35 protein-coding genes (1 of these 35 only partly in view) are annotated in these 45,553 nt (G+C 37.9%); 9 read left to right on the top strand and 26 right to left on the bottom strand.

Going from position 1 to position 45,553, the window contains the following annotated elements; genetic code table 11:
- Window positions 1–1,309: 1,309 nt before the first annotated feature.
- Together ACHABU_RS15365 and ACHABU_RS15360 are read left to right on the top strand one after the other, a co-directional pair.
- Complete coding sequence (locus tag ACHABU_RS15365) at window positions 1,310–2,449, top strand: 5-methyltetrahydropteroyltriglutamate--homocysteine S-methyltransferase (protein ID WP_435765815.1); 1,140 nt, start codon at window positions 1,310–1,312, stop codon at window positions 2,447–2,449.
- Between the two features lie 398 nt (window positions 2,450–2,847).
- Window positions 2,848–3,417: a MerR family transcriptional regulator gene (locus tag ACHABU_RS15360; protein ID WP_435765814.1), complete on the top strand. Its 570-nt coding sequence runs from the start codon at window positions 2,848–2,850 to the stop codon at window positions 3,415–3,417.
- Between the two features lie 23 nt (window positions 3,418–3,440).
- Here the strand turns inward: ACHABU_RS15360 and ACHABU_RS15355 are convergent, their stop codons facing one another.
- Window positions 3,441–3,575 (bottom strand): hypothetical protein, encoded by a 135-nt coding sequence (locus ACHABU_RS15355; protein ID WP_435765813.1) that lies wholly within the window; start codon window positions 3,573–3,575, stop codon window positions 3,441–3,443.
- Between the two features lie 445 nt (window positions 3,576–4,020).
- On the opposite strand from ACHABU_RS15355, the gene ACHABU_RS15350 reads away from it, so the two are divergent.
- Complete coding sequence (locus tag ACHABU_RS15350) at window positions 4,021–5,262, top strand: dicarboxylate/amino acid:cation symporter (protein ID WP_435765812.1); 1,242 nt, start codon at window positions 4,021–4,023, stop codon at window positions 5,260–5,262.
- An 891-nt stretch (window positions 5,263–6,153) separates the two neighbouring features.
- Here ACHABU_RS15350 and ACHABU_RS15345 read toward each other — a convergent pair.
- The 15 genes from ACHABU_RS15345 to ACHABU_RS15275 form a co-directional block, all read right to left on the bottom strand.
- Window positions 6,154–7,206: a C45 family autoproteolytic acyltransferase/hydolase gene (locus tag ACHABU_RS15345; RefSeq protein WP_435765811.1), complete on the bottom strand. Its 1,053-nt coding sequence runs from the start codon at window positions 7,204–7,206 to the stop codon at window positions 6,154–6,156.
- A gap of 243 nt (window positions 7,207–7,449) precedes the next feature.
- Window positions 7,450–8,943 (bottom strand): aldehyde dehydrogenase family protein, encoded by a 1,494-nt coding sequence (locus tag ACHABU_RS15340; protein ID WP_435765810.1) that lies wholly within the window; start codon window positions 8,941–8,943, stop codon window positions 7,450–7,452.
- A gap of 116 nt (window positions 8,944–9,059) precedes the next feature.
- The gene (locus ACHABU_RS15335; RefSeq protein ID WP_435765809.1) at window positions 9,060–10,238 is read right to left on the bottom strand and encodes an aminotransferase class I/II-fold pyridoxal phosphate-dependent enzyme; all 1,179 of its coding nucleotides are present in this window, start codon (window positions 10,236–10,238) and stop codon (window positions 9,060–9,062) included.
- A gap of 264 nt (window positions 10,239–10,502) precedes the next feature.
- Window positions 10,503–11,597, bottom strand: coding sequence for a tartrate dehydrogenase (locus tag ACHABU_RS15330; protein ID WP_435765808.1), 1,095 nt, complete (start codon window positions 11,595–11,597; stop codon window positions 10,503–10,505).
- A 99-nt stretch (window positions 11,598–11,696) separates the two neighbouring features.
- Window positions 11,697–12,683 (bottom strand): NAD(P)-dependent oxidoreductase, encoded by a 987-nt coding sequence (locus ACHABU_RS15325; protein ID WP_435765807.1) that lies wholly within the window; start codon window positions 12,681–12,683, stop codon window positions 11,697–11,699.
- Window positions 12,684–13,023: 340 nt separating this feature from the next.
- Window positions 13,024–14,211 (bottom strand): thiolase family protein, encoded by a 1,188-nt coding sequence (locus tag ACHABU_RS15320; RefSeq protein ID WP_435765806.1) that lies wholly within the window; start codon window positions 14,209–14,211, stop codon window positions 13,024–13,026.
- Between the two features lie 5 nt (window positions 14,212–14,216).
- Entirely contained in the window at window positions 14,217–15,374 is a 1,158-nt protein-coding gene (locus tag ACHABU_RS15315; RefSeq protein ID WP_435765805.1) for an acyl-CoA dehydrogenase family protein, read from the bottom strand.
- 14 nt (window positions 15,375–15,388) lie between these two features.
- Window positions 15,389–16,168, bottom strand: a complete 780-nt coding sequence (locus tag ACHABU_RS15310) for an enoyl-CoA hydratase/isomerase family protein (RefSeq protein ID WP_435765804.1) — start codon at window positions 16,166–16,168, stop codon at window positions 15,389–15,391.
- A gap of 12 nt (window positions 16,169–16,180) precedes the next feature.
- Window positions 16,181–17,026, bottom strand: a complete 846-nt coding sequence (locus tag ACHABU_RS15305; protein WP_435765803.1) for a 3-hydroxyacyl-CoA dehydrogenase — start codon at window positions 17,024–17,026, stop codon at window positions 16,181–16,183.
- Window positions 17,027–17,087: 61 nt separating this feature from the next.
- Window positions 17,088–17,750 carry a 3-oxoacid CoA-transferase subunit B gene (locus ACHABU_RS15300; RefSeq protein WP_435765802.1) on the bottom strand — a complete coding sequence of 221 codons (663 nt, stop codon included), beginning with the start codon at window positions 17,748–17,750 and terminating at the stop codon, window positions 17,088–17,090.
- Entirely contained in the window at window positions 17,737–18,423 is a 687-nt protein-coding gene (locus ACHABU_RS15295) for a CoA transferase subunit A (protein WP_435765801.1), read from the bottom strand. The genes ACHABU_RS15300 and ACHABU_RS15295 overlap by 14 nt, the downstream gene beginning before the upstream one ends.
- 238 nt (window positions 18,424–18,661) lie before the next feature.
- Window positions 18,662–19,831: a saccharopine dehydrogenase family protein gene (locus ACHABU_RS15290; RefSeq protein WP_435765800.1), complete on the bottom strand. Its 1,170-nt coding sequence runs from the start codon at window positions 19,829–19,831 to the stop codon at window positions 18,662–18,664.
- Between the two features lie 21 nt (window positions 19,832–19,852).
- Window positions 19,853–20,599: an amino acid ABC transporter ATP-binding protein gene (locus tag ACHABU_RS15285; protein ID WP_435765799.1), complete on the bottom strand. Its 747-nt coding sequence runs from the start codon at window positions 20,597–20,599 to the stop codon at window positions 19,853–19,855.
- A gap of 21 nt (window positions 20,600–20,620) precedes the next feature.
- A complete protein-coding gene (locus ACHABU_RS15280; RefSeq protein ID WP_435765798.1) occupies window positions 20,621–21,271 on the bottom strand; it encodes an amino acid ABC transporter permease in 651 nt (216 codons plus the stop codon).
- 13 nt (window positions 21,272–21,284) lie between these two features.
- Window positions 21,285–22,130, bottom strand: coding sequence for a transporter substrate-binding domain-containing protein (locus ACHABU_RS15275; RefSeq protein WP_435765797.1), 846 nt, complete (start codon window positions 22,128–22,130; stop codon window positions 21,285–21,287).
- 568 nt (window positions 22,131–22,698) lie between these two features.
- Here ACHABU_RS15275 and ACHABU_RS15270 point away from each other — a divergent pair.
- From ACHABU_RS15270 to ACHABU_RS15255, 4 genes are all read left to right on the top strand, one after another.
- Window positions 22,699–24,990, top strand: coding sequence for a helix-turn-helix domain-containing protein (locus tag ACHABU_RS15270; RefSeq protein ID WP_435765796.1), 2,292 nt, complete (start codon window positions 22,699–22,701; stop codon window positions 24,988–24,990).
- A gap of 191 nt (window positions 24,991–25,181) precedes the next feature.
- Window positions 25,182–26,219 carry a TRAP transporter substrate-binding protein gene (locus ACHABU_RS15265; RefSeq protein ID WP_435765795.1) on the top strand — a complete coding sequence of 346 codons (1,038 nt, stop codon included), beginning with the start codon at window positions 25,182–25,184 and terminating at the stop codon, window positions 26,217–26,219.
- A gap of 115 nt (window positions 26,220–26,334) precedes the next feature.
- Complete coding sequence (locus tag ACHABU_RS15260; RefSeq protein ID WP_435765794.1) at window positions 26,335–26,790, top strand: TRAP transporter small permease; 456 nt, start codon at window positions 26,335–26,337, stop codon at window positions 26,788–26,790.
- Complete coding sequence (locus tag ACHABU_RS15255; protein WP_435765793.1) at window positions 26,787–28,079, top strand: TRAP transporter large permease; 1,293 nt, start codon at window positions 26,787–26,789, stop codon at window positions 28,077–28,079. Before ACHABU_RS15260 ends, ACHABU_RS15255 begins: the two co-directional genes overlap by 4 nt.
- A 97-nt stretch (window positions 28,080–28,176) precedes the next feature.
- Here ACHABU_RS15255 and ACHABU_RS15250 read toward each other — a convergent pair whose 3' ends face one another.
- The 3 genes from ACHABU_RS15250 to ACHABU_RS15240 all read right to left on the bottom strand — a co-directional run bounded on the left by ACHABU_RS15250 (window position 28,177) and on the right by ACHABU_RS15240 (window position 30,691).
- The gene (locus ACHABU_RS15250) at window positions 28,177–28,710 is read right to left on the bottom strand and encodes a TlpA family protein disulfide reductase (RefSeq protein ID WP_435765792.1); all 534 of its coding nucleotides are present in this window, start codon (window positions 28,708–28,710) and stop codon (window positions 28,177–28,179) included.
- Window positions 28,707–29,354, bottom strand: coding sequence for a hypothetical protein (locus ACHABU_RS15245; protein WP_435765791.1), 648 nt, complete (start codon window positions 29,352–29,354; stop codon window positions 28,707–28,709). Before ACHABU_RS15245 ends, ACHABU_RS15250 begins: the two co-directional genes overlap by 4 nt.
- 599 nt (window positions 29,355–29,953) lie before the next feature.
- A complete protein-coding gene (locus ACHABU_RS15240; protein WP_435765790.1) occupies window positions 29,954–30,691 on the bottom strand; it encodes an SDR family NAD(P)-dependent oxidoreductase in 738 nt (245 codons plus the stop codon).
- 189 nt (window positions 30,692–30,880) lie between these two features.
- On the opposite strand from ACHABU_RS15240, the gene ACHABU_RS15235 reads away from it, so the two are divergent.
- The gene (locus ACHABU_RS15235; protein WP_435765789.1) at window positions 30,881–31,480 is read left to right on the top strand and encodes a TetR/AcrR family transcriptional regulator; all 600 of its coding nucleotides are present in this window, start codon (window positions 30,881–30,883) and stop codon (window positions 31,478–31,480) included.
- Between the two features lie 237 nt (window positions 31,481–31,717).
- Here ACHABU_RS15235 and ACHABU_RS15230 read toward each other — a convergent pair whose 3' ends face one another.
- The 5 genes from ACHABU_RS15230 to ACHABU_RS15210 all read right to left on the bottom strand — a co-directional run bounded on the left by ACHABU_RS15230 (window position 31,718) and on the right by ACHABU_RS15210 (window position 41,890).
- Window positions 31,718–33,646 (bottom strand): fructose-1,6-bisphosphatase, encoded by a 1,929-nt coding sequence (locus tag ACHABU_RS15230; protein ID WP_435765788.1) that lies wholly within the window; start codon window positions 33,644–33,646, stop codon window positions 31,718–31,720.
- Window positions 33,647–33,840: 194 nt separating this feature from the next.
- A complete protein-coding gene (locus tag ACHABU_RS15225; RefSeq protein ID WP_435765787.1) occupies window positions 33,841–34,692 on the bottom strand; it encodes a CheR family methyltransferase in 852 nt (283 codons plus the stop codon).
- Window positions 34,685–37,957: a response regulator gene (locus ACHABU_RS15220; protein ID WP_435765786.1), complete on the bottom strand. Its 3,273-nt coding sequence runs from the start codon at window positions 37,955–37,957 to the stop codon at window positions 34,685–34,687. The genes ACHABU_RS15225 and ACHABU_RS15220 overlap by 8 nt, the downstream gene beginning before the upstream one ends.
- A gap of 35 nt (window positions 37,958–37,992) precedes the next feature.
- Entirely contained in the window at window positions 37,993–40,494 is a 2,502-nt protein-coding gene (locus tag ACHABU_RS15215) for an EAL domain-containing protein (protein ID WP_435765785.1), read from the bottom strand.
- Between the two features lie 82 nt (window positions 40,495–40,576).
- Window positions 40,577–41,890, bottom strand: a complete 1,314-nt coding sequence (locus ACHABU_RS15210; RefSeq protein ID WP_435765784.1) for an EAL domain-containing protein — start codon at window positions 41,888–41,890, stop codon at window positions 40,577–40,579.
- A 313-nt stretch (window positions 41,891–42,203) separates the two neighbouring features.
- Here ACHABU_RS15210 and ACHABU_RS15205 point away from each other — a divergent pair, with 313 nt between their 5' ends.
- On the top strand, window positions 42,204–42,398 hold the full coding sequence (locus ACHABU_RS15205) for a hypothetical protein (RefSeq protein WP_435765783.1): 195 nt from the start codon (window positions 42,204–42,206) through the stop codon (window positions 42,396–42,398).
- A 366-nt stretch (window positions 42,399–42,764) separates the two neighbouring features.
- Here the strand turns inward: ACHABU_RS15205 and ACHABU_RS15200 are convergent, their stop codons facing one another.
- Both ACHABU_RS15200 and ACHABU_RS15195 read right to left on the bottom strand, forming a co-directional pair.
- Window positions 42,765–43,004: a hypothetical protein gene (locus tag ACHABU_RS15200; RefSeq protein WP_435765782.1), complete on the bottom strand. Its 240-nt coding sequence runs from the start codon at window positions 43,002–43,004 to the stop codon at window positions 42,765–42,767.
- A gap of 32 nt (window positions 43,005–43,036) precedes the next feature.
- A protein-coding gene (locus ACHABU_RS15195; RefSeq protein WP_435765781.1) for a lamin tail domain-containing protein crosses the window boundary here: on the bottom strand, window positions 43,037–45,553 show its 3' portion. Its footprint extends 2,295 nt past the window's final position; the window shows 2,517 of its 4,812 coding nt (coding positions 2,296–4,812); its start codon lies off the right edge, out of view; it ends in the stop codon at window positions 43,037–43,039.

The raw sequence follows: 45,553 nt of genomic DNA, 5'->3' as shown, positions 1-45,553 counted from the left end.
AAAGTAAAACCTAATGAGTTGTTTCAGAAAAGAAAAACAAGTTTTCTTTCCTTTGACATACTGGTTGTTTTGTTCAGTTTTCAAAGAGCAAATTTACTGACGCGTTTTTCAGCGACAAGAATTTAATTATACAACACATAATTGATTAAGTCAACAACTATTTTCGTTTACTCTTTTCAATTACGTTCGCGTCGACTAAAAGCGACAAGAATTATCTTACCACACTATCAAACTAAAAGTCAACCATCTTTTTGATTTTTTCTTCTGTTCCTGTGGCAGACATTTAATATAACACGGATAGATAACTAGATGCAATACTTTTATATATCCAATTATATCCAATTCTGCATTCCTTTATCTCCTATATAATGAAGGGAAAATATTTGTTCTTCTATTCTACCCTAATCAAAACTTAAAATAATTGCTGTTGCATAGCCTATTTAGTTGGAATATATCGTATTGATAAATTGATAATCATCAAAATGATAAAAGAGTTCCGCTCTTAGGAAAAATTCGTTCGTAACTTTTCAGTATCCAAAATAGTTTAATAGATCTCTTAGGTCGGCGTTCGCGACATAAAATGTAGCCTGTTAGTTCTAAATCTCACCTATTGAATTCACCCTTTATGCAAAACCCCTACTTTGAACACCATTTTCCCCTCCAAAGATTATAGTTACCTTCACATCTAGTTGTTGTAAATCTATAAGGGGAAAATGGATATTAATCATAGGAGGTTTTCACGATCAACAGAGCGTTATTCACTTTCGAAACATATTTTCACTTGTTAAATGATGTTCGTTACACTTCCACTCACGCTTCATGTTTTGCATACATGGCATTGACGTCGTTTAAAACTTGGATAACTATAGTAGAAAAATTGTTGCGCTTGCTCCGTAGAATCAATTGTGAACCAGCCGCCATCCCGTAATTCACGTTCCAATCCTTTATAACTACTTTCTTTCTTTAATATATATTTGCAATTTGCTTGATGTATTTTTATCGTCTTTGTTGGTTTGTCTATGTTGATCCAGAACAAAAAATCACTCACTTTTTATAGTATGTATAACCATTATAATATAACATACTCGGAAACTATTTAGGAATAAGACATATATAGATAGACCTGAATGGTAATTCTTCAACAGATAGAGCTATTTCTTTTATAGTAGGTATAGTTTATATCTATAGCAAGCGATAGTTTTAAGGTGTACACTATATTGATTTTTCAATGATATACTATACCTACAACAAGTAGCAGATAACGGGTACGTGCATACTTAAATGTTTAATTGGAAGGAGTAGGTTATATATGACTAACAAATTACCTCTAAAAGCGGACCATGTAGGAAGCTTTCTAAGAACGGAACCGATTAAACTTGCAAAGGAAGCTTATAAAAATGGTGAAATTGATAAAGCAGCCCTTAAAGAAGTGGAAGATAAGGAAATTGAAAAACTAGTACAAAAACAAATTGATGCAGGTTTGAAAGCAATCACAGATGGGGAATTTAGGCGTATTGTTTGGCATCATGATTTCTTTTCAGGATTTGAAGGGATTGAATTGGTCAAAAACGAAAGAACTGCAACTTTTGGTGGTGGTAATAAACCAAAGCCATTTACGATTGAAATTAAGGACAAGATAACAAATAATAATCATTATATGGTAGAACACTTTAAGTTTCTAAAGAATGCGGTAGATCGGTGTGGCGACGGAACACAAGTTGCAAAATTTGCGATCCCAGCACCTAGTGTGATTACGTATCGTTCCATTAATGAAAAGGAAAAAGAAATTTATCCGAATCCAGTAGATATGTTTCACGATTTAGGTGTTGCATATAAGAAAGTTGTGCATGCTTTATATGAAGCTGGCTGCCGTTATATACAGTTTGATGATACGACTTTAACTGCATTTAATGATTCTACCTTTACCAATCGTATGATGAAATCTACAGGTTTAAGTAAGGATGAAATTTTAGATTTAATTATAGAAACGACGAACTACGCATTACAAGATAAACCCGAGGATTTAATTGCCACTGTCCATATGTGTCGCGGTAACTTCCGCTCAAAACATCTACATACGGATGGTGGTTACGATTATGTAGCATCCATCTTTGATCAATTAAACTATGACGCATTCTTCTTAGAGTATGATGATGAGCGCAGTGGCGGATTCAAGCCATTAAAAGATATTAAACGACGTGATATAGAAATTGTACTTGGATTAATGACATCTAAGTTCCCAGAGTTAGAAGATCAAAGTGCCATTGCAAATAGAGTTAAAGAAGCAACGCAATATATTCCTTTGGAGAACCTAGCATTAAGTCCTCAATGTGGATTTGCTAGTACAGAAGAAGGAAATTTGCTATCAGAAGAGGAGCAATGGAATAAGATAAACCATTTGATTAAAATAGCTGATCGTGTATGGGATAAGGTTTCTATTAATAAATAAGGATTATTAGATGTATAAAGGTATAAATGAGTCTTTCCTACTGATTCTAAAAGGGTTACTTACCAGAACATCCATCTGGTATAAGCGAAATTAAACTGTCTACATTTAAAAGGTAAGAGCCACCCCTGCTTGCGAAGGCCGGGGTGGCTTTTCTGTTTTCCTAAAATACTCATCCGTAAGAAATAGGCATTACTTTCACGTACAACCCCTACTAACCTCCGATGAAGGAGATTGCACTGTTCGGTTAGGAAGCAAGAGAACCGTCCCCGTGCTTCTTACTTACTTTTCCCACTTTTATTACATATTGTTTCCGTTGTCGGGGTGTATGCTAGCAATATCACTTGGAATCTAGATAAAAATGATTGCGGTGAAAGATTAATAGAAAGTCGGTGAAAGCATTGGAATTGTTAACGACCAATGGGCTATGCTATATTGTTGATGTTTCAAGAGACACGATGTTAGTGTGGATGGAAGATTTTAATGTTTATATCCCGAAAACTGATGAAAAGAACATCACCTATTATCATCCAGAAGCGATTGACGTATTAAAATTTATAAAAAAATGTAAATCCGAGGATTATCAAAATGGTCAGATTTCAGAAATGTTAGCAAATCGAAATGTATTTGCCACAACGGAGAGCCCGCTAGAGGAAATTCAGAATTCGATAGATGAAGGAAGTCACAAGGAAAATATTTTGACGGTAATGCAAACGATTGGAAAAACTGTCTCAAATGTTGCAATCCAGGAAAAAGAAATTCATGCATTAAAGCAAGTACAGCGTGAACAAAGCAAAAATCTCCAGCTGTTGCAAGAACAAGCGAAGGTAATAAATGAATTAAAGCAAGAAATCAAAGCATTAAAACAGCAACAGGCAACTACGTCCGTATATGAAACACGAAAAAAGGTATTCACCAATTTATTCAGGGACAGAGGGAAAGACACATTGACCCAAATCTATCTACGGTAGTTGTCAATTATCTATTTTTATGATTAACCACCCTTTCGCTTGTCACGGCGCAGGGTGGTTTTCTTGTGTTCTAGTAGGTTATTTCGAAAGAGAAGCGCACTTAACTCACGTACAATTCCCTCTAAAATCCCTTTTAGAAATTCAAGAAATGTTTCCATAGTAATTACCTCCTTCCCCAAACAGAAAAGAAGAATGATACCACCCTAACAGTATATTCTTAAAACCATACTACCTTCTAATTTTCGACATATTATGACAAAATTTGAGAAGTGACAGGCACCAAACTAATCGTGCACAAACCAGTTCGTGAGTGATCTTATATATCTTTCGTAAAAACGTAATCGGTTAAAGGAAACCACCCTACGCCGCAAGCTAAAGGTTGATTGCAGCAAAGAAACCAATTACTAAAATTTAATTGTTCTGGATTTCGGTTCCATTAATTCAAGGCCGATGGGTCTGCCCCTGTTACAAACGTTTATACATTACTGAGCATCAGCATTGACGTTTGTTCCTATTTATTATAGTTTAGTATGTAATAATTCCGATTTGGTAAATAAGGATTAATATATCGATTGATAACCACATGGTAAAAGGAGGGTGTTTATGAAGAGAATTTGGAGAAGTTATCTACAGGCATCATTGATTTTAAAAGTAACCATTGCACTTATTCTTGGTATTATTGTTGGATTTATTTTTGGTGAAGATGCTGCCGTTTTAGAACCGCTTGGAGATCTATTACTTCGATTGCTCAAATTTCTTATTATTCCATTAATCTTTTTCACATTAATCGTTGGTGTGAACCAGACGAAGATTAGTAATTTAGGGCGCATGGGCGGCAAAGTATTTATTTTTTATTTGCTATCATCGGCTGTTGCGATTATTGTCGGACTCTCTGTGGCTAGTATTTTTAACCCAGGTACCGGCATGACGCTTGATACGAATGAAGCGTTTGAGGTTCCTGACAATCCTGGTGTAATCAGTGTGCTTTTGACGATCGTCCCAGATAATATTGTGACTGCGTTCAGTGAGCTCAATTTATTAGGCATTATCTTTACAGCTGTTGCCTTTGGTATCGCAATCTCTTACTTACGTTCATCGAAAGCGCATAGCGAACTTGGGGAACATGTTTATAAAGTCATCGACGGACTAAACGAGGCCACACTTGCCATCATGAAGGTCATTTTGCAATATGTGCCAATCGGGATCTTTGCGATTATAGCGAAGACAGTTGGGAACCAAGGGTCAGAAACGTTGTTTTCGCTAGGAAATATGATCGTTGTGCTCTATATTGCTTTACTTGTACAGGTTGGTTTTTACATTTTATTAATGCTAGTTACAAAAGTTCGTCCAGGACAATTTTTTGCACATGCACGGACACCAATGGTCACTGCTTTTGTTACCCAAAGCAGTTCTGGGACCTTACCACTTACGTTGAACGCAGCAAAGAACATGAGGTTATCCAAAAGCCTGTATGGGTTCAGCCTCCCATTAGGTGCGACCATTAATATGGATGGAGCAGCGATTCGCATTGCGGTTTCTGCTGTGTTTGCTGCCAATGTTATTGGAGAACCGTTGGGCTTTGCGGAAATGTTTCAAGTTGTACTAATCGGAACACTCGCCTCTGTTGGGACAGCTGGTGTTCCTGGCGCTGGTATCGTCATGATTGCCACAGTTTTTGCGCAGTTAGGCCTGCCAATGGAAGCAGTCGCCCTACTCGCTGCCATCGATGCACTAATCGGCATGGGCGCTACAGCACTGAATGTCACCGGTGACTTAGTTGGTACATCCATCATTGATAAAACAGAAAAAAAACAGCAAGATCCTAAACAGGAATCTACTGCATAAAAGTTGAAGTGCCAAACCCTGGTATTATGGGGGTGGCACTTTTTTAATAGGTTTTCATAGTAGGCAGTTCTGTTCGGGATTAATACCTAAAAAGCCAGGCTTCATGATGATACTACTTCTGGTTTCTCAGGAATAAGTATCAAATGGTTTACCATATTATCTACGCACTACCACAAAGCCTCTTCTGTATCTATTACTGGAACAATTTCAAATTCCTCTTTTCCCTCATCTTCTTCCATTCCAACTACCTAATTCAGGAGTAACAAACACGAGTTATGCTCCTTTGATATTAATGCTGCTGGAAGAATTGCAGGTCCTATCCTTGTAAAGGCAAAAGCAACAAAGGCGGAACAAAAGTTAGCAGTGGCTACCATGATTCAATCACCACAGTCTTTCGCCACATTTGTACTTGGTCTAATCGCCTTGTCAATCTTTCATATAATGCATTTCCACTCATACTATTATCTATATTTGCACCGTTAATCATTGTTCCTTTCTTCTTATCTAAGACAATTTATCGTGATACCAAAAAAGTGACCCTTATTACGGATGTAGAGGATGTTAAGGTAGTTTATTTTCGGGGGGATAGGGTTGTTGACTGGTTGAATGGATAAAGAGTAAAGCTTGGGGGGACAGAGAGATGCCAAAATGGCCCAAATACATCTTCAAAAATTGGCATGGTGGGTCTTCCCTTTGCAATCAAAGCGGCAGGGGTTTGGCATATGATTTACATGTTCAAAAATATCAAAACAATAATATAAACGATTAAATAGATAGCAAACTTTAAATTTGTCAGCCATAAAATTTTTAACCAATAGCTGCCAGACACCACTCAAAAACGACAACACCAAAATTCATAAAAAGGAAGCATGAGAACCGTCCCCATGCTTCCTAACGTGCGTTTTCGTCCATGTGTGCAAAGCCTGCTTCGGTATTTACTTTGCCCCAAATTTTACGCTCTGCCAAGTCTTTCCCGTTCAACCAGGATTCGAAATCAAATTGAACTGGCTCCTGGTCGCCACCGAGCGCAATCCAAGCTTTTTTCTCTTTTGGAAAATACGCGGATGTATGCAATGTTCCTGACCAGCTTTTATAATTATCTACAAAAACTCCTTTATCCGTATCATTTAACAGCCGGAATGCCTTGTGTGCATCTGTCGCCTGATCCTCCTGCTTCTGAATCGCATCCAATCGCTCTTGTGATTCATCAATATACCGGCGATTTTCATGTTGCAGCACTTCGAAATGATTCGTGCATACATTGGCCTGATGTACGTTCACAGACCGTGGAGTTGCTTCCAACACATAGGTCTCTTCCTTTTCATCGAGCACAATATAACTAAATGAGGTTCGATGTGGAATTTCCTTTACAAGCACAATTGCTTCCTCCACATTGGCACATGTTTCTAATATAATTCTTCCAATCATATGGCAAATGAACCCATCTCCTGGATCCTTGCGATTGATAAAATTATAGCCCATCACAAGTCCCTTCTCATTCATCCCATCCATCCGACCGGTAACCCGCTGCGACGGGCCAACAGTTGCATAGCCACCATCTGTTGGTTGGAAAAAGTTATACCGTCCTTCATAGGTTTTCGGGTGATAATCATAATTACGGATCATATAGTCCTGTCCCGTTAAAATCGAACAGCCACTGTACACTGGCTGAACCCGGTAATTGCCAAAATCACGTAAAATGATATCCATCGGTTGCTGTAGTGCATCCCGCAAGCCTTCAAGCTCTTCCCAAATTCCAGGCGCAAACCGCATAAATGCACTTCTAGCCTCCCTTTCATCAATCGTAAACCGAGGCCTTCTTAATTTCCAATGACGATGCCTATTTTTAATGATGAAAGAATCCTTTAAACTTTCCCCTTGCATAAATCCGTAATCATAGTGATTCCCTCGAAATTGAATAATGTTACTGTACACCTGACGCATATGCTCGCCCCTTTAAATTTATCTACAAGTCAATTATTACAAAAATTACTACGTAAACCAAGTATACTTGAAATCAGGCTTGGATTGGTTTTCAAAGGACTCACTCAATGATCTTACTTGGAAATGGGATAGCCTAAACGGAAGCAAGAGAACCGTCCCCGTGCTTCTTGCAATATAGATGCAAAGGGGGGCGGTAGGTACGCTTCAAGTGAAGCGTACCTACCGTCCTTGTATCACTACCATTTATTCTACATCTATTTGTGCTCTTTGTAGCTTTCCACTGTAATCCACATACACCGCTTTCCACTCGGTAAATACATCCAACGCTTGAACTCCTGAATCACGGTGACCATTTCCTGTTCCTTTCGTTCCACCAAATGGTAAATGGATTTCAGCCCCTGTCGTACCCGCATTCACATAAACAATTCCTGTATCAAGATCCCGCTGCGCTTGAAAAACACGATTTACATTTTGTGTAAAAATCGAACTAGAGAGCCCGAACTCCACCCCGTTATTGACTTCAACCGCTTCTTCAAAGCTTTGGACTGGAATCAATGAAACGACAGGACCGAAAATTTCTTCTTGCGCTATCCGCATGTCTGCCGTCGCATCTGTAAATAATGTCGGTGAAAAATAGTTTCCGCCCTGATGTGCCCCATCCCTGAATTCATGGCCACCTACCAGTAATTTAGCCCCTTCCTCTTTACCAATTTCAATATAGTCTTTAATTTTTCTTATTCCTGCTTGGTTAATAATTGGTCCAACTTTCATGGACTCATCCAAACCGTCCCCTATTGTCAATCTTTCCATTGCAGTCAACAGCTTTTGTTCTAATTTTCCTTTTACCGCTTCATGTACAATTACTCGGCTGCATGCCGTGCAACGTTGACCACTCGTTCCAAAAGCACTCCATAAAATCCCTTCTACTGCCAAATCAATATCTGCATCATCCATAACAATAATTGCGTTTTTGCCACCCATTTCAAGAGAAACCTTTTTCAACTGACGGCCACATTCTGCCGCGATGTTTCTCCCGACTTCATTTGAACCAGTAAAGGAAATCACTCGAATATCAGGATGGTGCACCATGCTGTCCCCAACAGTCGACCCGGAACCAAATACGACATTAATGACACCTTTTGGAAGTCCTCCTTCTTCAAAGATTTTAGCTAATTCGTAAGCCATAATTGGTGTTTCTGTTGCAGGTTTCCAGACAACTGCGTTTCCTGCCACAATAGCCGGAAATGATTTCCATGTTGCAATCGCTATCGGGAAATTCCATGGTGTAATGATTCCAACTACTCCGACCGGAACACGCTGGCTCATTGCAAATTTATCTTTCAGCTCAGATGGTGTTGTTTGTCCAAATAGACGACGCCCTTCACCCGCCATGTAAAAGGCCATATCGATTCCTTCCTGCACCTCACCGCGAGCTTCCTCCAGAACCTTTCCATTTTCCATCGTTAACAATTGGGAAAGCTTTTCTTTCCGCTCCTTTAACAAATTCCCTACTCGATATAATACTTCTGCACGTTGTGGGGCAGGAACCAATGCCCATTGCTTTTGTGCTGCTTGGGCAGATGCGACTGCTTGATCCACTGCATTTGCATCAGAAAGTGGTACTTGAACAACCTCTTTGCCAGTAGCCGGGTTAATTACTGCTGTAGTGTTTTCGACTTCCACCCACTCGCCATTAATAAAGTTTGCTAGTTTTTCCGTTTCCAATAATGTATCCATCTATAAAACCTCCTCATTTTTTCGTAAATTGCACAATCGTAGAACCGGCAAAAATTTGCTCTTTCTCTGTTAAAACTTCAATCACGGTGACCTTATCCTCCTGTAATGCTTCTGCCTCAATCAGGAATTCCCTCTGATAGATTCAATTTTTCCAAACGGCTAATGGTTTCATCTAATACTTTCTCTGTTACAGATAGGGAAATACGGATATAGCCTTCTCCTTGTTTCCCAAAAGCTGTACCAGGCGTCACAATAATCGCTGCTTCCGTTAATAACTTTTGGACAAAGGTATCCGTTGTAAATCCTTTAGGAACTTTTGCCCAAAGAAAGATAGTTCCTTTTGGCTCCTCTGCTGAAATTCCCATGCTATCTAATGCTTGATGAAGTTTCTTCATCCGCTTGTAAAATACGTCATTATTTTCCCTTACTGTTTGGAAATCACTTCGAAGTGCTGCAGCAGCAGCTTTTTGAATTGGGAGAAATTGGCTCGTATCCACATTGCTTTTTAATACCTTTAATGCACCAATCACCTCTTGATTTCCAACGACATACCCAATCCGCCAGCCTGTCATATTAAAACTTTTGGATAAAGAGCCAAACTCCACCGCATACGCTTTCGCATGTGGGACCTGCAAGACACTTGGGGACGTGTACCCATTAAATGTCACTAGATCGTAAGCTGCATCATGTGCAAGGATTATATTGTTTTCCTGAACAAATGTGACCGCTTTTTGAAATGTATCTATTTTGGCAGTTGCTGTAGTAGGGTTACTTGGATAATTTAAAAACATTAACTTCGCTTCGTTTATATCCTGAGGTGATAGTTTCTTGTAGTCGGGCTGGTAGCCATCACTCCTATCTAATGACAGTGGTACACTAACAGCACCTGCGATATGGACTCCCATACGATAAACAGGATATCCAGGATCTGGAATGATAACCTTGTCACCAGGATCGATGACGGCTTGGATGAGATGAGCAATTCCTTCCTTCGATCCAATTAGGGCTAGAACTTCCGTTTCCGGGTCAAGAGAAACGCCATAATGCTTCTGATAAAAATGAGCGACAGCTTCCCTGAATTCCAGATCCCCACTATAGTTGGAATAGCGATGATTCTCAGACTTCCTTACTTCTTTCGTTAGTACATCACAAATAAAGGAAGGAGTTGGCAAGTCCGGCGCACCGATTCCTAAATCGATGACATCTATCCCTTTTTCTTGTAATTCTTTCTTCTTCCTCTGAAACTCTGAAAACACATATTTAGGCATGTTTTGTAGGCGTTTGGAAACAAACATACACTTTCTCCTTTCATTCTTTTATAGCTTTCTTACACAATAATGACATCTGCTTAATGGTCCATATCACTCACCCCATCCTATAAATTTTATGTTTATTATTCTTATATATATCTGAAACACATACGCAATTTTATAGTCGAAACAAATAGGATATATAATATGTATTAATCCACTGAAGTTTGATAGTAAAACAGTTGGTGTGTTTGGCAAAAAAGTGTATTGAGATGATGTTGATAAACCGAACCATAACAACTCAAACTTTCATCGATTCTTTTTATAAGTAATCGCATCCTGTTCGAATAGTAGTTTAATAAATTGATTACCAAGTTCTGCTGTTGTAGCATTTCCACCAAGATCAGGAGTTAAGTACTCCTTTTCTTTAAGTAGTTCTTTGATTGTAGTAACAATTAATTCGCTCCACTTCGCTTCCCCAAAAAAATCCATCATTTGTGCGACTGACCAAATTGCGGCAATCGGATTTGCTAATCCTTTACCTGAAATATCTGGTGCAGATCCGTGTACCGGTTCAAACATCGATGGAAACTCTCGCTCCGGATTAATATTTGCCCCAGTAGCCAGACCCATGCCACCTGTAATTGCTGCACCAATATCTGTAAGAATATCACCAAATAAATTGGTAGTAACAACAATTTCAAATCTTTCTGGCTGCTGGACAAAAAACATACATGCCGCATCAACGAGATAAGAATAAGTCACTACATCTGGATATTCCTTACCTACCTCATCAAACACTTCATCCCAAAAGACCATCGAATAATTTAATGCATTAGCCTTACTAATACTTGTTAATGTTTTTTTCTGTTTGCGTGCTTCCTCAAAAGCATAACGAATAATACGCTCTGTCCCTTTACGGGAAAACACTCCAGTTTGTAAGACTACTTCCTCTGGCTTCCCTTTGAATAACCAGTCACCTGCACCAGCATATTCTCCTTCACTATTTTCTCGGATAACCAAAAAGTCAATTTCCTTTTCTGTTTTATTTTTAAGCGGAGTTAATGAAGGATTCAGCAACGTGACAGGGCGTAAGTTCACATATTGATCAAACCCCTTTCTGATTTTCAATAGCAAATCCCAAAGTGAAATATGATCAGGAACACCAGGGTACCCAACAGCACCTAGATAAATAGCATCTGCATCCTTTAATTGATCAAGACCATTTTCTTCCATCATTTTTCCGTGTTCCAAATAGTATTCGCACCCCCATGGATACGCGGTGAATTCAAAAGAAAGATTACTATCCACCTGTTCAATTGCTTTTAGGACTTTAACTCCTTCTGAGATTACTTCTGGACCAATTCCATCCCCAGGAATCAGTGCAATTTTCTTTTCCTTCATATTTATACCTCCTATTGTTTTGGTCCTCCAGCTACATACAGCACCTGTAATAACTGCAACTTTATTTCATTCTCCATACACGTGCAGTCATTTCCTTTCTCAACTAGTAAGTTGTTCCTTGTTTGCGATTGTTGGCAGCTCTTCACCATGAAGCACTTTCACTAGGTTTTCTGCAATGATTACAGATGTAGCTTTTGCCGCTTCCAGGCTAATCCCTCCAACATGTGGTGTTAAAATCATTTCTTCTAGGTCAAAAAAAGGATGATCCGATGGTGGTTCCATACGAAAGACATCCACTCCAGCACGAAGGAACTTCTTATTCTTCAAAGCTTCAACGAGATCGTTTTCATTAATGATTCCCCCGCGTGCAGTATTAATTAAGACTGCTGATGGTTTCATGACGTCAAAGTAAGTTTGATCAATTATCCCGTTCGTCTCTTCATTTAATGGAATGTGTAAACTAACCACATCACTTTCTTGAAATACTTGCTTCATCGAGGTTGTTAATTCTACACCTAGAGACTCTGCAAGCTTTTTTCTTTCTTCATGAATGCTTCTGACATATACCATTACATCCATTTCAAATCCGAATTTCATCATTTTAGCTACCTTTTGTGCAATGGACCCAAAACCGATTAGACCGAGCTTCTTATGATAAAGTTCCCTTGTATATTTTCCATCTCGGTAAGTAAAGTTACCTTTTTGTGTTTCATTATGGAACATGACAATATTCTTCATTGATGCAAGAATTAAGCTGACCGCATGTTCTGCTGTCGCCTGACTATTGGTCTTAGGCGCATGAAGAACACGAATGCCTTTTTTGGTAGCATAAGCCACATCGATGTTATCCAGACCGACTCCTGCTCCCGAAATAGCTGTAACTTGCTGACATGCGTCAATCATCGCCGGTGTGATCTTTGCCGGAGCACGCAAAATGATCCCATCCACTTTAGTTTCTTTTAAAAATGTAATCATTTCCTGTTCATCAAACTGATCAAACTTTGTGACACGCACAAGTCCATTTAACACTTCCTCCCCATCTGGATGGTACATAGGAAGAATCTGTAAAACATGTAGTTCATTCAAATTAACTTCCTCCCATTTTTAGTTATAGTTCTTTTCTAAAAGATGGTGCTCTTCAATCTTAAGTAGTACTTAATAGAAAAACGACGTTAAGAAAAAGAGCCTGGGATATAACTAAAGTGTTTAACCAAAAGCCGAACATTTCGCCATAATAGCGATGGAAATACACGGAGACTCCTGCGGGATGAGAAGCCAAGGTGAGACTACGTAGAGCGATAGCTTGGAGCAGGCTCAGCAGCGCCCGCGGAAAGCGTAGTCTATTTCCGTAGCGGTATATATGCACCAACTATGTTCGGATTTTACTTTGGTTAAAACACTTTTGTTCTAGTCTCGATTGCTTCTATCATTGGATGTATTCAATGATTGTAGAGATACCTTGCCCTCCGCCGATGCAAAGGGTAACAAGACCGTATTTCTCTCCTCTTCTTTCCATTTCATGCAAAAGTTTAGTCATTAAAACGGCACCTGTAGCACCTATTGGATGACCTAATGCGATCGCTCCCCCGTTTACATTCACTCGGTTTATATCCATTTTCGCTTCTCTAATAACAGATAATGCTTGCGCAGCAAAAGCTTCGTTCAATTCGATCAAACCAATATCAGCAATGGTTAATCCACATTGTTTCAATGCTTTAGCCGTCGAATCTACTGGACCAATCCCCATAATTTCTGGTGACACGCCACTCACAGCTTGAGCAATAATTTTTGCTTTCGGCTTCAATCCATATTGCTTCACCTTTGCTTCATTCATCATCAAAACCGCTGAAGCGCCGTCGTTCCTTCCACTTGCATTTCCTGCAGTAACCGTCCCGTTTTCTCTAAAAACAGCACGTAACTTACCTAATTGGTCCAATGTAGAAAGTCGTGGGTGCTCATCAACGCGAAACGGGGTGACTTTTTTACGTTCCTTAACATCGACGGTGACAATCTCCTTTGTAAAGCGACCATCTTTGATTGCCTCATCTGCAAGTTCCTGACTTCTGCGAGCAAAAACATCCTGTTCCTCTCGAGATATAGCAAATTTTTCTGCCAAATTCTCTGCTGTTGATCCCATCGTTAAATTACCGTACGTTTCTTTAGGCTGAGAACAAGGTTGACTTTCTGTATTTGGATCAAGTAAAAGTCCATTTCCAGCTTGTAAACCATAGCGGGCATTTCGCATATAGTATGGTGCCGTACTCATACTTTCCGCTCCTCCCGCAATCACGACATCTGAGAGTCCTAATTTAATTTGCATATCTGCATTATTGATTGCCTGTAAACCAGAGCCACATTGGCGATGAACGGTATATCCAGGAACGTCCACCGGCAATCCTGCACGTAAGGCAGCGAGCCTCGCCAAGTTCGACGTATCTGCACTTTGTTTTGCTTGCCCCAAAATCACTTCATCTACTTTTATATCTGCATTTGACCGTTGCATAACTTCTCGAATTACGGCTTCCGCTAAATAATCTACGGTTACATTTTTTAACGACCCACCCATCTTCCCGATAGCTGTTCTTACAGATCCAACAATATAGGAATCTATCAAATTACTCACCCCTTCTTTACTAATTCTCGAGTCAATTCTCCTGCAATAATGTTTCTTTGTATTTCAGAAGTACCTTCATAAATTTTGGTAATCCGAGCGTCACGGAAATACCGTTCGATCGGATAATCCTTCATATAACCAACTCCACCATGGATTTGAACTGCCATATCTGCAACCTTATTGTATACTTCAGAACCAAAAAGTTTTGCTATAGCAGCTTCTTTAACTACACGCATCTTCTGGTCCGACATCCATGCTACCCGATACGTTAATGACCTTAGAGCCTCAATTTGCATACTTATATCTGCTAACATATGTTGAACTGCCTGGACTTCAATAATCGGTTTACCAAATTGTTCACGGTCTTTAGCATAAGACAAGCAATGTTCCAGTAATTTCTCACTGGATCCAAGGTTTCGAGCTGCAAGTCCTGCACGTCCATTGGCCAATACCTTTAGGGCATTCACATAGCCTCTTCCTACTTCACCTAATACGTTCTCAACCGGAACTTCCATATCTTCAAAAAATAATTCCGCTGAATGGGATCCTCTTAATCCCATTTTCTGTTCAACACTACCTAAAACAAAACCCGGAAAATCTTTTTCAACAATAAACGATGTGATCCCTTTTGCACCTTTTGAACTGTCTGTAACAGCCATTACGGTAAAAACATGACCATCCACAGCATTTGTAATGTAATGTTTTGATCCATTTAATATATACTTATCGCCTTTTCTTACCGCAGTAGTCTTTAAGTTCGCAGCGTTTGATCCAGCACTAGGTTCTGTTAATGCAAAAGCACCAATCCATTCACCAGTTGCCATCTTCGGTAAGTACTTTTGTTTCTGTTCCTCCGTTCCCAATTCGACTATACCAACGGTGCCTATGCCCGTATGAGCACCAAGCAGTGTAGTATACCCATTGTGCGTTTTTCCAAGCTCTTCATAAATCGCACATTTACCAACCATATCAAGACCCAGACCACCATATTCTTCTGGGATACTTAGACTGAAAAGCCCCATATCCTTCGATTTTTGAACGATATCTTCGGGAATATGATCATTTTCTTCTATCTCCATCGCACGTGGTTCCACTTCTTCCTTCACGAACTTTCTTACATTTGCACGTAAAAATTCAATATCCTCTGAGAAGTTAAAATCCATAATGACATCTCCTTTTATCTGTTTTTGAAAGTAGCTTTTCTTTTTTCAATAAATGCTTCTGTTCCTTCCTTTTTATCTTCTGTACCAAAGGCTACAGCCTGTGATAGTTTTTCAATCCACATCGCCGTACCTTCGTCGACATCATACCCTTTATGTACAGCGAATTTGGCTAATTGAATGGCAACAGGTCCTTTTTTCAAAATTTCTGCCGCGACTGATTCTGCTTTCGTTGTAAGTTCTTCTTCGGAGGTATAATACGTAGCGAGTCCAATGCGTTCAGCTTCCTCGCCATCAATAATCTTGCCAGTTAAAATCATATCAAGGGCTCTTCCTTTTCCGATGATACGGGATAGTCGTTGTGTTCCACCTGCTCCAGGGATAATACCGAGATTCAGCTCGGGTAAACCGAACTTTGCGTTTTTCGCTGCAATGCGGATATCGCAAGCGAGTGCTAGCTCACAGCCACCCCCAAGAGCGTAACCACTCACAGCAGCAATCGTTACTTTCTTGCAGCTCTCCATTTTATTGTAAAGCCCTTGCATACCAGGATGTAAAGCTTCGAGTGGCTTCCGTGCATTTAACTGCTTAATATCCGCACCTGCTGCGAAAGATTTATTGCCAGCACCTTGAACAACAATAACTTTTACATTTTCCTCTTGTTCCGCTTCATCAATCGCTTGATCTATCTCATTTAACATACTTGCATCAAGTGCATTTCTTACCTCTGGACGGTTTAAAGTAAGCCAATAAACACCGTCTTTAATGTCTATATCAAGGTTTTCGTAGTTTCTCATGACGTACCCTCCTTACGTATATTTATAAAAGCCGCTGCCACTTTTCTTCCCTAGCCGACCAGCTTTTACATATTTAACTAAGAGTGGGCAGGGACGGTACTTTTCCCCTAACGTTTCATACAGATACTCCATATTTCGCAGCCTTGTATCTAGTCCTACCAGATCTGCCAGCTCAAGAGGTCCCATCGGATGGTTGAGCCCGAGTTTCATTGCCTTATCAATGTCTTCAGGGCTCGCGACTCCTTCCATAAGCATATTCATTGCTTCGTTACCAATTAAGCAATTCATTCGGGATGTAACAAATCCTGGAAATTCATTAACTTCTACTGCTTCCTTATTCAGTTGGGTCGCAACCTCTTTCACGAACTGAACTGTTTCATCCGATGTTTCCAAACCACGGATTACTTCAATAAGCTTCATTTTATGAACCGGGTTGAAGAAATGCATCGCAACTACTTTATTCGGACGTGATGTCTGTGCACCAATTTCTGTTGGACTCATTGTAGATGTATTCGTTGCTAGAACTGTTACTGCTCCGCATATTTTATCTAGCTTTTTAAAAATATCTATTTTTAAATCCATTTTTTCTAAGACAGCTTCAATGACGAGGTGTGAATCTTTTGCTGCTGTTTCGAGATCAACTTCGTAATGTAGGTTCTCTTTTGCACTAACGTAGTTCGTTTCTTTTAGAAATCCTTTTTTAAAGCTTCCATCAAGCAATCGATCAATAGCATCTTTTGCTTGTTCAAGAATTTCCTCATTTAAATCATTCAGATAAACTTTATAACCAGAAATAGCACAGGCATATGCAATGCCTTTTCCCATTACACCAGAGCCTATAATTGTTACTTGATTCATTCATACAACTCCTTCATATTGAACTTGCAACCATTGCCGTTTTGCTTGACCTCCATGATTTTTACCCATGCCTGTTTATACTGATTTTTTCATTACTATAAGTAAATACAGCTCTGGTAATATTTTTTAATTCATGAACACTTATATCAGACAGTATTTCAATAAGTTCTGTGCCCTTATCTGTGAATTTAAATACTGCGTGTTCTGTGACAAGCATATCGGCTTTTCTAACTCCACTACTTGGAAATGTCAGTTTCTCTACAAGTTTCGGATTACCGTCTTTTGCTAGATGTCTAGAGGCTATAACGATACGCTTTGCACCTGCAACTAAATCCATTGCTCCACCAACACCTAAAATGGTTTTACCTGGTACGGCCCAGTTAGCAATCTCTCCAAATTGATCGACTTGGAGTGCACCTAAGACAGCCATATCTACATGACCACCACGAATCATAACGAAAGAATCCGAACTATCAAATAAGGAAGCACCTACATCCATCGTAATTGGTTTCTTACTGGCACTAATCAAGTCCATATTGGTGTGTTCTTTATCCGGTGTTGGTCCTATTCCAAGCAACCCATTTTCTGATTGTAAAAACACTTTTTTATCTCCAAGGTAATCCGGAATCAACGTAGGTATTCCCACCCCTAAGTTAACAACCTCTCCATCCGACATTTCTTTAGCCACGCGTTTGGCAATTTTAATGCGTTCAGACTGGCTCAACGTAAGCACCATCCTTTTTCACATATTTATTTAGAACAATGTAATCGACATAAATATGTGGAGTAACAATTTCTAGTGGAGTCAATTCGCCTGCTTCAACGATTTCATCAACTTCAGCAATCACGATCTTTCCCGCTGTTGCCATCGCTGCATTAAAGTTTCTTCCTGTATGATCGTAAAAAAGGTTGCCTAATGTATCCGATTTCAAAGCTTTAATAAGAGAAACATCACCTTTGATTGCCTTTTCAAGGATATACTTTTCTCCATCAAAAACCTTCTCATCCTTACCCTCGGCAAGCTTTGTTCCAACTGCAGTTTTGGTGTAAAAACCACCGATCCCTGCACCTCCACAACGAATTGCTTCGGCCAATGTACCCTGTGGCACAAGCTCAATTTCAAGGTCACCGTCACTCCATGCTTGAACCGCATCTCGATTTGTTGTGAAATAAGAACCCTTTGCTTTCTTTAAACAACCCGATAACAACAGCTTTCCAAGTCCTTTTCCTGCTTCACCTAAATTATTACTTACAATGGTTAACTCTTTTTTATCAGATGCTGCTAGTTCATCAATTAACGTAAGTGGTGTACCCGATAAACCAAATCCCCCAACTAGCAGTGTGTCACCGTTCTTAATGTGTTTTAAAGATTCCGTTGGCTTAATTAATTTTTTCATTTATCTCCCTCCCAAAATAATACGACATAGAGCGTCTAATGAATGATTGGAAAAGGTGTAGAAAATTTTTATATTCTCTACACCGTTTCTTTAAAATATCCATTGAATCGAATATTTCTCCTTTTCACCTTCGTTTAGGACCATTACATAGGTAGTAAGCGCCAATGGCATTTTGGTATCTATTCGACAAAAAACGGGAAGTGACAGGCACCTAAATAGAATGATATAGAGGACTCACTTATAGGGAGTTTAAAGATTTTATTATTTCTTCTTTGAAGGATATCGTAATTCCCTTACTTTCTAATTCAGTAATAAATGGATCAAATAAGGCACCTATAACGAGTTCTTCTGGTGCAATTACCCCTTTATTTGTTATTCTCCCTTCTGCTATCCATTCAGCCATTATAACTGCCGGGTAAGCTGTTGTTTTGGCCATAGAAGTGATGTTATTTTCTTTGTCATATACATCTACCATTTCCCACTCTAACTTTACCTCTTTATCTTTCTTTCTACCTTTCACACTTACTCTCAAAACGGTTATATCCTCATTCGATTCACCTTTAAGCTGAGGTTCAAGCAATGCCATGGTAAATTGCTTTGAATTCACTTGTTTTCCTTCTACCTCTATCTGTGTATCCTCTAAAAAGCCTAGCTCATTTAAAACTCGCATCTTTTCAAAATGCCCCTTATGACGTACTGTTTTTTCATAAATACGTTTAACTTTATCCTTCAGTGTAAATGCAACACTATGAGCGTCGGATGTTATTGCTTCACATTCACCAACAGGATCAGGAAACTTCAACGTTTCTAGTCCCGAAAATGACGGGATTTCTACTACTTTTCCGTTTTCTGAAGCTAGAGATTTTCGGGTGTATAATCCCATAACGCTTTCTAACCTGAAGACCACTTGATACCATAATGGGGGTAACGGATGCTTTGGGACTCCTCCACAAATCATGACTGCCTCTTCTGCTTCATCCAGCAATTCTACCCCTCTTGCAGCTAAAAAACTGACAATACCTGGAGCTACGCCACATCCTGGAACAATAATTACACCAGCTTCCTTAGCTTCCTCCTCTAATTCCTTGATTTCTAAATATTTCGATCCAACAAGATTGACCAAATTACATTTTGCTTCTATTGCAGCTTTTACTGCGGACAAACTTAGCGAGTGGGGTAAACAAGCGATTGCAATATCTGCCCCTTTAAGTACGCCAACAAGGGTATTATGATCTCCTAAAGACGCAAGTTTAGCCGTTACGCTTGAATTTTTAATACCTTGCATACATTTATCTAAACTTTTTTGAAAGCCATCTACTGCTATGATTTCATCAAACTGATTGCTTTTGGATAACTCATGAACAATTGTACTGCCAATCAGACCTGTTCCCAGAATGACGATCTTCATATAGTAAATCCTCCTTCGATTCTAATCATTATCCACACTGTTAAGAAAACGACGCGTTCTTTGTTCACGTGGATTGCCAAATATTTGTTCCGCAGTACCTTCTTCAATAATATGACCCTCATCCATAAATATAACTCTATCTGCAACATCCCGTGCGAACCCTATTTCATGGGAGACCACGATCATCGTCATTCCTTCTTTAGCCAAGTTTTTCATGACTTGCAGTACCTCTCGTACGAGTTCAGGGTCTAATGCTGACGTTGGTTCATCATAGAGCATGACCAAGGGTTCCATAGCGAGAGCCCGTGCTATAGCTACACGTTGCTGTTGTCCACCTGACAAACTTGACGGATACATTTCAACCTTATCTCCAAGACCAACTTTATGAAGTAAATTCATAGCTATTTTCGTAGCCTCTTCTTTTGTTTGTTTCTTTACTACTAAAGGACCCTCCATGACATTCCTTAATGCCGTTTTATGCGGAAAAAGATTAAAGTGTTGAAATACGAATCCTGTCCGCTGTCGTAATGCCCTTATTTCATTCCCTCTTTTACGTGAATGCGTTTCAGCTTTAATTTCAATATCTCCTATTTTTAACGTACCTTCATTTATTTCCTCTAAGAGCGTAATACACCGCAACAGTGTCGACTTGCCAGAACCACTGGGTCCCATAATCACCACAACTTCGGACTTATCAACATCTAAGCTGATCCCTTTTAAAACTTCATTCGTACCAAAACTTTTCTTTATATTTTTTAAGGATATCACTTGTAATTCAACTCCTGTCTCTTATACATTCAGGTGGCGTGAAGATCTTCTCTCAAGCCAGGTCAGTAGCACGTTAAAGCCAGTACAAATCAACCAATAAATTACAGCAGCTGCTGCGTATAAGGTTAGAGGCTGGAACGTTTTAGCAATGATTAGTGTGGTTTGATACAGTAATTCGGTTACTGTTATCACTGAAACCAAGGATGTTTCTTTTAAAAGTCCAATATACGTATTGCCGACTGTAGGAATAGCTGTTCGAACACTCTGAGGTATGATAATTCGACGCATACTTTGCCAATTAGTCATTCCTATAGAGTGAGCTGCCTCTGTCTGACCTTTATCCACGGATAGGATGGCTGCACGAAATGATTCTGAAAGATAGGCACCAGTATTTATACTCAATGCTATAATCCCTGAGGTCATGGCACCAAGTGTAATTCCTATTTGTGGTAACCCAAAGTAAACGAGGTAAATCTGAACTAACACGGGTGTACCGCGTATTAAAGACACATAAAAAGTAGCCATATTATAAAATAGTTTGTTTTTGGAGACACGAGCTAAGGCTGTAATTAGCCCAATAACCAGTCCTATTGCCATGGATACGACAGCGAGAAAAATAGTTATTAGTGCTGCTTTTAATAGAAAAGGCAATGCAATAAGGACGATATCCATAATTATCTCCTTTCTATTCCAATGGTTTCATTCCAAACCATTTCATATATATTTCTTCATATGTTCCATCTTCCTTCATCTCAGCAAGTAGTTCATTCATCTTGTTAACAAAGTCCTCATTATCTTTTTTAACTGCCATTGCATTGGCATCCCTACTTAGTAGTTCACTAGTAACTTTTATTGGAAGACCTGATTCTTCAATGTTATAGCCCATAACCAAGCTATCGTTAACTAATGCATCTAAACGTTTATTTACGACGTCATTAACATAAGTGCTAAATCCACCCTCATAAAGCTTTACATCTGCACCTTCTGCCTGCTCAGCTAAATCTGCAAAACTAGTACCTGCTGCTGCCCCTACTTTTAACCCATTTAAATCCGCTAAAGATTCAATACCATCCGTATCATTATGAGTTACAATAACAGCACCTGTTATGACATACGGATCTGTAAAGTCCACACTTTCTTTTCTCTCTTCCGTAACCGTCATTTGAGCAATAATGACATCAAATTTATCTGCATTTAATCCACCTATTAAACCTGCCCATTTGGAAGTTAAAAACTCAACCTCTACGCCTAAACGCTTCGCAACCTCCTTGGAGATATCTACATCAAATCCAACGAAATCCTCCGTATCCCCCTGATAATTAAATGGTGGATACGTTCCTTCAAAGCCTACCCGTAAGACCCCTGTCTCTTCCACTCGTTCCAGTATGTCTCCCTGCTTTGCATCTTCTCCAGAATTGGTATTACTCTCCTGATCTTCTCCTTCACCTGAGACTTCCGTTTCTTCCCCACAGCCTACGAATAGAAAAGCTAAAAAAATGACTAAAACCATAAAATAATAAGTCTTACGCATGAACTCCATCTCCTTTATTATTATCTAAACTTAAAAATGAAGATTGTATTTGTTTCCACTCCACCAATATTGAAAGCGCTTTCAATATTGTTCTGAAACTACAAATATGTAGTACAATTTCATATTACTTTATCATCTTTGTTTAGTCAATATAAAGTTCATAATTTTCAAACATATTAGATTGCTGAGGTTTTTAATAACTTACTAGATAAGTATATTCGTAGGAAGATAGAGGAATATAGAAAACGTATTCATACTTACCGAGAAGTTAGTGATTTGTTTTAACTAAATGGGTAAAAAGTAATTATAAACGTAAGGCTATTACATAAATAGTTAACAGCTTTTTTTGATCCATAAAGCACCAATCAGCTATTAATGATTTTTACATTCTCAGTTTCCATGTTTAATCTATTTTAGAGCCTCCCGTGTCCCTAGTCCTAAAAATCTGCTATTATAAAGAGGAAAGTAAAAATTTTATTTAGTTCTAATTAATAGGATTTTTTGTTATATAAAGTAGTATCTAGTAATGGTAGGAGCAACCTATCCTATGTCCAGGGGGTGAGATTGATTGTTTAAGAGTGTTTTTTTTCGCTATTTTATTATCCTTATTATTTTGTTTAGTGCGGTTATTTTGACGACAAATATTGTTATTTACAATCAAGCGTCTTCGATCATAAAAAATAATGTTCATGATGCACGGATTGATTTATTGAATCAATATAAACATATGATGAATGTCATGATGAATGAGACACGAGAGGTTATGGAGCAAACGGCATATAACTCGGATATCAATGACTTTATTATGACAACGCTTACGGAAGATGATCAGGAAATGGAAAATGTTTCAAATGTACAGCGTCGACTAAGGAATGTGGCAGATTCAAATCAAATGATCATTTCTGCCTATGCTTATTCTACTGAAAAAGATCAAATTATAAGTTCGAATAAGCAAATCTATACTCTTGCAGATTTCTATGATACCGAATGGCTGGAGTTTTATAATGATGATCTAGTTGGTACACATATAATGGAAACAAGGGTAATTACCGATGGGTATGGAAATGATTTTAATGCGATAACGCTTATTCATCATCTTCCATATAACTCCTTGGAAAAGAATGGAGCAATCGTTGTAAATATAAATGCCGATCAGCTTTATAAACGAATCGTTGGAGCGAATAATGACTCGGACGGCCTTTTCTATATGATGAATCGCGAAGGAGAAGTCATTTTACATCCAAACAGACAGATGCTCTACACCAATATTGAAGAGGAAGACATTTCGATGTCCATTTTTAATAATAATACGGATTTCTTTGTTGAGAAAACAAATAAAGGAGAGCAGTTATACACGTACATTACGTCGATGATGAATAATTGGAAATACGTTTATGAAATATCCATAGATGATTTAAATGGTGTGGTGAGTAAAATTACGACAATCGTCTTCTCTATTATTTTGGTTGCTCTTTTATTAAGCATTAGTTTGGCGTATTTATTGACAAGGTATGTAAGTAACCCGATTAAAAAACTTGTCGAAGTCATTCCCGGATCAAGGAAGAAGTATGATAAGAAACAATACAGAGATGAGTACGATTATTTGGATAATGTGTATCAAGATATCATTACGGATAATAAAAATATGGAAACCGTGATTGCCGAAACAAAGCCGGTCATTAAGGAAAAATTACTGGATAACTTGCTGACAAATAAGAAAATCAGCAACGAGGAAGTGGAGAAAAAGCTTCATCTACTAAATATCCACTTTAACGAGCGATATTATATTGTCTTAACGGCACAAATTGATGATTATAATCGTTTCTATCAAAATAGGGATGAATTAGAAAGCAGCTTGCATAAGGGCAGGCTTACAAGTTTAATAGAAGAAACGATTAATCAACGCTTTCATTCCATGTCTGGAGAGACTGAAACAGACAAGATAGCTGTTATCATCAATTATCCAGAGGAAATTAAAACGATTGATATGAATGAGCGACTTGTGAAGCTCATGCAAGATTTGCAAAAGAAAATTGCCGATCATTTCCCATTTACCGTTACGATTGGTTTAGGACGAGCATATCCAACTATTTTCCAGGTTAAAAAATCATATGAGGAATCACTACGTGCATTGGAATATAAATTTTATCAAGGAAAAGATCAGATTATTAATGTGGATGATGTTGAAATCACGTCGAATGAGTTGTACTACTATAATAATGATCAAGTGAAAAAACTGATCAATAATATGAAAACAGCAAATAAATCCGGGATTGAGAAAGAATTAGACGCCTTATTCCAGGATATTACAGACAATGGAACGATTCCATATGAGCAAATCAATCAATTGTTTTTGCAGTTAATTAGTTCAATTATTGAATTGCTGATCGATCAGAACATCGATATAAAGGAATTATTTTGTTCAGATTATACGATCTATGACGATTATAACCAAAAAGAGACCATCCATGATATTAAGAAATTTTTCATCATGATTACAGATTCGGTTGAAAAAGAGATAAGTAAACGAAACAATGATAAATTAGCCGATACATCAAAAAAAGTACTGGAGTATATCGATGCTAATTTCCATCATGATATGGCCTTGCAAGATATTGCCGATTGGATTGGGATGAGTACGAATTACACGAGCAAAATTATTAAAGATGCGTCTGGAAAAAACTTCTTGGAATACTTAAATATGAAGCGAATCGAAAAAGCGAAACAATTATTAAGTAGCACGAAGTTGACTATTAAAGAAATCGGGTTTCGAATTGGGTTCAATAGTATCCAAAGTTTCATGCGTGTGTTTAAAAAATATGAAGGTATTACACCGGGACAATATCGAGATCGCGACTAATTGTCCCGGTCTTTTTTTCAATGAAACCGTTGCAATACCTGTGTTGAAGGCGTTATGAACAAATTCCACACGAGATGAACAATATCCGAACTGTTCATTAAAATTGTAAATTGTTAATTTACATGAAAGCACTTCCATTATACATTTGAAAGCGTAAACAATATTCGAAAAAAGAAAAGGGGAGAAGCAACATGTTTAACAACAAAAAAATAGGATTAATAATCATGCTATTATCTGTTATTACCTTATTAGCAGCATGCTCTGGTGATTCGGAGACAAGTGATGCAGATAATGGAGATGGGGAAACATCCGGGGAAAGCATTGAATTAAAGTATGCAGAGGTAAATCCTGAAGGGCATCCAATGACAGATGCTGCTGAAAAGTTCGCTGAAATCGTAAATGAAAAAAGTGATGGAAGAATTTCAATCAATGTTTATCCAGCAGGACAGCTTGGAAATGAAACAGAAAATATGGAAGGCTTGCAAATGGGTTCCATTGATTTTATGCGAGCAAACCCAAGTGTCATCGCAAACTTTGGTATAGAGAAAATGAATGTACTATCTCTACCATTTATCTTTGAAGGCCGCGAACATTTATGGAACGTACTTGATAGCGATATTGGGGATGAACTGAAGGAAGATATAAATTCTAGTGATACTGGATTCCAGACCGTCATGTTTGTGGAAGAAGGGGCAAGGAATTTCTTCTTTACAGATAAAGTGGTGAAAACACCAGCAGATATGGAAGGGATTAAAGTAAGAGTACAGGAAAATGAGCTCATGGTGGATCTTGTAGAGGCACTTGGAGCATCTCCAACACCCGTTTCTTATAGCGAATTATATAGTGCTTTACAAACAGGAATTGTAAATGGTGCTGAGAATCCACCAGCAGCATATTTAGCGAATGCTTTTTATGAAGTAGCAGATAAATTAACACTGAATCAGCATGTGTTCGCACCAAACTTTATCTTAACTTCCAGCAATACATGGGATGAGCTAAGTGAAGCAGATCAGGAGCTATTGTTTGAAGCTGGTAAAGAAACCGAATCATTTGTAAAAGAAATTGCACAAGAAGCAGATGATGCAGCACTCGCTGAGCTAGAGGAGAAAGGTGTAGAAATTACAGAAGTAGATGATCCCAAAGCATGGCAGGATGCTGTTCAGCCCTTATATGAAAAACATGGGGCGGGATATGAAGAACTTATCGAACGAATTATAGAAACAGAGTAGCTTCAGCTTTGGAAACAAGGGATAGGTGAAAGGATTCCTTGTTTCCTTCTTTTCATTAGGTTCTACAGAAGAAACATACATTTTTTACATACATGACTTCGTGGAGGTGGTTGGGGTGAAAATAACATTTACTAATTTTAATAATATAATCGAAAAGATTTGTAATAGTTTATTGGTACTGATGACATTGATTGTAACGTATGTTGTGTTTATGCGTTATGTCATGAATGATACCCCGGTTTGGGGAGAGGAATTGGTAAGGTTATTTCTAGTCTGGATGACATTCCTCGGTGCAAGCTTAGGTTTAAGGGATGATACACATATTCGCCTGAACGCGATTGATTCTTTTCTTTCTCCAGCATTTCGAAAAATATTCGATTGGTTTTCGATCATCGTTCTTTTTTTATTTTCTCTTTTTATGGTGATTGAAGGGACAAAAATGACCATGTTGAGTATGGGAAGCAGTATGCCTGGACTCGGTATACAAACTGCATGGCTTGTAGCGATATTCCCAATATCTGGGTTATTGAATATGGTCCAGCTCATCTATAAAGGGAGGCAATTAAAATGAGTGTGGAAGCAATCGGTGCAATTATTTTAATAGGTAGCTTTTTATTATTAATTCTACTGAGGATACCAATCGCCTATGCACTAGGAATCTCCTCTGTTGTGACAGCAATGTACTTGGAATTGCCGCTTACACAAATTGTACAATCCATGGTCAACGGCGCAAATGTCTTTTCCTTGCTTGCAGTTCCCTTCTTTATTTTAGCTGGTGAATTGATGAGTCGCGGTGGGATTTCTGATCGATTGATCGAGTTTGCGAAATTATTTGTCGGCAGAATTAGAGGTGGACTTGGTCAGGTAAACATTTTAACGAGTACATTTTTCGGTGGAATCTCTGGGTCATCAGCGGCTGATACAGCATCACTTGGTCCTGTATTAATTCCAATGATGAAAAAGGAAGGCTTTGACACGAAAACAGCTACATCGATTACGATGGCGAGCTCAGTACAAGCCATTTTAATTCCACCAAGTCATAATATGATTATTTATTCATTGGCTGCAGGTGGTGTATCCATTGGTGGTTTATTCTTGGCAGGATTAGTACCTGGGATTTTATTAGCACTTATACTGATGATTTATACCTTTATTATTTCCGTTAAGCGAAACTATCCAAAAGCAGAAAGTGTTGGTAAAAAACATTATTGGAAAACAATCGGTAGCGCATTCTGGGGATTAATCACTATTTTGATTATTGTCTTTGGTGTGGTCAGTGGTGTCTTCACGGCAACAGAATCCGCAGCAATAGCTGCTGTGTATGCATTTATCGTTACATTTTTTATTTACAAAGATATATCGATTAAACAATTTGGCTCGATTTTAAATAAAGCACTACGAACGATTTCCATGGTTATGATTTTAATCGCCACTTCAAATGCATTTGGCTGGTTGTTAACGTATGTACGCATACCAAAGCTCGTTTCCGAGGGGATTATGGGTATAACGGAAAATAAGGTTTTTATCATGTTATTGGTTCTTCTTATTCTTTTACTGCTTGGTATGGTTATGGATATGGCAGCGATTATTCTAATTGCAACGCCGATATTTTTACCAATCGCCACGTCGATTGGTTTTGACCCTATCCATTTTGGAATTATTATGATGTTGACACTTGGACTTGGGATTGTAACTCCACCAGTAGGTCTGACATTATTTATCGGTAGTGCGATTTCAGGAGAAAAAATAGGAACCCTATCAAAAAGCATGATCCCATTTTACATCCTGTTTCTCATCGCGATAGTTATCATCACCTTTATTCCGCAGATAACGATGCTATTGCCGGAGATGCTGATGTAGCTGCTGGGTTACTCCCTCGTAGTTTGATAGATTGTCATATAAAAAACACCAAGTTGATTAGCACAGACTGAAACGACGGTTTGTGCTAATTTTTTCGCTATTCCATCTTTTCCAATTCTTGTACCATCAGGTCGTAATTCATAGCGCCCAATCTCATGAATTGAATACGACCAGTTGAATCAATCATATAGGATGTTGGGTATGCTTGAACGTGATAGGTCCCCACGACTTCAGATTTTGCATCCATCAACACTGGGAAAGTCATTTCAAATTCTTCCACAAATGGATGAACCGTATCTGGTGATTCCGCCATATTAACTGCCAATATGACGACATCCTTCGTATCATACAGTTTTTGCATATCAGGGATTTCTGCCCTACATGGTGGACACCAGGTAGCCCAGAAGTTAACAAAAACACGCTTCCCCCTGTAATCAGACAATCGTACTGTTTCACCTGCTAAAGTCTCCAATTCAAAATCAGGGGCAATATCCCCTATCGCAATTCCTGTTTCATCACCAGAGTCCGAGCTGTCTTTCGATATCGTATCGTCTTCAGATGAACCGATAAAATCATAAACGGCCCAACCGAGCATTCCAAGAATGATTAGGATGGAAATTATCTTTTTCATTTAACATCACCTTTTCTTCGCTTATAAATAAGTATGACAAAACTTAACATGAAAAATAATCCAACGAACCAGGCTTCCACGATATAACCAAATACCGTTACGAATGGCTGAATAATTGACAGCAACCACATGCCCAGAGACCACCCGATTACCATCACCAGGAGTAACAAACTAACCGTGACCCTTCTAGAAAGGAGAAAATACAAAAGCAGTAGAATAGCTAGTACAATCAGGTATCCAAAAGCATATGGATTGTTATACCAGACAAATTGAATAAATTCATACAAAAAAGAAGCTACTAAAAATACATGCAGAAAAGATTCCATCAATGCAAGAACATTTATCTGTTTTCTGAAAGACTTATAAAAAAGCACAATGACGATACCTACTACAGCGAAGTAAAATGAATCCGAGTTACTTGGATAGGCCAATATTGCCAACGGATCTTTTATGAAAACAGAAAAATGCAAGAGTATTTTTCCAAGCCAGATAAAGAGAACGAAATTAACAAGCTGTGAAATCAATTCATCCATCTGTTTCTTCTTTTCTTCCTTTGGTAAATCGCTCATTATATAGAAGGAAATAATTCCTGCAGCAAAGCTCAAAACAAGGATGCTGATTGGTATTAATTTGCTCGCAATCACTATTAGGTATTACCTCCTTTTCAATGGACCAGTTTTTGTCATATGTAGTAGATAGGACTTGTTCAACGCAGTGAGGGTAACCCTGGTCATTGACGGTGCGACAGTTTAAACACAATAAGACAGGCACCGAGGCCTGTCTTATTCTACGTTCTATACTATTATATAGCTCCACTTAATTCAACTAAAATTTTTGCCTGGGATAGATCACCTGATAACGAATGAAAACCTTCTTCAACGATATCATCCAGTTTTATTTTCTTCGTCATGATTGGATCTACATGAATCGATTCATCCATCAAGATATCGATCGATTTTTTGAATGTTTCATGCTCATAACCAAGCGTCGAAGATAATTTAACTAGTAATTGCTAGCAAACTGAAATTGGAGGGAATTTTTACAACAGAATCAAATGGTGAGTTAACACAGACTATACCAGTATTTCAGAAGCCAAGTAAAAACCAACGTACCTTAAATAACTAATTGAATTAAATAATTACCCATCCGACCGGACAAGGAATCTCCTTGTGTACCACAAACAAAAAAGGAATCTATTCTGAACAAAATTCAAAATGGATTCCTTTTTTAATTTAAAAATCAATTATTGAGCTGTGTATCCGCCATCCACGACTAAACTGTTACCAGTCATAAATGCAGAGTCATCGCTAGCCATAAATAATACAGCTTTTGCCATTTCTTCTGCTTTACCTAGGCGCTTCATTGGTGTAGCATTTGATAGGAATTCTCTATCCGTTTCTCCAAGGATCGGTGTTTCAATAAATCCTGGACAAAGTGCGTTAACACGGATATTACGTTCTGCAAATTCCAAACCAAGAGAACGAGTTAAGTTAATAACACCAGCCTTTGCTGCGTTATATGCTGCACTTCCAGGTGATCCGACCCAACCATACATAGAAGCCGTATTAACAATAACACCACTACCAGTTTTCAAGAATTCTTTGATTGCGGCTTGTGCAACTAAGAATACACCATCTAAGTCAACTTCTACCGTTTTTCTCCATTCTGCATAAGTTAGTTCTTCTGTTGGTTTTACAGCACCAATTCCAGCGTTATTAAATAGGACATCCACTTTACCAAAAGTAGTTAATGCTGTTGTATAAATATTTTTAACATCTTCTTCACTAGTAACATCAGCTTTAACGAAAACAGTCTCAGTACCTTGAGATTTTAATTCTGCTTCCAACGCAGAACCTTTTTCTTCATTCATATCAACTAAAACTAATTTTGCCCCTTCAGCAGCAAATAAACGCGCTGTTTCGGCACCAATACCGGATACCCCACCAGTAATAACGGCTACTTTATCTTGTAATTTTCCCATTGTTGATTCCCCCTGTTATAATATATTTAGCAAACCCAATAACTGAAAGGGTTTACATATTAGTTTACTACTTTGCTTGGCATAATCAATCATCAATCTTTTGTTTATTGTCTAAGAAATAGACACTTTAGGTACAAACGTCTATTAATTAAACATCTAATGTCAAATTGTTAATTGGGAGGTAAACAAATGCATACTTATCTAACAACACCACGTAAAAACCGGACAAAAGAACATTTACAACAAGCACTCATCGTCTTAATCAAAGAAAAAGGATTCCATTCTGTTACCGTCAAGGGTATAGTCCACTATGCAAAATACAACCGAAGTACCTTCTATGCGCATTATCAGGATAAATTCGAATTAGCGGAAGATCTTCTGTATACTATGCTCCAGGGGTTAGAGCAATCTGTTGGAAAACCGTATCAATCGAAGCGAAAAGTAAATACAGATAAATTGAATAAAAGGTCTTTTAACATCATTTCTTTTATTTATGATAATCGTAACTTTTTTGAGTTGATTAACTATAGCGACACTATTCCAGAATTACATACCAGATTTCCACAAACAATTCTAAAAGTCTATAAGGAAAAGTTCGAATTTAAAACGCTCAATAATTTACCAGTTAATATGGATTACTTTACACATTATACAGCGTATGGTTTCTATGGTCTTTTATCCAATTGGATTAATACGGGTTACAGAACTTCTCAAGAAGAATTTATTGATGAGGTTATTAAGTTGGCACAGACGCATATAGCTTCTTTGAAATATCTTGGTGAGGAATAGAGGGATTATTTCCTAATCAGTTGGATAGGGGTAGGGGCTTGGATTACTGAAAAATTGCATAGTAAAAGTAATCATCTTAAGCAATAAATATAATGTAAACAATAGTTTTAATAGCTTCTATAAATCACGTATTCTATCGACTTGAAAATAGAAGGGGGACTGGCGCATATCCCCCTTTTGATAGTTTACTTCACAATACAGTTGATATGAATGAACATTCACTGCCTTCAATTACGTTTATTTCATATAACGATATCTCATCAAGCCATTCAACATATTAATCTCTTGTAATAACTTTTCTCCCATATTCGTTTCTAGTACTTTTTTCCTCTCTAACTCTTCATCTACTAATCGTTTTACCGATAATACATCATTTCCATTTCGCAAAACATCTTCCTTTGAACTAAAATGCTGATGGGCAACCAATTGCATTCCGAACGAGTTATATAATAATGTATACCCTGCAATTCCAGTTGTGGATTGGTAAGCCTTCGAAAACCCACCGTCAATGACAATCATTTTCCCATTTGCTTTGACCGGATTCTCACCATCAATCTCTTTCACTGGTGTATGACCATTGATGATACGGCCCTGATCCGGATCAAGATCAAATTCTTCTAAAATAGTACGACATATTTCCTCTTTTTCCCGTAAATAATAATATGGATTTTTTCCCTCTTTATGTGTTTCCTTATCTTTAATAAAATATCTTTCGAATGTCGTCATTTCCCTTTTCCCAAAGAGCGAGGAGTATTCTCCCGTCCATAAATACCAGACCATATCTGTCGCAAGATCATCGGTTTCTTCCGGGTTTCTGAACGCTTGACGTAAATAACTTTCGAAAATATCAAATAATTCGCGTCCTGCATAGGTTTTATTATCAATTTCCATCTTTTCCATATTTCCTTTTTCATCCACTGGGATACAACCGTGGATTAATAGATTTCCATTATATTTTAAATAGAGCGTACCCTTTTTCATCAAAAAGTCCATATGTCTTGCTAGCTTTTCGGAATGCTGGACAGAAAATAATAGTTTGTCCATCACTTGTTTCTCTTCCTCTAGCAATTGATCGGGTTGTTCTGGATTCACCGTCGCAAAGCAGGTGTTATCCAATGCATATGTTTTTCCTTGAATCGTTATTTCACTTTTGTCATAATCCACCTTTTCAAGTAAACGTCTGTTGGACATATTAAAGGAAGGACGCCGTTTTATGATTGGCATTTCCAGTTTAAATTGAATCATCGCAATCGCTTGATGTATTTTGGTGATTTGCAGGACTTCCTGTTCGGATAGGTTGTCAGATGGTCGCTTTGGTCTGAACGCTGGATTGTCCCCATAATATTTCTCCGCAAGATTCAGTAGTGGTCTAAGATTGATGCCATACACATCTTCAATAATATCCAAATTGTCATAACGCGCACAAATACGAATAATATTAGCGAGACAAACCTTTGATCCCGAGAAGGCACCAATCCACAACACATCATGATTTCCCCACTGAATATCAACGGAATGATAATTAATAAGCGCTTCCATAATTTTATCTGGTTCTGGTCCCCGGTCGTAAATATCCCCGACTACATGAAGATGGTCAACAACCAATTGTTGCGTCGTATAAGAAAGTCCGATGATGAGTTTATCTGCCTGACCAAGGGAAATTACCTTTTGGACAATCGTAGAATAGTAATGCTTTTTGTTTGTGAATTCATTATTTTTATATAATAGCTCTTCGATAATATATACGAATTGCTTCGGTAATGCTTTACGTAACTTGGTCCGTGTATATTTGGATGATGCATAGGAAATGAGCTGAATCATCCGATCAATCATCGTTTCATACCATTCGTTTAATTCCTCATTATTGTTAAATCCGTCCCGAATTAATTGTAGCTTTTCTTCCGGATAATACACTAATGCTGCGAATTCGTTAATTTGTTCTTCCGATAATTCCTGCTTAAAAATGTCGCGGATTTTCTCCTTTACTTTGCCCGAACCATTTCTTAACACATGTTGAAAGGCCTGATACTCCCCGTGTAAGTCACTAACAAAATGCTCTGTTCCTTTGGGCAAATCAAGGATGGCTTCCAGATTAATAATTTCCGTCACTACTTTTTCTTCACTATCATATTTTTGTGCCAATAATTCTAAGTATTTCTCTTTCAAAATCACCATCCCCTTTATCATTTAATTCGATGTGTATACAAGCCTATTGTAACTACTATACCAAAAAGACTAGCAGAAATGTATGCCTAGTCTTTAAATTGCTACTATTTAATTTTGTCTATTAATTATAATGAATCCCTATTACTGCAGAATCCCGTGAATTCAGGTTACCGCTTCTAAAAATGAAGTGATATTTATCTCATCTTCTGATACAGCTTCTGCTTCCCGCTAATTTCCTTATAACAGTCCGATTTCTCCATAAAGGATATTGTTTCTTTGTCACCAAGACCTAGAATACCAAAGGTTCCCAAGCTGTCATAAAAGAGGTTATGCACTTTCTTCTGCAGGATTTTATTGAAATAGATTAAAACATTTCTGCATAAAATGACGTGAAATTCATTAAACGAACCATCTGTAACCAAATTATGCTGAGCGAATACGATGTTCCTTGTTAAATAGGAATGAAATTTCACACCATTATTCGTTACGGAATAATACTCGGAAAATGCTTCTTTCCCACCGGCGTTCAAGTAATTATTTGTATATTTCTTCATATTCTCCAGTGGGAACTGTCCATTTTTTGCTATTTTTAGTACCTGGCTATTAATATCTGTTGCATAGATCTTTGTTTTCTCATACAGTCCCTCTTCATGAAGCAGGATGGCCATCGAATAAACCTCTTCACCAGTAGCACAGCCGGCATGCCAGATTCGAATAGATGGGTAAGTGCGTAATACGGGAACTACCTTTTCGCGAAATTCCCGGAAAAACGATGGGTCCCGGTACATATCTGTCACATTGATGGAAAAATCGGCAATAAGCTTTTGCATACAGTCAGGATCACGAATTACTTTGTCTAGTAATGCGAGTATACTTGGTAATTTTTCTTTATTAACTCGATGCCATATTCTTCTTTTTATCGAGTTATAGGCGTAGTTTCTATAATCGTATCCGTACCACTCATAAATTCCTTGTAAGAAAAGTTTGATTTCGAGCTTTTCCATGTCTGCATCAGAGTCAGCTTGTAAGCCAATCCATTTATTCATTGATGCTATTTCCTTCGTCCCCGGATAACCACACTTTAATTAAAGATATCAGCTGATCTGGATTTATTGGCTTTACAATATAATCGGAAGCACCTGCTTGAAAACTCTTTTCACGGTCCTCTTTCATTGCCTTTGCTGTAATAGCAATGATTGGCAAATTCTCAAACTTCGGCATTTCGCGCACTTTTCGGATGGCTTCATTCCCATCCATTTCTGGCATCATAATATCCATTAAAATCAGATCAACATCCGGATTCATCTCTAATAATTCAAGACATTCCAGTCCATTTTCCGCAAAAATAATATCCATCCCATAGAGCTCCAAGACACTGGATAGTGCATATACATTTCGGACATCATCATCGGCTAAAAGGATTTTTCTTCCTGCGAGACCTGCAAAATCGGGATTAGGTTCCGTACTGGTTTGATCATCAACAATCTGGGCAAGATTGCTTTCTTCTAAATATAGTTCCAGTTCACTCTTTAATCTCTGTGGTGCATGCTCATCTTTTATGATTATGGTATTGGCATACTTATTAAGGTAAAGTTCCTCTCTCAGGGATAGATCCCGTCCTGTATAAATAAAGACTTTCAAACGTCCATTGCTAGCATTGTTCATAATTTTTTCCAACAGATCAAAGCCAGATGTATCCGTCAATCCTAAATCGAGAATCATACAATCAAATGTGTCTCGTTTCAGCTCCTCAACCGCCTCTGAACCCGTCGATACTGATTTCATGATCACATCCATATCCCCGATTAATTCCATGATACTATTTCGCTGTTTCATATCATCTTCAACTAGTAGGAGTGTTTTGATATGACTATTTTCACCGGATTTCATGACGGCAGTCGGTTCAAGTGCTGATTGTTTTTCTGATTCCTTTTCATCCTCCAAAATTACCGTTTCAGAAGAAGCAGCTATTTCTGCAGTGTATAAAGATTCATTTAAAACATTGATTTCTTCTTCATAATCTCCGACATAAAATGAGAATCGGCTTCCTTTCCCTTCTTCACTTTCTACTTCTAATTTTCCATGAAGAAGATTAGCAATTTCTTTACTGATCGATAAGCCCAAACCTGTTCCACCAAATTTGCGACTTGTTGTACCATCTGCTTGCTGGAATGCCTCAAAGATAATTTCCTGATTTTCTTGGGATATGCCGATTCCTGTATCCACAACCGAGAAAACGAGCATTGGATTCTTTTGCTGTCGGTCGGACTTAATTTCCAGGCTTACGTTACCTTTATCTGTAAACTTAAATGCATTTGCAAGTAGGTTTTTAAGTACTTGCTGAATTTTCACTTCATCACTGAAGATATTTTCCGGGACATCCTTGCTCATCACAATATCAAATTTTAATTTCCTATCATTTGCAACAGGCCTGAAACTACTTTCTACAAATTCAGCTATATCTGTTAATACAACTTTGCTCGGATTTACATCCGTTTTGCCTGATTCAATTTTTGATAGATCTAGGATATCGTTTATAAGAACCAATAGATCTTTTCCGGAAGAGTGAATCGTTTTGGCATATTCTACCTGTTTGGACGATAGGATTCCATCCGGATTGTCAGCAAGCAGTTTCGAAAGAATTAACATACTGTTTAAAGGTGTTCGCAATTCATGTGACATATTCGCCAGGAATTCTGATTTATATTTTGAACTTTTAGCAAGCTGTCTTGCTTTCTCTTCCAGCTCATGCTTCGCCATTTCCAATTCTTTATTCTTCTCGGCAAAGTTTTTATTATTTTCTTTTAATCGAATGGATCCTTCTTCTAAATCTACATTCGTTTGTTCGAGTTCTTCCTGTTGTGCTTGAAGTTTTTCTTCGGACTCCTGAAGTGTTATCGTCTGTTGCTCTAATTCTTCATTTGTCGCTTTCAGCTCATCCTGCTGTGTTTGTAATTCTTCTGATTGCGCCTGAATTTCTTCCATTAATACTTGTGTTTCCTCTAGTAATTTCGCAAGCCTAATTCTTCCCATCACATTATCAAGAATAATTCCTAGATCACTAATAATTTCCTCTAGGAATGACTGCTGGCTCTCATTAAAAGCGTGGAAAGAAGCAATCTCGACTACACCAATAACTTCCTTCTCATACAGGATTGGCAGCACATATAGGTTTAATGGTGCAGCTTCACCTAAACCCGATTGAATTGTTATATAGTCAGACGGGACATTCGATAGAATAATTGGCGATTTTTCGAGTATCGCCTGTCCAATCAAACCTTCACCAGCCTGAATTTCATTCGTAATATGCTTCCTTTCTTTAAAAGCATAGGAGGCACAAAGTTTGAAACCCTTCTCCTTATCTTCCTGATGATCTTCTTGTATATAAAAAACCGCATGACTGCCCTCAACCAACGGGACAATCTTGGAAAGGAATATTTCTGATAAAGACTCAATTGTTTGTGCACCGCTTAAGCTTGTCGTAATATCTGCTATATTTGTTTTCTTCCATATTAATTCCTGATTTTTATTCCGTTGTTCTTCCAATGACACAGCCATTTGATTAAAAGATTTTACTACATCGGTAATTTCATCATTAGAGGCATCTTCTTCAACCTCTGTATCTAGATTTGTCTGTCCCATCGCAATACGGTTCATTGCATTGGATACATGAGTCAATCTGGAAGTTAGTGTCCTTATATTCCTGAATAATAGAAGGAAGATAAAAATAATGGCAACAATTATTATAATCGACTCTAAAATAATATCCTTTTTAAAACTTTGACTCGTAGATTCGATGGATGCATGCATTCCTGTTTCAAAAGCAGTCGTTATTTCAGAAATGACATTGAAAATATTTTCTTGTATTGATCTGGAGTTACCATTCATTAATGCGAGTGCATCTTCAGTATTACCATCCGTAATAAATCCGATCACCTGATCCGCATATTGGTTGAATTCCTGATTAGAAGTTTTCAATTCATTCATCATATTTTTATCTTCCTCGATAACTGCAGCTTCCTCCAGTATGGCGATATTATCGCTTATTCTACCCTGTATGCTCTGTATATTATTTCGTTCACTTTGAATTCTCTCTTCACTATCATAGATTAGTAAATTACGTATACTGATAGCTTCATCCTTAATATCTCTTTGAATGGACGCAGCTAATATGGAGAAGTCGTAATTCTCCTGCGTAATAGCATTCGTTTTATTAAAATTAGCAATTTGAACTATCCCACTACCAATAAGAATAATAAGTATGATAGGTAATGTACTCAGTCCAAGAAGCAGTTTCGTTCTTATTTTCAACTTCCTTCATCCTCCCTAAGACCGTTTTATCCAATTCATTTACTCTGGATAAAACTTTCCCCACCATTAACACAACATTGATAAACCATTGCCATAGCCTGTGCCCGATCCGTTACATTTAATTTTTGAAAAATATGAGATATATGATTTTTAACGGTATGTTCGCTAATGAATAACTCCTGCGAAATTTCTTTATTGCTATAACCTGACAATATTAAATCAAATACTTCCAATTCTCTGGAGGAAAGTGAATAAATCTCTTTAATTCGGGCGACTGCATTCATGACGATATTGTTTCTTTCTGGTTGCTCCTGGTTATTGGCAGAAGCATTAGACAGGAGCAAAGAATGATTCTTGTCTTTATATAAATCTAAATTGTAACCATCCTGGATAATAATTTCTTCCATTTTACTTGATGGAACGGGCGGGCTGAATAAATAGCCCTGAACTTCATCACATGGATGGCTTCTCAGGAATTGGAGCTGTTCCACTGTTTCAACTCCTTCAGCAATCACAGTCATGTTTAATGTCTTAGCAAGTGAAAGAATGGCAATAATAATGGAGCGATTTTCATTTGTCTCATCCGCAATTCCATTAATAAAGGTTTTATCAATTTTTAAAATATGGGCTGGCATTCGCCTTAAATAGTCTAAGGAAGAGTACCCCGTTCCAAAATCATCGATACTTATGATGAATCCCATATCCTTGAGTCTCTGCAATGTATTCATCGTTGTATCTTTATCATTCATGAGGACGGATTCGGTTATTTCAATTTCCAGTAAATGCGACTCAATCGCAGTTTCATGTACGATGGCTTGTATGTTCTCGATTAAATCCCTCTGGAGAAACTGCTTTGGTGAAAAATTAACAGCGATACGGATCGGTGTTAATCTTTTTTCTTTCCACATATTCAGTTGATTACACACTGCTTGTATGACCCACTCGCCAATCCCGTCAATTTGTCCGGATACTTCGGCAAGTGGAATAAATTCTGCAGGGGATATGATGCCCCAACTGGGATGGTTCCAGCGAATCAAAGCCTCTGCACTTTCCACCTTACCCGTTTCCAGGTTAACCCTCGGCTGGAAAGAGAGCTCCAATTCATTCCGATCGATAGCTTTCCGCAAATCATTTTGCATCATAAAAGATCGGTATGACTGCATATTCATTCCTGTATGAAAGACTTTGTACTTATTCTTCCCTTGTTCTTTTGCCCGGTATAATGCTGCATCTGCATTTTTTAAAAGTTCAGGGAAATCCTCCCCATCAAATGGAAACATACTTAATCCAATACTCGTTGTCATGTATAATTCATAGTGGTTAACAATGATTGGTTGTTGAAACGCCCGCAAAATTTTGTCAGCAATTGCCAACGAAGTTTCCCGATCTGTGTCCGGGAGAATGATACTAAACTCATCTCCACCAATTCTTGTTGCAAAATCATCTTTTCTTATATTTGCATTTAGTAATGCTGCTATTTCCTTCAGAACAAGATCCCCAATTGCATGACCGAGGGAATCATTTACATATTTAAATCGATCCATATCCAGAAACAGAACACCAAGGGATTGATTATTATTTTTGGCTTCCTCTAATAGATTCACTGCACGCTTATATAGTGACCGTCTGTTTGGCAAACCAGTTAAATTGTCGTGATAGGCCATATGTCTTATAAGTTCTTCATCTTTCTTTTGTTGTGTAATATCACGGATCGTACAAGCTGCAATATATGTATCCTGAATAAATTTCAACCCGATTTGAACTTCTGCCAGTAAGAATGTTCCGTCATTTCTGGTTATGTAAATCTCTTTTGGATCACCAGCTAAACGGCCAATGCGGTTTATGGATTTTAATGTATTTTCCATATATTCCTTGGACTCATTTTGTGTGAACAACATGTTGATTGGTTGCCCTTGAAGGTTCGATTCATCATAATGGAGGATTTCCCCTACGGCTGGATTGGTTTTCATCATGATGCCCTCTTGATCGAAAATAATCATTGCATCCTTTGATGTTTCATTGATCACATTCGCCAATGCTTCGGATAGCTGCAGTTTAGATGTGATCTTAGATAGCTCTGCATTCGACTTTTCCAATTCGCTTGTTCTTACAGTCAGGATATCCGCTTGTTGAATAAGCTGTTGTTTCATCTTATAAAATGCGACAAAGCCTTCAACCTTAGCCTTTAAAATAAGAGGATCTACCGGTTTCAAGATATAATCAATCGCACCAACAGAATAACCCATGAATATATGCTCAGATTCCATATTGTTAGCAGTTATAAATAATATTGGAATGTTCTTTGTCTTCTCCCGTGCTTTTATGATCTTAGCTGTAGTAAAACCATCCATGCCAGGCATCTGGACATCTAATAAGATGAGGGCAATCTCGTATTTTAATAAATATTTCAGTGCTTCCTCTCCTGAAGACGCTTTAATTAGGTTATATTCGTCTTTTTCAATAATCGCTTCGATAGATAATAGATTTTCAGGCCTGTCATCCACTAAAAGTATATGTATCTTTTTTTGTTCCACCATCCTGAGCAGACCTCTTTCCAGCTAACATATTTTGACATATTTATACATTATCATAGGTCATGGGAAAAAGGGACTACTTTTTTTAGGAAACTTTTGAATTTAACATTTTCTTTAAATAAAGAAAAGGATCGTCTTTCACCATATCTGTATTTGCTACAAAAGGGTTGTTACGCAATTGAATTAAAAAGTGATTCAATAATTGAACCAAACCATTCCTTTCTTGTTCATCTAGACTAAACTTCAATCCGTATTCATGAACACCCTTCACTTCCCTTATCCGGATGATCTTTCCTGTTACAGAGATGTTTTGATTCATGATGGTTGTTTCGAATTTATACGTGATATCAGACCGAGCAGGGAACTTCATGTTCGATAGAAATCGTAATCCACCAGGACCAATATCATCAATAATTACTTCTGTCCTGCCAACGTTCACTTCTCTTCCTCTCAATTCGGCTACTGTCAGTTGTGCACGTAATGGAAAAGGTAATGAGATTCTGAAATATTTCCTTCTGTTTTTTGTTATGGTAGTTGCAGTTGGCTCCAGTATTGGATTTTCCAGCAAAAGTTGAAATTCTCTTTTTGGAACAGGTTTACTGAACAGGTAACCTTGAATTTCCTGACATCCTAGCTGTCTTAAAAAGTCCAGCTGCTCAAATGATTCCACACCTTCTGCTACGGTGTTTATGTTTAACTCGTTTGTCATATACATCAGCGACTTAATGATGACTTCCACGTTTTCCGATTCAGTTATTTGTTTCGTAAAAAACTGATCAATTTTAATCGTATCAATAGGGAACTTATTAATATAGGATAGAGACGAATATCCAGTGCCAAAATCATCAATTGTAATTGTGATGCCCAGCTCTCTTAGATACTTGATAGCTTCAGCAACTATTTCTTCATTTTGAATCATTTTTCTTTCGGTAAGCTCAAGTTCTATTAAGTCAGGTTCTATATTTGTTTCCCTTAAAATAGCTGTAATGGTTTCTTTCCAATCATCGTTACAAAAACGTTGTGCGGAAATATTGATAGAAATTGGTACTAGTGAAATGTTTTCCTTTTGCCATTCTTGCATAGAAAGACAAGTCTTTCTTAATACCCAATCACCAATCTTATCAACAAATCCGGTCTCTTCAGCAAGAGGTATAAATTCATTCGGTGCTATGAGACCTAATGTTGGATGCATCCAGCGAACAAGCGCTTCTGCACTGACTATTCTCCCTGTCAATGTTTCCACTCTGGGCTGATAATGGATAATCAATTCATCGTTTTTGATTGATTTGTGTAAGTCACTTTCTAAATGATGCCGGTTCCCGGATTCTTTCTTTTCTCTAGTACTCTCCTTTAATGCGCTTGACTGGCCACCACTTTTATTTCTGAAGAAGATCCCCATTTTACTACCCCTTTTCTATTCATTTACTCCATGATGTCTGCTCTTATCTATTACCTAGTTTGAAGCAAAATGGAATGAATCGGTATCACCAGTGGTTCCTATTTTCAGCTGGTCTAATAGGAAGAGCGGGTAGTAAGTTCTTCCTATATTTGTGTTGGTTTACTTATTTAGACTGGGTTAATCAGGAAAGAAGAAAAGAATACGATTTATCACTGAGAAAGAAGAGTAACTACCAGAAACGGTCCAAATCCACGGAAAGGCAACTTGTAACTCTCAGGGAAAGCCAGGATGCTCATCAGATTTTGCAGTAGAAATGACAAGCTACTTCAATGCATTTCCCCAAGCAGAAGCGGAAGAAGTGCTAGCGGGAAATGATTATTGTAATTACGACTTTCTGGAAAAAGCGGAGGATGAATTAGGAAGATTATATATCTTTCAAAATATTGAAGGAGAGCGGTTAAGTATAAATGCTGATACAGATACTTTAAAAGGTTCACTCGTAAAGTGAAAATAATCTAATTTCCATGTTCCATCAATATTTCTCAGTTCAACAGTTTCTTTGGAATGTTGGTGAAGATCATTTGCAGGTACATGGTATTGGATACGTATCAATTCCCTTGAAGCTTCCCATGTTTCAAATCTCAGACATCCGTTGTCCTAGGAAAATAAATAGCATCACATCCTCCATAACAATATAGTTATACTATTTCACGTACAATTAATTTTTCTGTTGCAAAGGGTTCCAATTTGCTAGCCATGCTTGCATAAATAGTATCTGTTAGTTGATTCGTAACTAAATCATACTGGGTGCCTGTATCACTATAGACGTTGTTAATATTCATTGATAGGTTATTGATAATACTAATAACTTCATTTAGTTCTGGTAATTGTACATTCTCTTTTTGAACCCTTTCTCAATTTTACTTTCCGCTTCATCCTCAACGCTCTCTTCATCTTCAGGAACCTTAGTGATCGTTCTCCTGCTTCCGTTTTTTTGTGGAACAGGAAGCAAAAGAACCGTCCCCGTGCTTCCCAACTCATATAATTTTTGTAGCGTGATAAAACCAATTAGCTGTATAACAGAAAAATTGGCACGAGAAAAATGGAGGGCCAACAGACCCTCCACTCCAACCAATTCGATAAGTCTTACTTTACACTAATCTTTCTCACGTTTTCATCGCCAGTAATTTCTACATTATCCCTTTCGATGATTACCTCTTTTACTTCAATTCCATTAAAGTCAACAAACGCCCCATGCTTTTTCGGTTTGATTGTTACGGTTGTATCCGCAAATCCTTCTCCATGGAATGTTGCATTTTCGCCCGTGAATACAACACCATTTTTGATTTCTGAAGCTGCATCAAGTGTGATGGATACGTTTGATTCATGGATCATTAGTTTACCTGTTTTGTAGTTTTTTAAGTCGTATGTTTTCTCTGGAACATTCGCGTTGTTCTCACCTTTTACAAATGTCCACATATCTGATCGTGTTTCACCAGTAAATTGATCCGTTGCAATCGTGTACCAGGAATAGGTTCTACCTTCGTCTAGCCCTGTCCATGTCATCTCCGCACCTTCTCCACTAGGAACATTCGCTACAGTTCCTATTTCTGTATCACTATACACATGAACAGCGAAATAATCTGTTGCAACACGTTTCTCCTGTACGGATAGGTCAAGCTCTATCATAAATTCATCTTTACCTGGATATTCATCGGTATCGAAGAAATTATAATCATCCATATATGGGGAATAGGTGTTAACCATAATTCTATTATTATCTTGGTCAAAATGAAGTAATCGCATATAGCCTTGTCCACCTTCTGGACCAGCTTGATAATCTGCAAGTAGTTGATATACTTTGCGATCCGCTGTTCCATCACCATTATCATCAATTTCATCGATCAACGTTTGTGCCTCATGATAATGTCCACTAAATACTGCAATAACATTTTCATTTGGTACGACAATTTCGTTATACAACTTTTCGCCAAGTGGATGTCTTGTTCCAGTTGCTAAAAGGTATTCGTGGAAATTTAAAATTGCCTTTCTATTCGGATGTGCTGCAAGAACCTCATTGACCCATGCGATTCCTTCGTCTGTCACATCCCAACCAAGGTATACCATGATATAATCATTGCCACCTGCTGACATCAAATCATAATGTCCTCGGTTATTGAGGTATGATTCACCATAATAAGGTTTATTTTCAAAACGATCTGCCCCAAAATACTTATAGTACGCTGTATAATCATTATTCACGCCACCAACATCATGATTTCCTGCTAAAACACCATATGGAATTTCATTGTCATCAAGTACACTCATATATTGATCTGCATGATCCCATTGGTATTCCTGATCCGCTTCATCTACTAAATCACCCGTATGGAATACATACTCTATCTTTAATTCCTCTTTCATTTCAGCAATCCACTGTGTTTGTCTATCAAAGATATGCGGAAAGCTTTCAGAGTAATATTGCGTATCTGACATCCAAACAAAAGTGTAATCATATTCATCCGGTGTACCTGGAATTAAATCTTGAACTAAGACATTTACTTTTGAATCTTTTACAAATTCATGAACAGTCACATTTCCTTTTAATTCAAAATCTTCTTCCCCTGCTATTTTATGATCAATTAATGTCCATTCATTAGCTTGGTGATTCCATGCGTACATCGACACTTTTCTGCCTTGTAATGAATTACCTTGCCAAATGAGTTCCACTATATCGTTTTCATCAACCGATTCATCGACCGTAACATCAAAACGATGATATGGGAACTGCGTATCTGAATCTGTTGTTAAATAATTGCCATCTTTTTCCGATACATTAGCAATGTCTTCGGTTGTAAAGGCTTGTTCTCCTTCTGGAACCATTACTTGTGGTGGTTCTGTATCTGCTGCATGTTTATAACCTATAACAGCATCTTTACTATTGAAATCATATTTATATCCTTGATTGAACGCTACATCCATTTTGTCCTGCGTTGGATCGGTCACCTTTACCTTCAGTTTAGGATTTCCATCAACCACAGCTGAACTATCATCTGCAGGAGAGATGAGTTCCGGTTTATCCGGATTCTCAGAGACTACTGAAAATGGAATAACTTCTTCTACGCTGTTTCCAACGTTGTCAGCAGCTATAACGGTAAGTTTATGTTCACCTGGTGTAAGCTTGGAAGATGCCGTTTCATATGGTACGGTAATTTCCTGTCCATCGAGCAAGACTTGGACATTTTCCTCCATACCAGCAATTTCATCTGTTACATCGACATTAATTGTAAATTCACCTTTATATTCTTCTCCATCTACAATCGTTGTTTCAACAACAGGGGCCGTATTGTCTACAAGCAGACTTGAACTTACTTCTTCATCCTTGTCTTCCACTTTTATCTCATGTTCGCCATCTGCAATCGTCGTTGTATCCCATTGATACGTTTTTGCTTTAGCATGTTCGTCTGCGATTGTAAATGTGAAATCTTCAAATGGATTGTCATCATTCATACCAATTACCCTCGTTGTGTCGGTGTAATTTGGATCTCTTAGAATCGTGCCATCTGATAATACCAATCGAACATTACGTAAATCATAGTTATCACGGTTTTCCGAGGATTCTAAATCATATGGTGATGCTTTGTTTCCAGATCTTAATGTTAT

This window comes from Oceanobacillus sp. CF4.6 (assembly GCF_051262635.1).
GTDB lineage: Bacteria > Bacillota > Bacilli > Bacillales > Amphibacillaceae > Oceanobacillus.
The sequence above is the reverse complement of the archived record's forward strand: the minus strand, read 5'-3'. Positions and strand labels throughout refer to the sequence as shown.

What these genes read in the sequence shown, in the direction of transcription:
- ACHABU_RS15365 (WP_435765815.1), top strand. Translation starts at nt 1,310, where the DNA reads ATGACTAACAAATTACCTCTAAAAGCGGACCATGTAGGAAGCTTTCTA.
- ACHABU_RS15355 (WP_435765813.1), bottom strand. Translation starts at nt 3,575, where the DNA reads ATGGAAACATTTCTTGAATTTCTAAAAGGGATTTTAGAGGGAATTGTA.
- ACHABU_RS15350 (WP_435765812.1), top strand. Translation starts at nt 4,021, where the DNA reads ATGAAGAGAATTTGGAGAAGTTATCTACAGGCATCATTGATTTTAAAA.
- ACHABU_RS15345 (WP_435765811.1), bottom strand. Translation starts at nt 7,206, where the DNA reads ATGCGTCAGGTGTACAGTAACATTATTCAATTTCGAGGGAATCACTAT.
- ACHABU_RS15340 (WP_435765810.1), bottom strand. Translation starts at nt 8,943, where the DNA reads ATGGATACATTATTGGAAACGGAAAAACTAGCAAACTTTATTAATGGC.
- ACHABU_RS15335 (WP_435765809.1), bottom strand. Translation starts at nt 10,238, where the DNA reads ATGTTTGTTTCCAAACGCCTACAAAACATGCCTAAATATGTGTTTTCA.
- ACHABU_RS15330 (WP_435765808.1), bottom strand. Translation starts at nt 11,597, where the DNA reads ATGAAGGAAAAGAAAATTGCACTGATTCCTGGGGATGGAATTGGTCCA.
- ACHABU_RS15315 (WP_435765805.1), bottom strand. Translation starts at nt 15,374, where the DNA reads ATGGATTTTAACTTCTCAGAGGATATTGAATTTTTACGTGCAAATGTA.
- ACHABU_RS15310 (WP_435765804.1), bottom strand. Translation starts at nt 16,168, where the DNA reads ATGAGAAACTACGAAAACCTTGATATAGACATTAAAGACGGTGTTTAT.
- ACHABU_RS15305 (WP_435765803.1), bottom strand. Translation starts at nt 17,026, where the DNA reads ATGAATCAAGTAACAATTATAGGCTCTGGTGTAATGGGAAAAGGCATT.
- ACHABU_RS15295 (WP_435765801.1), bottom strand. Translation starts at nt 18,423, where the DNA reads ATGAAAAAATTAATTAAGCCAACGGAATCTTTAAAACACATTAAGAAC.
- ACHABU_RS15290 (WP_435765800.1), bottom strand. Translation starts at nt 19,831, where the DNA reads ATGAAGATCGTCATTCTGGGAACAGGTCTGATTGGCAGTACAATTGTT.
- ACHABU_RS15280 (WP_435765798.1), bottom strand. Translation starts at nt 21,271, where the DNA reads ATGGATATCGTCCTTATTGCATTGCCTTTTCTATTAAAAGCAGCACTA.
- ACHABU_RS15275 (WP_435765797.1), bottom strand. Translation starts at nt 22,130, where the DNA reads ATGCGTAAGACTTATTATTTTATGGTTTTAGTCATTTTTTTAGCTTTT.
- ACHABU_RS15265 (WP_435765795.1), top strand. Translation starts at nt 25,182, where the DNA reads ATGTTTAACAACAAAAAAATAGGATTAATAATCATGCTATTATCTGTT.
- ACHABU_RS15255 (WP_435765793.1), top strand. Translation starts at nt 26,787, where the DNA reads ATGAGTGTGGAAGCAATCGGTGCAATTATTTTAATAGGTAGCTTTTTA.
- ACHABU_RS15250 (WP_435765792.1), bottom strand. Translation starts at nt 28,710, where the DNA reads ATGAAAAAGATAATTTCCATCCTAATCATTCTTGGAATGCTCGGTTGG.
- ACHABU_RS15240 (WP_435765790.1), bottom strand. Translation starts at nt 30,691, where the DNA reads ATGGGAAAATTACAAGATAAAGTAGCCGTTATTACTGGTGGGGTATCC.
- ACHABU_RS15235 (WP_435765789.1), top strand. Translation starts at nt 30,881, where the DNA reads ATGCATACTTATCTAACAACACCACGTAAAAACCGGACAAAAGAACAT.
- ACHABU_RS15225 (WP_435765787.1), bottom strand. Translation starts at nt 34,692, where the DNA reads ATGAATAAATGGATTGGCTTACAAGCTGACTCTGATGCAGACATGGAA.
- ACHABU_RS15215 (WP_435765785.1), bottom strand. Translation starts at nt 40,494, where the DNA reads ATGGTGGAACAAAAAAAGATACATATACTTTTAGTGGATGACAGGCCT.
- ACHABU_RS15210 (WP_435765784.1), bottom strand. Translation starts at nt 41,890, where the DNA reads ATGGGGATCTTCTTCAGAAATAAAAGTGGTGGCCAGTCAAGCGCATTA.
- ACHABU_RS15205 (WP_435765783.1), top strand. Translation starts at nt 42,204, where the DNA reads ATGACAAGCTACTTCAATGCATTTCCCCAAGCAGAAGCGGAAGAAGTG.